At 64.4% G+C, this 55,292-nt stretch carries 57 protein-coding genes and 1 pseudogene (1 of these 58 running past the window's edge); 26 read left to right on the forward strand and 32 right to left on the reverse strand.

Annotation, left to right across the window (positions count from 1 at the left end; all coding sequences use genetic code 11):
* Both MFF30_RS11735 and MFF30_RS11740 read right to left on the reverse strand, forming a co-directional pair.
* Nucleotides 1–1,468, reverse strand: a 1,468-nt coding sequence (locus tag MFF30_RS11735) for a DNA topoisomerase (protein WP_238279659.1), incomplete at its 3' end; no start/stop codon positions are given.
* A 401-nt stretch (nt 1,469–1,869) separates the two neighbouring features.
* Nucleotides 1,870–2,259 (reverse strand): helix-turn-helix domain-containing protein, encoded by a 390-nt coding sequence (locus MFF30_RS11740; RefSeq protein WP_238279588.1) that lies wholly within the window; start codon nt 2,257–2,259, stop codon nt 1,870–1,872.
* Nucleotides 2,260–2,631: 372 nt separating this feature from the next.
* On the opposite strand from MFF30_RS11740, the gene MFF30_RS11745 reads away from it, so the two are divergent.
* Together MFF30_RS11745 and MFF30_RS11750 are read left to right on the forward strand one after the other, a co-directional pair.
* On the forward strand, nt 2,632–2,919 hold the full coding sequence (locus MFF30_RS11745) for a hypothetical protein (RefSeq protein WP_238279589.1): 288 nt from the start codon (nt 2,632–2,634) through the stop codon (nt 2,917–2,919).
* Between the two features lie 550 nt (nt 2,920–3,469).
* Complete coding sequence (locus MFF30_RS11750; RefSeq protein ID WP_238279590.1) at nt 3,470–6,112, forward strand: sensor domain-containing phosphodiesterase; 2,643 nt, start codon at nt 3,470–3,472, stop codon at nt 6,110–6,112.
* 18 nt (nt 6,113–6,130) lie between these two features.
* Here MFF30_RS11750 and MFF30_RS11755 read toward each other — a convergent pair whose 3' ends face one another.
* From MFF30_RS11755 to MFF30_RS11780, 6 genes are all read right to left on the reverse strand, one after another.
* Complete coding sequence (locus tag MFF30_RS11755; protein ID WP_238279591.1) at nt 6,131–6,733, reverse strand: PAS domain-containing protein; 603 nt, start codon at nt 6,731–6,733, stop codon at nt 6,131–6,133.
* An 826-nt stretch (nt 6,734–7,559) separates the two neighbouring features.
* The gene (locus MFF30_RS11760; RefSeq protein ID WP_238279592.1) at nt 7,560–8,111 is read right to left on the reverse strand and encodes a class I SAM-dependent methyltransferase; all 552 of its coding nucleotides are present in this window, start codon (nt 8,109–8,111) and stop codon (nt 7,560–7,562) included.
* 265 nt (nt 8,112–8,376) lie between these two features.
* Nucleotides 8,377–9,450 carry a WcbI family polysaccharide biosynthesis putative acetyltransferase gene (locus MFF30_RS11765; RefSeq protein ID WP_238279593.1) on the reverse strand — a complete coding sequence of 358 codons (1,074 nt, stop codon included), beginning with the start codon at nt 9,448–9,450 and terminating at the stop codon, nt 8,377–8,379.
* A gap of 47 nt (nt 9,451–9,497) precedes the next feature.
* On the reverse strand, nt 9,498–11,780 hold the full coding sequence (locus MFF30_RS11770) for a glycosyltransferase (RefSeq protein WP_238279595.1): 2,283 nt from the start codon (nt 11,778–11,780) through the stop codon (nt 9,498–9,500).
* Nucleotides 11,777–12,493 (reverse strand): hypothetical protein, encoded by a 717-nt coding sequence (locus MFF30_RS11775; protein ID WP_238279596.1) that lies wholly within the window; start codon nt 12,491–12,493, stop codon nt 11,777–11,779. Before MFF30_RS11775 ends, MFF30_RS11770 begins: the two co-directional genes overlap by 4 nt.
* A 668-nt stretch (nt 12,494–13,161) precedes the next feature.
* Nucleotides 13,162–14,655: a class I SAM-dependent methyltransferase gene (locus MFF30_RS11780; RefSeq protein WP_238279599.1), complete on the reverse strand. Its 1,494-nt coding sequence runs from the start codon at nt 14,653–14,655 to the stop codon at nt 13,162–13,164.
* Between the two features lie 212 nt (nt 14,656–14,867).
* Between MFF30_RS11780 and MFF30_RS11785 the strand changes: the two genes are divergently transcribed.
* Nucleotides 14,868–15,887 (forward strand): zinc-dependent alcohol dehydrogenase family protein, encoded by a 1,020-nt coding sequence (locus tag MFF30_RS11785; RefSeq protein ID WP_238279600.1) that lies wholly within the window; start codon nt 14,868–14,870, stop codon nt 15,885–15,887.
* Nucleotides 15,888–15,931: 44 nt separating this feature from the next.
* Here the strand turns inward: MFF30_RS11785 and MFF30_RS11790 are convergent, their stop codons facing one another.
* From MFF30_RS11790 to MFF30_RS11800, 3 genes are all read right to left on the reverse strand, one after another.
* Entirely contained in the window at nt 15,932–16,330 is a 399-nt protein-coding gene (locus MFF30_RS11790) for an MAPEG family protein (RefSeq protein WP_238279602.1), read from the reverse strand.
* 153 nt (nt 16,331–16,483) lie between these two features.
* The gene (locus tag MFF30_RS11795) at nt 16,484–17,050 is read right to left on the reverse strand and encodes a cupin domain-containing protein (protein WP_238279603.1); all 567 of its coding nucleotides are present in this window, start codon (nt 17,048–17,050) and stop codon (nt 16,484–16,486) included.
* A 58-nt stretch (nt 17,051–17,108) separates the two neighbouring features.
* Nucleotides 17,109–18,146, reverse strand: a complete 1,038-nt coding sequence (locus MFF30_RS11800; protein ID WP_238279660.1) for a catalase family protein — start codon at nt 18,144–18,146, stop codon at nt 17,109–17,111.
* A gap of 270 nt (nt 18,147–18,416) precedes the next feature.
* Here MFF30_RS11800 and MFF30_RS11805 point away from each other — a divergent pair, with 270 nt between their 5' ends.
* From MFF30_RS11805 to MFF30_RS11820, 4 genes are all read left to right on the forward strand, one after another.
* Entirely contained in the window at nt 18,417–19,886 is a 1,470-nt protein-coding gene (locus tag MFF30_RS11805; protein ID WP_238279604.1) for a PAS domain S-box protein, read from the forward strand.
* A gap of 126 nt (nt 19,887–20,012) precedes the next feature.
* Nucleotides 20,013–20,375 carry a response regulator gene (locus MFF30_RS11810; protein ID WP_238279661.1) on the forward strand — a complete coding sequence of 121 codons (363 nt, stop codon included), beginning with the start codon at nt 20,013–20,015 and terminating at the stop codon, nt 20,373–20,375.
* A gap of 74 nt (nt 20,376–20,449) precedes the next feature.
* Nucleotides 20,450–21,601, forward strand: a complete 1,152-nt coding sequence (locus tag MFF30_RS11815) for an FAD-dependent monooxygenase (RefSeq protein WP_238279605.1) — start codon at nt 20,450–20,452, stop codon at nt 21,599–21,601.
* 57 nt (nt 21,602–21,658) lie between these two features.
* Nucleotides 21,659–21,940, forward strand: a complete 282-nt coding sequence (locus tag MFF30_RS11820; RefSeq protein ID WP_238279606.1) for a DUF2312 domain-containing protein — start codon at nt 21,659–21,661, stop codon at nt 21,938–21,940.
* Nucleotides 21,941–22,003: 63 nt separating this feature from the next.
* Here the strand turns inward: MFF30_RS11820 and MFF30_RS11825 are convergent, their stop codons facing one another.
* Entirely contained in the window at nt 22,004–24,049 is a 2,046-nt protein-coding gene (locus MFF30_RS11825; protein ID WP_238279607.1) for an autotransporter domain-containing protein, read from the reverse strand.
* Nucleotides 24,050–24,449: 400 nt separating this feature from the next.
* Between MFF30_RS11825 and MFF30_RS11830 the strand changes: the two genes are divergently transcribed.
* From MFF30_RS11830 to MFF30_RS11850, 5 genes are all read left to right on the forward strand, one after another.
* Nucleotides 24,450–26,897 (forward strand): PAS domain-containing protein, encoded by a 2,448-nt coding sequence (locus tag MFF30_RS11830; protein WP_238279608.1) that lies wholly within the window; start codon nt 24,450–24,452, stop codon nt 26,895–26,897.
* A gap of 200 nt (nt 26,898–27,097) precedes the next feature.
* Complete coding sequence (locus MFF30_RS11835; protein WP_238279609.1) at nt 27,098–29,692, forward strand: histidine kinase dimerization/phosphoacceptor domain -containing protein; 2,595 nt, start codon at nt 27,098–27,100, stop codon at nt 29,690–29,692.
* A 134-nt stretch (nt 29,693–29,826) separates the two neighbouring features.
* Nucleotides 29,827–30,132, forward strand: coding sequence for a hypothetical protein (locus MFF30_RS11840; RefSeq protein WP_238279610.1), 306 nt, complete (start codon nt 29,827–29,829; stop codon nt 30,130–30,132).
* 69 nt (nt 30,133–30,201) lie between these two features.
* Nucleotides 30,202–30,384, forward strand: coding sequence for a hypothetical protein (locus tag MFF30_RS11845; protein ID WP_238279611.1), 183 nt, complete (start codon nt 30,202–30,204; stop codon nt 30,382–30,384).
* A gap of 59 nt (nt 30,385–30,443) precedes the next feature.
* Complete coding sequence (locus tag MFF30_RS11850) at nt 30,444–30,653, forward strand: hypothetical protein (RefSeq protein ID WP_238279613.1); 210 nt, start codon at nt 30,444–30,446, stop codon at nt 30,651–30,653.
* 7 nt (nt 30,654–30,660) lie between these two features.
* Here MFF30_RS11850 and MFF30_RS11855 read toward each other — a convergent pair whose 3' ends face one another.
* Nucleotides 30,661–30,840 (reverse strand): hypothetical protein, encoded by a 180-nt coding sequence (locus tag MFF30_RS11855; RefSeq protein ID WP_238279615.1) that lies wholly within the window; start codon nt 30,838–30,840, stop codon nt 30,661–30,663.
* 348 nt (nt 30,841–31,188) lie between these two features.
* Between MFF30_RS11855 and MFF30_RS11860 the strand changes: the two genes are divergently transcribed.
* The 3 genes from MFF30_RS11860 to cysC all read left to right on the forward strand — a co-directional run bounded on the left by MFF30_RS11860 (nt 31,189) and on the right by cysC (nt 32,896).
* On the forward strand, nt 31,189–31,395 hold the full coding sequence (locus tag MFF30_RS11860; RefSeq protein ID WP_238279616.1) for a hypothetical protein: 207 nt from the start codon (nt 31,189–31,191) through the stop codon (nt 31,393–31,395).
* A gap of 73 nt (nt 31,396–31,468) precedes the next feature.
* On the forward strand, nt 31,469–31,690 hold the full coding sequence (locus MFF30_RS11865; RefSeq protein WP_238279618.1) for a hypothetical protein: 222 nt from the start codon (nt 31,469–31,471) through the stop codon (nt 31,688–31,690).
* A gap of 627 nt (nt 31,691–32,317) precedes the next feature.
* Nucleotides 32,318–32,896, forward strand: coding sequence for an adenylyl-sulfate kinase (gene cysC, locus MFF30_RS11870; protein ID WP_238279619.1), 579 nt, complete (start codon nt 32,318–32,320; stop codon nt 32,894–32,896).
* Nucleotides 32,897–33,471: 575 nt separating this feature from the next.
* Here the strand turns inward: cysC and MFF30_RS11875 are convergent.
* From MFF30_RS11875 to MFF30_RS11885, 3 genes are read right to left on the reverse strand one after another with little or no spacing between them, the layout of a single operon-like run.
* On the reverse strand, nt 33,472–33,723 hold the full coding sequence (locus tag MFF30_RS11875) for a hypothetical protein (protein WP_238279621.1): 252 nt from the start codon (nt 33,721–33,723) through the stop codon (nt 33,472–33,474).
* Between the two features lie 5 nt (nt 33,724–33,728).
* Complete coding sequence (locus MFF30_RS11880; RefSeq protein ID WP_238279623.1) at nt 33,729–34,868, reverse strand: hypothetical protein; 1,140 nt, start codon at nt 34,866–34,868, stop codon at nt 33,729–33,731.
* 12 nt (nt 34,869–34,880) lie between these two features.
* Entirely contained in the window at nt 34,881–35,060 is a 180-nt protein-coding gene (locus tag MFF30_RS11885; protein ID WP_238279624.1) for a hypothetical protein, read from the reverse strand.
* Nucleotides 35,061–35,433: 373 nt separating this feature from the next.
* Between MFF30_RS11885 and MFF30_RS11890 the strand changes: the two genes are divergently transcribed.
* The 3 genes from MFF30_RS11890 to MFF30_RS11900 all read left to right on the forward strand — a co-directional run bounded on the left by MFF30_RS11890 (nt 35,434) and on the right by MFF30_RS11900 (nt 38,076).
* Nucleotides 35,434–35,706: a hypothetical protein gene (locus tag MFF30_RS11890; protein ID WP_238279626.1), complete on the forward strand. Its 273-nt coding sequence runs from the start codon at nt 35,434–35,436 to the stop codon at nt 35,704–35,706.
* Between the two features lie 81 nt (nt 35,707–35,787).
* Nucleotides 35,788–35,964 (forward strand): ribosome modulation factor, encoded by a 177-nt coding sequence (gene rmf / locus MFF30_RS11895; protein ID WP_238279627.1) that lies wholly within the window; start codon nt 35,788–35,790, stop codon nt 35,962–35,964.
* Between the two features lie 660 nt (nt 35,965–36,624).
* A complete protein-coding gene (locus MFF30_RS11900; RefSeq protein ID WP_238279628.1) occupies nt 36,625–38,076 on the forward strand; it encodes a calcium-binding protein in 1,452 nt (483 codons plus the stop codon).
* 335 nt (nt 38,077–38,411) lie between these two features.
* Here the strand turns inward: MFF30_RS11900 and MFF30_RS11905 are convergent, their stop codons facing one another.
* The 3 genes from MFF30_RS11905 to MFF30_RS11915 all read right to left on the reverse strand — a co-directional run bounded on the left by MFF30_RS11905 (nt 38,412) and on the right by MFF30_RS11915 (nt 40,562).
* On the reverse strand, nt 38,412–38,576 hold the full coding sequence (locus MFF30_RS11905) for a hypothetical protein (protein WP_238279629.1): 165 nt from the start codon (nt 38,574–38,576) through the stop codon (nt 38,412–38,414).
* Nucleotides 38,577–38,950: 374 nt separating this feature from the next.
* Nucleotides 38,951–39,937 carry a deaminase gene (locus tag MFF30_RS11910; RefSeq protein WP_354466026.1) on the reverse strand — a complete coding sequence of 329 codons (987 nt, stop codon included), beginning with the start codon at nt 39,935–39,937 and terminating at the stop codon, nt 38,951–38,953.
* On the reverse strand, nt 39,927–40,562 hold the full coding sequence (locus MFF30_RS11915) for a hypothetical protein (protein ID WP_238279631.1): 636 nt from the start codon (nt 40,560–40,562) through the stop codon (nt 39,927–39,929). The genes MFF30_RS11910 and MFF30_RS11915 overlap by 11 nt, the downstream gene beginning before the upstream one ends.
* Before the next feature lie 638 nt (nt 40,563–41,200).
* On the opposite strand from MFF30_RS11915, the gene MFF30_RS11920 reads away from it, so the two are divergent.
* Nucleotides 41,201–41,404: a KTSC domain-containing protein gene (locus MFF30_RS11920; protein ID WP_238279632.1), complete on the forward strand. Its 204-nt coding sequence runs from the start codon at nt 41,201–41,203 to the stop codon at nt 41,402–41,404.
* 188 nt (nt 41,405–41,592) lie between these two features.
* On the opposite strand, the gene MFF30_RS11925 is transcribed toward MFF30_RS11920, so the two are convergent.
* Nucleotides 41,593–41,883: a hypothetical protein gene (locus MFF30_RS11925; protein ID WP_238279633.1), complete on the reverse strand. Its 291-nt coding sequence runs from the start codon at nt 41,881–41,883 to the stop codon at nt 41,593–41,595.
* Between the two features lie 484 nt (nt 41,884–42,367).
* Here MFF30_RS11925 and MFF30_RS11930 point away from each other — a divergent pair, with 484 nt between their 5' ends.
* Nucleotides 42,368–42,901 carry a Ros/MucR family transcriptional regulator gene (locus tag MFF30_RS11930; protein ID WP_238279634.1) on the forward strand — a complete coding sequence of 178 codons (534 nt, stop codon included), beginning with the start codon at nt 42,368–42,370 and terminating at the stop codon, nt 42,899–42,901.
* 45 nt (nt 42,902–42,946) lie between these two features.
* Here MFF30_RS11930 and MFF30_RS11935 read toward each other — a convergent pair whose 3' ends face one another.
* Nucleotides 42,947–43,126, reverse strand: coding sequence for a hypothetical protein (locus MFF30_RS11935; RefSeq protein WP_238279635.1), 180 nt, complete (start codon nt 43,124–43,126; stop codon nt 42,947–42,949).
* 184 nt (nt 43,127–43,310) lie between these two features.
* Nucleotides 43,311–43,766, reverse strand: coding sequence for a hypothetical protein (locus MFF30_RS11940; protein WP_238279636.1), 456 nt, complete (start codon nt 43,764–43,766; stop codon nt 43,311–43,313).
* 303 nt (nt 43,767–44,069) lie between these two features.
* Here MFF30_RS11940 and MFF30_RS11945 point away from each other — a divergent pair, with 303 nt between their 5' ends.
* Both MFF30_RS11945 and MFF30_RS11950 read left to right on the forward strand, forming a co-directional pair.
* Nucleotides 44,070–44,924 carry a hypothetical protein gene (locus tag MFF30_RS11945; protein ID WP_238279638.1) on the forward strand — a complete coding sequence of 285 codons (855 nt, stop codon included), beginning with the start codon at nt 44,070–44,072 and terminating at the stop codon, nt 44,922–44,924.
* A gap of 3 nt (nt 44,925–44,927) precedes the next feature.
* A complete protein-coding gene (locus MFF30_RS11950) occupies nt 44,928–45,488 on the forward strand; it encodes a hypothetical protein (RefSeq protein ID WP_238279639.1) in 561 nt (186 codons plus the stop codon).
* Nucleotides 45,489–45,546: 58 nt separating this feature from the next.
* On the opposite strand, the gene MFF30_RS11955 is transcribed toward MFF30_RS11950, so the two are convergent.
* The 5 genes from MFF30_RS11955 to MFF30_RS11975 form a co-directional block, all read right to left on the reverse strand.
* Nucleotides 45,547–45,753, reverse strand: a complete 207-nt coding sequence (locus MFF30_RS11955; RefSeq protein ID WP_238279641.1) for a hypothetical protein — start codon at nt 45,751–45,753, stop codon at nt 45,547–45,549.
* Complete coding sequence (locus tag MFF30_RS11960; protein ID WP_238279643.1) at nt 45,750–46,379, reverse strand: helix-turn-helix domain-containing protein; 630 nt, start codon at nt 46,377–46,379, stop codon at nt 45,750–45,752. The genes MFF30_RS11955 and MFF30_RS11960 overlap by 4 nt, the downstream gene beginning before the upstream one ends.
* 94 nt (nt 46,380–46,473) lie before the next feature.
* The gene (locus tag MFF30_RS11965) at nt 46,474–46,842 is read right to left on the reverse strand and encodes a hypothetical protein (RefSeq protein WP_238279644.1); all 369 of its coding nucleotides are present in this window, start codon (nt 46,840–46,842) and stop codon (nt 46,474–46,476) included.
* A gap of 112 nt (nt 46,843–46,954) precedes the next feature.
* Nucleotides 46,955–47,989, reverse strand: a complete 1,035-nt coding sequence (locus MFF30_RS11970; protein ID WP_238279646.1) for a hypothetical protein — start codon at nt 47,987–47,989, stop codon at nt 46,955–46,957.
* Nucleotides 47,990–48,001: 12 nt separating this feature from the next.
* Nucleotides 48,002–48,220, reverse strand: coding sequence for a hypothetical protein (locus tag MFF30_RS11975; RefSeq protein ID WP_238279647.1), 219 nt, complete (start codon nt 48,218–48,220; stop codon nt 48,002–48,004).
* A 438-nt stretch (nt 48,221–48,658) separates the two neighbouring features.
* Here MFF30_RS11975 and MFF30_RS11980 point away from each other — a divergent pair, with 438 nt between their 5' ends.
* The gene (locus MFF30_RS11980) at nt 48,659–49,030 is read left to right on the forward strand and encodes a hypothetical protein (protein WP_238279648.1); all 372 of its coding nucleotides are present in this window, start codon (nt 48,659–48,661) and stop codon (nt 49,028–49,030) included.
* Between the two features lie 152 nt (nt 49,031–49,182).
* Complete coding sequence (locus MFF30_RS11985; RefSeq protein WP_238279649.1) at nt 49,183–49,401, forward strand: hypothetical protein; 219 nt, start codon at nt 49,183–49,185, stop codon at nt 49,399–49,401.
* An 850-nt stretch (nt 49,402–50,251) separates the two neighbouring features.
* Here the strand turns inward: MFF30_RS11985 and MFF30_RS11990 are convergent.
* From MFF30_RS11990 to MFF30_RS26185, 5 genes and pseudogenes are all read right to left on the reverse strand, one after another.
* Nucleotides 50,252–51,172: a YdaU family protein gene (locus tag MFF30_RS11990; protein ID WP_238279650.1), complete on the reverse strand. Its 921-nt coding sequence runs from the start codon at nt 51,170–51,172 to the stop codon at nt 50,252–50,254.
* Entirely contained in the window at nt 51,172–52,581 is a 1,410-nt protein-coding gene (locus MFF30_RS11995) for a replicative DNA helicase (RefSeq protein ID WP_238279651.1), read from the reverse strand. Before MFF30_RS11995 ends, MFF30_RS11990 begins: the two co-directional genes overlap by 1 nt.
* Entirely contained in the window at nt 52,578–52,808 is a 231-nt protein-coding gene (locus MFF30_RS12000; protein WP_238279652.1) for a PC4/YdbC family ssDNA-binding protein, read from the reverse strand. The genes MFF30_RS11995 and MFF30_RS12000 overlap by 4 nt, the downstream gene beginning before the upstream one ends.
* Nucleotides 52,805–53,077: a hypothetical protein gene (locus tag MFF30_RS12005; protein ID WP_238279653.1), complete on the reverse strand. Its 273-nt coding sequence runs from the start codon at nt 53,075–53,077 to the stop codon at nt 52,805–52,807. The genes MFF30_RS12000 and MFF30_RS12005 overlap by 4 nt, the downstream gene beginning before the upstream one ends.
* A 200-nt stretch (nt 53,078–53,277) precedes the next feature.
* Nucleotides 53,278–53,424: pseudogene (locus tag MFF30_RS26185) on the reverse strand (helix-turn-helix domain-containing protein); the annotation flags it as partial.
* A 183-nt stretch (nt 53,425–53,607) separates the two neighbouring features.
* Between MFF30_RS26185 and MFF30_RS12010 the strand changes: the two are divergent.
* Together MFF30_RS12010 and MFF30_RS12015 are read left to right on the forward strand one after the other, a co-directional pair.
* The gene (locus MFF30_RS12010) at nt 53,608–54,105 is read left to right on the forward strand and encodes an Arc family DNA-binding protein (protein ID WP_238279654.1); all 498 of its coding nucleotides are present in this window, start codon (nt 53,608–53,610) and stop codon (nt 54,103–54,105) included.
* Between the two features lie 33 nt (nt 54,106–54,138).
* Nucleotides 54,139–55,292, forward strand: partial view of a tyrosine-type recombinase/integrase gene (locus tag MFF30_RS12015; protein WP_238279655.1) — the 5' portion only. 4 nt of this gene lie beyond the right edge of the window; the window shows 1,154 of its 1,158 coding nt (coding positions 1–1,154); its start codon is at nt 54,139–54,141; its stop codon lies beyond the right edge, outside the window.

Below are 55,292 nucleotides of genomic sequence, written 5' to 3' on the forward strand. Positions count from 1 at the left end.
CGGCGATGTCGGCCCCGGTGGCGCTCGCCCCCGCGCCGTCCCGCACCGGCGGCAGCGACCCCGCGCTGGCCTCGTCCTCGGCCCGCGCCTTTCCGGGCACGGCATCCACATCCGCCTCCGCCTCGGTGCCGTAGACCGCGCGCCAACCCGGCACGCGGACGACCCGCCCCGTCACGCTGAAGCGCTTGGCCCCCAGCGGCGTCGCCACCTCCGCCGCCGCCACGGTGCGGGCATCGATGCCGTCGGGCAGGTGCGCGGCGCAGTAGGCCCGCGCCACGAGGTCCCACAGGCGGAACAGGTCGGCGGCGAGCCGGCCCGGCGCGGGCACCTTGCGCAGGGGCACGATGGCGTGGTGCTCGCCCGGATCCCGGACGTAGTGCCCCTTGGCCCCGCGCCGGATCACCGGAGGCCCCGCCGCCGTCAGGATCGCCACGTCCGGCAGCACGCTCCCCACGGCGGCCAGCACGGCGGCGGCGTCCCCGGCCTGCCCCTCGGGCAGGGACTCGGATTCGGTGCGCGGGTAGCTGAGGTAGCCCTGGTCGTAGAGCTCCTGGGCGAGGCGCGCGGTCTGCTGCGGATCCCAGCCGAAGCGCTTGGCGCAGCGCCGGGCCAGGGTGTCCTTGGAGAACAGGCGCGGGGGCGCGCGGCGCTGGTCGCGCTGCTCCACCGCCAGGGGCCCCGACCAGGCCGCGGCGGCGGCCCGGATCACCTCCGCCGCCTCCCGCTCGAAGATCCGGTCCTTGGGCATGTGCCACAGGGTCAGGGCGGCCCCCTCGGCCGTCTCGAGGTGCAGCGCGACCTTGAAGAAGTCCTGCGGCACGAACGACCGGATGCGCTCTTCGAGGTCGGCCAGGATGGCGAGCGTCGGCGACTGCACGCCGCCGAAGCGCCAGGGCTCGCGGAAGGCGGCCGGACGCAGCTTGAGCGAGATGGCGCGGGTACCGTTGAGGCCGAGGTGATAATCCTCGTACTGGCGGCAGAGGGCCTCCAGGTAGGCGGCGTAGTCGCGCGCGCCGGAATCCGGCTCCCGTGCCAGGGCCGCGAAGGCGCGCCGGATCGAGACGTCGTCGAGGGCGCCGAGTTTCAGGCGGTCGACGCGCCCGCGCCAGCCGAGATGCTCCAGCACCTCCCAGGCGATCATCGAGCCCTCGCGCCCCGGATCGGTGGCGATGATCACGCGCTCGACGCCCCGCAGCGCCTGACCGATCGCCGCGAGCTTACCCGCATGCGACTGGCCCGAGCGGCTCGTGCCGCAGCGCACCGGAATGGTGTCGACCACGATGGGGAGGGCCTCGAAGTGCCAGGGCTTCCATTCGGGCCGGATCTCACCGGGCTCCTCGGCGGTGAGGAGGTGCCCCTCGGCGGAGACGCAAACGGTATCGGGCGAGCGGAAGAAGCGCTGGAGTTGGCGCATCGCCGACGGTTTCTCGAAGAAGAACAGCGTGCGGCCAGCCCTCGGGGCCACCATGGCGGCGGCCGTCATGTTCGCCGGCCGGCGCGCGGGCTCAGGTCCAGGCCGGCGCGGCGCGAGCAGTCAAGGGCCATGCTGCTCTCCTGCGCCGCACGGTCCCAGCCGCGCCGAACGAGTTCTTGCTTCGTTCTTATTTAGCGGCAGGTGCCTCCGCGAGGCAAGGGGCTGCCGACGGTCCCGTCAGCGACGCCATGGACAGGGTGGAGACCGTGTGTCGGAGCGCGCGGCACCGGACCTCACAGCGACATCGCGACCGCCTCGGCGGTCACATCGCGCCAGTCGAACTCCAGGGAGTCTCGGAGCGGAGGATCTCGACCTCGTCGCCGATGCGGAACAGGTTCGCCCGCTCCAGGATGCACATGGCGCGGGGCTGCGGCCGATCCGTCGGTGCGGAAGCGCTACCGACCTGATTCGATCTCGCTGAAGACGCGGGCCAGTTCTGCGAGCAGGTAACGCGCGCGCGGATCCTTGATCTTGTCGAAGGATTCCTTGAACAAGGCGCTTTCCGGTGTCGCCTGCGAATAAGTACCGTCGGGAGATTTTTCGGCCGAACCGGCCTCCGGCTTCGACTCGTAGAAGTAGTTGATGTCGACGCCGAGAGCTTGGGCAATGCGATGAAGCTTCTCTGCCGCAATCTTGCTTCGGCCGCTCTCGTATTTCTGGACCTGCTGGAATGTTACGCCGAGGGCATTGCCTAGATTTGCTTGGCTGAGGCCGGCAGACCGTCGCAACGATTTGATACGATGCCCAATCTCTCCTGCGCTTCCATCTTTGTTCGTATCTGACATTACCGCCATACTCGGAGCTGTTCTTTTATCCTGCCCTCACGACTCGCATGAAACAGCGAGACTACCTGTGTGATCTCCTGATCCCTATTAATCCGTACCGCGGGCAGTGCGAACATGCGTGTTGCTGGAGATTGGGATGCGACGAACATGATTCGCGGGAATACGTGCTTGATAGCATTGTCCTCGCCCTGGGGCATGTCCGTCGAAATACCGAGTGCGCCGCTAAAAAACCGTCAGCCCGCCCGCCTGCAGGGCCGGTTCGTCCCCTCCCACAGGCTCGACCTGCAGCCTCCATCGAGCGCGAACCGAATTGCGCGGACGCTACTGACTCGGGCCGCCATCGCCAATCCTCCGTAGAGTTCACAATGTCGTATGCCTTATACCAGAACATTCACCTCAAAAGCGAGCGAAACGCTTTGCATTGATGTTTGTTATCCGATTCCGGAGGCGTTCGGCCATCAGATTGAAATGCCGATAGAATTTGGGGACGCACCGGGAATATCGAGACCGCCGCCATCCGTGCGATCGCTGCAGGCTGCCGACATACCAGCCCAGCCCGGCAGTCAAGACAACATATTCAACGTAAATCTCATCAGTATCATAGGTAAAAATACAGCAAACATAACCGATAATGAAGAAATTTTTGATATGAATTACTGATTTTCACGGGAAGCAAATACATTAAATCTTGAGAAACAAATTATCTGTGGATATCGCACGGCCGAATTGGCACTTCAGGCGAGCCTCCGCCGCGATGCAGGCGCACAAGGCAAGGATTGTTCTCCACGGGCCCGAATCTGATTCCGGTCCTGCCGACCGTCGCCCGTCGTGGCGTCGCGCCCAGGCATTCTAAAGAATCCGAACTCTGCCCGTATCGGCCGGGATATGGTGGTCGCCTTGGTCTGGGGGCGTCCCGTCCTGGTCACATGGACAGGCCATGCCCCGTCCGCCGCCCGACCCGGCGAGCCCAACGGTCCAAGCTAACGGGTCGGCCGCGCGACGATGTCGACGGGCCGACCATCGAGCAGGCAGCCGGATCGCGCGACGGCCCCTCGACCAGGCCCGCGAGCCGGATGGAGACATTCACGAACTATGAACCAATATTCTAGCCTGATACGTGTTAAAATCGCCTTTGAGGAATAATTTTGGACCAAATGTTCTTATACAGGTTGTTTTTGCGCTGATCCTTTGAAGGCCGGGAGCCGAACCCATGTTGGATGCCAACGAGGAGCGCATGCGGCTCAAGGCCCTGCGCGATCTCAAGATCATGGATTCCGACCCCGATCTTCATCTCGACGCGGTCTGCAGAATGGCCGCGAATCTTTTCGACGCTCCGATGGCGGCCGTTCAACTGGTCGACGAGAACCGGGTCTGGCTCAAGGCCAAGGTCGGGATCGAAATCGACAGCCTGGCGCGCCAGGGCGCGTTCTGCGACCTGACCATCCGGGGCGCGGGCAACACCCCGCTGATCATCGGTGATCTTGCCCGCGACGCGCGCTCGGCCAGGAGTCCGTTCGTCACCGGCGAGCCCCATGCCCGCTTCTACGCGGGCATCCCCCTCGCGCTGCGGTCCGGGCTCAATCTCGGCACGTTCTGCGTGATGGACCGGAAGCCGAGAACCGATCTGCCCCCGGGCGCGATCCGCCAGCTTCAGGATCTGGCCCTGATCGTGGAAGCGCACCTGCGCCTGTACGAGACCCGGCGCGCGAGCGAGGTGGAATCCGGGCAGCGCTGCGCGGCGGAGCATGCCCTGCGCGCGAGCGAGCAGCGCTTCCGCCTCCTGGCCGAGACGACGACGGACGTCATCATCTGGTCGGACATGGACACCACCCGACGCTACGTCTCACCGTCGGTCAGAACGGTGCTGGGCTACGATCCGGATGCGCTGATCGGGACCAAGCCCCTGGATTTCGTCCATCCCGACGACGTCGATGCGTTCCGCCGCGTGCTCGACGATTTGACCGGGGGCCGGATCGACCAAGCCTCGACGTGCCAGCGCTACCGCTGCAAGGACGGCCGCTGGCTTCCGATGGAAGTCTCGCAGAGCCTGGCGCGCGACCCCGTCACTCAGCGCCCGACCGGCTACGTCACCTCGCTGCGCGACATCACCGAGCGCAAGGCCGTGGAGGATGCGCTGCGCGTCAGCGAGGAACGCCTGGCCCTCGCGCTCAGCAGCGGAAGCGACGGCCTCTGGGACTGGTCGGTGCCCACCGGCGAGGTCGAACTCTCGGAGCACTGGGCCGCCATGCTCGACTACGATGCGAGCGAGATCCGCCACCACATCAAGTCCTGGAACGCGCTCATCCATCCCGACGACGCCGAACGCTCCCGGCGTGCCATGCTGGACCATTTCGAGGGCCGCACGCCGACCTTCGCGTGCGAGTACCGCCTCCGGGCCAAGCAGGGTCACTACATCTGGCTTCTGGCGCGGGGCAAGGTCGTCAGCCGCGATGCCAGCGGCGCGCCGCTGCGCGTCGTCGGCACCCATTTCGACATCACCCAGCGCAAACGCGACGAGCAGCGCATCGCGCATCTGGCCCTGCACGATCCCCTGACCGACCTGCCGAACCGGACGCTGTTCTGGGAGCGGCTCGATCGGGCGCTGCGGGATGCCGCGCGGAACGGCACGCGGTTCGCCGTCCTCGCCTGCGACCTGGATCGCTTCAAGCAGGTCAACGACACCCTGGGACACCTGGCCGGCGACCGCCTCCTGCGTTGCATCGCGGAGCGTCTCCAGGCGGCCGTTCGCGACGGCGATACGGTGGCCCGCCTCGGCGGCGACGAATTCGCCGTGGTTCTGGGGCCGATTACGCATCCGGGCGATGCGAGCCACCTGGCGGCACGGGTGATCGAGGCCGTCAACCGGCCGGTCGACCTCGGTGGACACAGGGTCTCGGTGGGCGCGAGCATCGGCATTGCGCTCTGCTCCGGCGGCCTCGACGGGAACGAACTCTTCCGGCGATCCGACGTGGCGCTGTACAAGGCCAAGGCCGCGGGACGAAACACCTACCGCTTCCACGATTCCCCGATGCAAGCGCAGGGAGATTCCGGCGCTTCGCGGGACTCGGGAGCCCCGGGCAATGCGGGCAATACACTCGAACGCGACATGCGCGCCGCGATGAAGCGGGGCGGCTTCCTGCTGCACTACCAACCGATCGTCGATCTCGCGACCGGCTCCATCACCGGGTTCGAGGCCTTGATGCGCTGGCAGCATCCCCTGAAGGGCGCAATTCCACCCAGCGCGTTCATTCCCATCGCGGAGGAGACCGGCCTCATCATCTCCCTCGGCGCCTGGGCGCTGAAGGAGGCCTGCCACAAGGCAGCGTCCTGGCCGGAGCCCCTGAAGATCGCCGTCAACGTGTCGGCCATCCAGTTCCAGCAGATCAGCATGGAGGAGACGGTCGCCCACGCCCTGGCACAGTCCGGCCTCGCGCCCCATCGCCTCGAACTCGAGATCACCGAGACGATCCTGATGCAGGATGCGGAGGCGGTGGGCGCGAGCATCCGACGCCTGCGAGCCCAAGGCGTCCGCATCGCCCTCGACGATTTCGGCACCGGGTATTCGAGCCTGAGCTACCTTCACCGCTTCAGCTTCGACACGGTGAAGATCGATCGCTCCTTCGTCGCCGGGATGACCAATCCCCGGACGGCCGCGATCGTCCGGGCGATCGTGACGCTCGCCGGCAATCTCGGCGCCCGCATCACCGCCGAGGGCGTCGAGACGCCGGAGCAGCGGGACTTCGTCAGGGCGGAGGGCTGTACGGAGGTCCAGGGCTACCTCTTCAGCCCACCCCTGCCGCCCCATGACGTGCTGAAGCTCATCCGCGATGGTCGCTCACTCGTCCCCGGGTGATCTCGCCTGCGGCGGTCCTCAATTCATCTGGTTGCGCTGCTCGGCGCTCTCGGCCCGGACCATGGCACGGCCGATCTCGAGGAGCAGCATGTCGCTCATCCGACGCAGGAGTGGCTCTGGAAGCTCGTAGAGCGCCTGTCGCATGGCCATGCAGTATTCGGCGGCGAGGGGCAGGGGATGCTGGTGCGCCTCGGGTCGCGCGTCACCGGTCGGATCGGGATGGTCCTGCGTGACGTCGATGAGGAGAACGCGGCCCCACTTCGGACGCCCCGCCGCGTCACGCTGGATCCGGCCGCGCGCGAGGATCCGGCGCGTGACGCCGTCGACCGAACGCACACGGTATTCCTGCCGGTAGGCGCGCCCGGCCTGCAGGCTCGTGGCGATGTCCTGACTCGCGCGCTCACGATCCTCCGGATGGACCGCTTCAAGGTAGCGATCGAGCGAGGCCCCGGCCCGCGCGACAGCGGGCTCGAGATTGAACAGGAGCGCGACCGCAGCGTCGGCATAGATCCGGTCGTGGACGATGTCCCACTTCCATCGGCCGACGATGTCCGACGCGTCGAGCTTCTCCTGAAAAACGTCCGGCGACGCTTTGGCAGCAAAGACGTGATGTCGTCCCACCTGGCTGCATTCCTCAGTGGTTCCAGCGGACCCGGCGCGCGTGGAGCGAAGGGGAAAACAAAGAACAACGCAACGTCATCCGCGCCCAACGCTCCGACGTCCTGCGGGGCGGCGGCGTGCAAATTGGCAATATCGTGCAAAGATCCGGCACCATAGGGGGAACGATGGTCCCGAATTCCCGAATCGCCGGTAGATCTAGCATGTTTAATGAACCCGTCACATCACGTTCATCCGAGCGCGACGTTATTGCGGGGCGCGACCTGAGATCTGTCATGCGGCCCGGCTTTCCTTTGAGACAAGCAACAAAGCGGTTCCCCGTCGGTCCCTGGGGCTCACGCGTCTGGAGATCCTCCTCCCGTGATGGCCGTCCAGAGGGCGGCCCTGATGCCGGCGAGTTCCTACGCCGACCAGTTCTCGTCGATGTTTGTGACGACGACGCCCGCGGCCGCGACTTCGAAGGGCACGATCCTCGGAATGAGATGCCTGCATGAGACCGAAGGCGATATCGCTGCTGTCCATGGAGCACGCGAAATCCTCCTACGGCCTCTTCTGGTGACCGTGGAAGGTCCAATTCGGGCCGCCGATCATAGACCGGTCATCGACGCGCTCCTTGCCCCAGGTGACTGTCGGCAGGTGCGCGGCGATCTTGGTAAATCGGTCGTCCGTCGACCGAGACTCGCTCTCGGCGACGGGGCATCCGTAACGTCGCTGCCAGCCTAGCGTTTTGAGTGGACTCAAAACTCCCCGGAGCAACGCCGATGGAGTCCGCCGGCAGAGCCGGTCGCAAGCCCCGCGCTGGCTCCTGCGACGGCTTGCCGGAACGGTATCATCCGACCCGTCGCGCAACGATTGTCGTTCGCGGCGTTTGGACCCAACCTTTGTCCGTCGCAAGTGGGGAGAACGCCTTGTAGGTGTCGTCGTGGACGTTCTCGATCTCGAAACCACAGATCGCCAGGATTCTTCGATACGTTTCCAGAGTGTAGGTCCAGAAGATATAGGATCGCTCGGGGTAGGCCGGGTCGCCATTGAAGCGCCCGATCGGCTCGTCACCTGAAATGATGTCGGTATTGATCACGATCCGCTTCGAAGCGACCCTGGCGATCGAACCAATCGCGCGCACCGGGTCACCAAGATGCTCGAGAATCGCTCCGAGTATGACGACATCGAAGGTCCCGATTCCGTTCGGCAAATCGTAGACGTCGCCGTATATCGCCCGTGCGCGCGAGCCCAATTTCTGGTGCGTGAACCAGTACGCATTCTTCCAAGTGTCGAATGCCGCCGTCTGGGCCCGAACCCATGCCGCGTGATCCGTCACGTAGGGTGTTCCTTGAAACGGCAGGAGATGCTGACGCTCTGCCGTATCGAGATCGAACGACACAACCTCTCGGGCACCCGCCGCTTCGGCTAAAAGCTCAAGAACCCGGAGGCGGTCCCGACATCCAGAACACGAGCATCGTTCAGATTGATGTGTCCGGTGTAGTCGGCATACCGCCCCCGGAGGTCCCAGTGTCCTTCGATCGTAGTTCCATCCTTGAAATCAATCGTATGATAGAAAAAGCACTTCTCAAGATCGATTTCTGAGCGCGGGCTAGCCCAATTTACCTGCATTAAAGACTCCTTTTATCCATGATCAAACATTCAGCCTATGATCGGAAGGTCCAATCATCGCTGCGAAATCTGCACCACCCGTCGACATTGCGCGGCACGGCATCCAGCGGTGGATGATCTGTCAGTGTCGCCAGGATCTCGCCCTCGAAGTGAGCCTGACCGGCGACCGGTGCGGCGCGGCGCATCAAAACCTGCGTGAAGATGGGAACCGCAACCGGCCCCTCGTCGGCGGCACTGTGCCGAGAGGATCCGACCCAGGTCGGGCGAGCTGCCGTTGCCAGGACAGTCTCGATCCCTTCGCCCTGAGACAGAGCGCGGCGACCGGCCTGGAAATGCAGTGCCAAAAATCCATCGAGGTCCATGGTCACGAGGGGCTGAGTCTCGGATCGCCACGACGTATCAACGAAGGTCAGCTGTGTTTCGGCCGCGATCCGCGGCAGGATTGGGGTTCGTTCCTCGGGTTGAAGCTCCGGAAGATCGGCAGGCCAGGAGGCAACGAGTTGTGTCCCCACCAGATTCTCTATCTCGGTGATGACATAGCGATAAAGTACCAGCGTCGGATGATCCGGAGTCAGAAACATCCTTCGATCATGGTAGTTATCAAGGATAAAATCTGAGATCTTAACCTGACAGTCGAAAGACTTTTCTTGTTCTTTTAGCCTGCGTGTCGTATCGGCAAAATATGTTTGGATGACGTCTTGCGATGGAAACTCCGCTCGAACAAATCGAGAAAACGCACTGCAATCCCAAAAATCACGGCTGAGTTCGACCAAAGCAGGAAAGTACCAGCCATGGTGCCCCCAGAACCAATCCTTGTCCGCTCCGGGAGAATGACCGTGCCATTCTAACCAGGGAAAGCAGATCGTTGGAACACCGTATTCTTCGCAAGCCTTTTGAAGGAAGGAGGTATTGTAATCACCCTTGTTCTGGATCGGCGAATAGATAACGACGTCGTAATCACGAATTTTTTCATAAGGAAAAGGTCGGCCAGAGGCAACAACCTGAAAATTTATCAGCAGCGTAACGTGATGACGACCTCGTGGCCCCAACTCATCGATCAAGCGCTTCAAGATCAGCGCGTGACAGCCGCCGTAGACAAGCAAATTCACAGGCGGTCCCTCCTACACGTACGAATTTGTCACCGAAGTATTCCGCGTTATTGAATCGCGACTTGTCTCATCAAGAAGCCCAGCGGCCGGGGATCACTTGAGTTTCCAAAAGACGCCGGCGATCGACATCCCTGACTTTCCAAGATCAAACAAAGTGGCGAGCCTGATGTCGCTGCTGAGCTATCGGGAAGGTCGATCTCGATAGATCCATTATCCCTACAGTAATTCTTAGAGGTACAATCAAGTCCCATCTCGGTCGCCAAGCTTACTTTGATGGATACGCCACTGTGAAGCAACTCGCCGTATAGAATAACCTTTCTGGCCCCAGGGGCGGGAACCACATAGATCGAGCCAGGCTCCGGACCAGACCAAGGATGCTCTTTCGACGTTCCAAAAAACCCGAAGACGCGGACAAACCGCTGATGTTCGGGCGAACCTGTACTGATTGTTTGCCCCACCCGCACCGGCTGGAGAACCATTCTGTTGTCGCTCAGGTCACGCCGACGCAGCCAGCGGATCACCGAAATGAGATCCGCGGGATTCGCCCTCAAATCCTCGGAGGGTCTCGACTCCAGTGCCTCCGACAATCGGAGACGCCGGATGAAGCTGTCATCCAGGTTTTGTAGGGCTGTATTGTCGGTCGGTGGCGCAGGCAAGCTTCCGAAAAACGAGCCGTGCGCGACGGAGGCGAGCATGTCGCTGTCGAGCACTGCGAGAATTCTCCAAAAATTCAAATCCCCATGCGGAATGACGTCCGGCAGATACTCCGCCTCCTCCACGTTTCGTTGTGTGCCAAATTCATAGGCCGCCTGAAGTACTTTCGAGGCTCTGTACAAGTCAGGCTGATCGCGAAAATAATCCTGCAAGGCCTGCGTCAGCCGCATATTCATGCCTTGTCGCAGGATCGCCGACTGGGCGTAATCGACGATCCGGTTCGGCCCGATATCCGCGATCAGAGTCGGGTCGAGAGCAAAGCGACCTTGGTTCAGGAGATCGAACGTCGTCCGTGCGGTCGAGAGGGTCTCCGCCCAATGCTCATCCGCTTCATCCTCGACGCCGCCGAGAGATTCGACATCGATCAAGCAGGTTGCGTGAGCATTTCCGCGACGGCGCAGCAGGGCCTCATGACGGATGATGAAATCGAGGAGTTCGCCGACATAGCTCCGGCAACTGCTCCGCATCGCGTAGGAGCGGCCACGTTGACCCATCGCAGCCAAGCCGGTCCTGTCATGGCGCAACCGAAGGATCGCATCGGCAATCGCATCGATGTTCCGTGGCGTGGCAACCTTGATGACGGCATCGTGCGGGATTTCTGCGTAACAGCCCGTATTGAAAACGATGACGGGTTTGGCCGTGATCAGCTGCTCGATGAGCGACACGGACGATCCTTCGGTGTTCGGGAAGCGTAAGTTTATGAACGCGTCCGCCTGAGCGCAGAGGATCTCCAACTCGTCCTGCGACAGATCGAGGGCAAACCTCACGCATCGCTCGAGGTTGTGTTCGCGGACGATATTTTTGAGATGATCGACATAGGCCGTAGCACCGGAAAATCCAGCCACGACATAGGTTATCTCGTCACGCAAGACCTTTTGACTGGAGATAGCCAAAAGAATGTCGTCAATACACTTGGTAGACTGAACATGCCCGAACGAGACCAAAGTTTGGCGCGACTGTGTACCAACAGGTTCCACACCTCTGGCAGCGGTCGGACGCTGGTCCCAGGGCATGCCGAGTTGCAACACCGGTCCATCGAAGCGCGGCGAGGCGTAAGCTTCAGCATAAGCAGAGTGAACGATCAGCGCGGAACCGAGCTGAAAGAGCGGCGCGCCCATGGGATCCAAGCCGCACAGATCAGAATCCCAAATTGCGTAGTGTAGGCCTTTCGTCTGGGTAATATTGGATTGCCGAATCCGCCGCATGGATTCTGGCTCGCCGTAGCGCGCGAACAGCGCTACGAGATCGGCAAAAGCGCTGCTCCCATCAAGGACAATCTTGGCGAGGAAATGCTGATATACATAGTCGTGGCAGATAATGATGCCTGGATAGTTCTGAAGTACATCAAAAAGCGCTTTATGATGCTCTTCGTTATTACCAATGTTGTATATCAGCACGTCGAACATGCTGTAGAACTTGCTGTCCGACGTCGCAGAAGCAATATCGACGAACCTGTGGTGGGTTGGATAAAGTCCTTCGACGACCGGTGCGATGATTGTCAGATCAATCTGACGGCCGGCATGCTTGGCGGGAATCGCGTCCGTTACAGACTTGCTGAACGTTCCAACACCCGTGCGGTTGTTGAATGGCGTGACCCAGCCAATTCGCAGCATCATGCAACGAGATCCTTAGCCATATCAGCCCAAGACAGCACCGCGTAGGATGTCGACAAACGCCCATTGCTTGCCATCTGCTTGTATAAACTCGGAGTTTCGAACAACATATTCGCGAATTCGAGGGCGTCGTCGATCGAATGGCAATTTATGACGTTGTACTCGTCTCGCAGGGATCCCGGTGAATTTTCGTTCCGGACAACCCATTCGGCACCGAAGATCAGAACAGGGATGCCGCTGTGCCAGCTGTCACAGATACGGAGACGCTCGCTGTTCTTCGTATCCTGCCCAATATGAATATGGAGGCCTGATGCATCATCGCCGAATTCGGAATCCGCGACGTATCGAATACGATTATGATCGTCTCCCTCAAGTCCGATGCATTCGATGAAGAATGCACTGTCGGACAGGAATCGATTCGTGACATTTCTCGCCAATTGGTCATCGGCGAGATGGTTAATAATCGTCACACGCTGTGGCGTGCTTGAGCAAGGCAATTTCTGAAACAAATTGAGAGGCGGAAGATCATGGATCTTTGTGCCGGTCTTCGGGAGAAACACCGAAGCCAATCGGGCTCGTTGTCCAAGCAGGTTGATGCGCGACGTTGGCAGGTCGTTTTTCGCACAGACCAGCAGTCTTTCGAAGACGTCATCATTGCTTGTCCTGGTCTCCAACGGACCAATATAGATCAAGCTCGACCTGATGACGTTTGCCAAGCGTTCATGCGCCGTCAGTCCGATCGATACGATGCTGTGGATGCTTTTATAAGCCGTTCACTTTCGAGATCGAGGTAACCTGTCAAAGGAGAAATCCGCGTGTAACTCTCGGCCCTCGTTGCGCGCCAGGCGGGAAAGTGCGGCTTCAAGATTCTTGTAAATGACACTCGACTTCTTACTGCCAATTTGATCATCATTCCGATAGTAGATAGCCCTCGGCATCGAGCATCCCCCAAGTATTTCAAACCACGCGATCGTCGCTTTTCTATCTACGCAGCTGCAGCGGCTCCAGCAGTCGGTGATCCCGGGCTGCCGATGAGCGAACATATCGCTTCAAAAGGGATTATCAGGCGAAAACTTCGCAGTCCAGCCCGTCTGTACCTTTTTGGGGCGAGGCATGTTTCGCGCTCGGCGCGACATGATCCACTTCGTGGCCGGAATGTTCCACATTGGTACGAAACACGGACATCCACGGTGGAACGGCAGCTTGGAACCCGTGAAGGTTGCGAGCTGCTCCGCCCTTACCCGGGCTTTCGCGGGACTCGGCAGTGGCCTCGGACAGAATTGCGATACGCCGATCTTCGGCGCGTTCGGGGTTCACATGCGTCTCGGACGCACGGCAACGACGCAGTCGTCCGAGGTCGCGGGAGACGTCGGCAGGCTTCGGATCACCCTTCGCCGCACCGGTAGAATTCCTCGACATAGCCATCGCGCAACCAGAACAGGTTCCGCGACAGCCTCCGATAGCCTCCGGCGTCCCGGATCAGTTCGGGCACGCGCAACTGTCGCCCCGTCTGCGTGTTGAGCGCGGAGGCCTCCTGATTGACCGAGTAGAACGACGGGGCGATCTGCTTGATCCGGTCGATATAGGCCCGTCCGGCCGCGGGCGACATTTCCGGAATGGAATCCTGGTTGAGCACCACGTCGAAGCGCAGGCCGGGCGTGTTGATCTCCCACCAGGGCAGCACCTGAACACGGTTCGGCGTCTCTCCGCTCAAGGAGACGGGAAGTCCGCAGCGGAGCAGGAAGTACCCCTGGAGGATGTTGGTATAGGGCAGGTCGTAGATGGTGTACGCGCAGGTCCCTCGGGCGAGATACGCGCAGAGCCCGCCGAACCCGCCCCCGATCTCGGCCACGTGCTCGAAGGGTCCGAGCGCGTTGATGCGCCAGGCCGCATAGGCATGCATGAACGACTGCTCGGGGAAGGCGGCCCCTCTGAGGGAAACCCCGAAGGGGGCGCCGATCGGAGGAAATGCGAGTTCGAAGCCGATCGCGGCCTCCAGCTCGGCGATGAGGTCCTGCGGTTCCAAGTTTTGCCGTTGCAGATCCTGCCATTCGAGCGGCGCATCGGTCCCTCCCTGCTCGGGCGACCGGACCGGACGGACGCCCACGGCCTCCCCGAACCGCAGGAGGCGGTCGCACCACATGGCCGCATGGCGGTCGGGGACGGCGCGGGCGCGGGCGGCCGTGCTCCTGCCCATGGCGAGGCCGTGCACCAGGTGCTCCTGGAACATGTTCGCCAGAAGGTCCGACAGGAGCTCCGGGTCTCTCCGGGCGAGCGCGGTCTTCAGGCGGGTGTGGCCGGCGGTCAGCTGGTCCCACATGCCGCCGGTCTTGCCCGGATTCGCGGCGGCCGACACGTGCCACGCGGCGATGATCCGGCTGCAGATCGCGAGGTCCGCCTCGCCCCGGGACGGCGCTTCGAACCGAAAGGCCGGCATCGCGCCGACCGTCCGATAGGGATACCGGAACAGCTCTCGCCCCAGGCGGGAGGACATGTCCGCGACGATGTCGGCGGACAGCTTGTAGATGCGCCCCTCGTGCCGGCCGACGTTCAGGTAGTGAACCTCGGCCGAAGGACAGTATCCCGCCGCGATGGCCTCCTCGATGTCGCCGTGCAGTTCGAGATACGAGGCTGCATCGAAGTCGTGCGGCAACAGCGCGAGCAGATCCGGATCGATGATCGAACCATCCGCATTCGCGGCGTATTTCCGGCCCTCGTGCCGGCCGTGCCGCAGGTAATGCTCCTCGGCCGACAGGCCCTCACCCTCCCGGATGGAGAGGGCGACGTCCGGATTGATGCGCAGGTAGGCCTCGGCGTCGAAGTCCTTCGGCAGATCCTTGTGGCGCTTGAACCGAGCCACATCGATGAAACGCCGCATACCCGCCCCTCCGGCCGATCACAGTGTCGGCTCCCTGAACTCCTGCCACAACGAGCCCCTGCCATAACAGGTCCGTGGAATCGCCGAGAAGTGTCCCGCCGCGAGCCGTCCGGGCAGGACCGAGGCTCGATCCGGGGGAACAGCCCGGATCGAGCCCGGTTTCCCGAAACGGGGGCAGCCGCATCGCGGCCGGTGAGACGGACAGGTACAGCATGACCGCATCGGTATCCCGCGCCGTGATCGTCCAGCCCGGGGGCGGCTTCGAGGCCGTCGGATTCGGCGAACGGCCCGTTCCGGAGCCGGGGCCCGGCGAGATCACCGTCCGCCTGCGGGCGAGTTCGCTCAACTATCACGACTATGCCGTGGTCAGCGGCCTGTGGGGGCCGAGCGCGCCGCGCGTGCCGATGTCGGACGGGGCGGGCGAGGTCGAGGCGGTGGGACCGGGCATCGAGGCCTTCGCGGTCGGAGATCGCGTGGTCAGCACGTTCTTTCCCACCTGGACCGAGGGCCAGCCCCAGGTCGAGGGCTTCGCGACCGTGCCGGGCGACGGCATCGACGGCTATGCCCGCGAGCGGGTCACCGCCTCCGCGCTGGCCTTCACCCATGCGCCCCGGGGTTGGGACCACGCCGAGGCGGCGACCCTGACCACGGCGGCGCTCACCGCCTGGCGCGCCCTGCACGGGGATGCGGGCCTGAAGGGCGGCGACGTCATCCTCGTGCAGGGCACCGGCGGCGTCTCGGTGTTCGCGCTGCAATTCGCCAAGGCCGCGGGTGCCACCGTGATCGCCACCTCGTCCAGCGACGAAAAGCTCGAGCGTCTGCGCGCGCTCGGAGCCGACCACATCGTCAATTACCGCTCCGATGCCGCCTGGGGGGAGACCGCCCGGCGCCTCACCGGCGGGCGCGGGGTCGACCACGTCCTCGATGTCGGCGGTCCCGCGACCCTGGAGCAGTCGATGGCCGCCGTGCGGGTGGGCGGCCACATCTCGGTGATCGGCATCCTCACGGGGGTCGCCGGGCCGCTGCCGCTGGTCCCGGCACTCGTCCGGCAGATCCGCCTCCAGGGCGTCCTCGTCGGCAGCCGGCGCCAGCAGATCGAGATGGTTCGCGGCATCGAGGCCTGCGGCCTGCGGCCGATCGTCGACAGCCGCTATCCCCTGGCGGACCTCGTCGCGGCGTTCCGGCACCAGGAGAGCAACCGGCACTTCGGCAAGATCTGCATCGAGATCTGAGCCGCCTCCGGCTCGCGGCCGGCTTTCGCGTTGGCGGCTTCCCCTCAGCCGACGCGGAGCAACAGGGCAATGGCCGCCACGGCGAGGACCGCGAAGGTTGCCAGGATGCCGCCCCCGCGGCAGGCGAACTGCCAGGGCGTGTTCTTGGGCGCCAACATCCCGAACGGGTGCAGCACGCGCGCCACGAGGAGCACGATCAGGAGACCGCGCACCAGGGTCGGCCCGCCGCCACCCGCTTCAAGGAGGCCGACGAGGAGCAGCGCCAGCGGCACGTACTCCCCGAAATTGCCCTGCGCGCGGATGCGCTTCTCCAGGTCCGCGTTCCCGCCATCGCCGTGCAGGACATCCGCCGACAGGCGGCCGGCGACGACCCAGGCGGAGAGCCCCACATAGAGGAGCGCGAACAAGGCCGCGTAGAAGGCCGTCAGGGCGGGATAGGTCACGGGGTCACTCCGGGGGCTCGGTGTCTCTCAAAAACGCCCGTCGCAGCGTCGCCGTTCAGGCCACGGGCCGACCGTGCTCGGGCGCTTCGTGAGGCGCATGCAGGCTGGATCGGGTGGGCCCGACGGCACACGAAGCGCCGTCTCGGCCCGAGGTCAGCGGGACCCTTGCGCCGTGCGGCTCGGGTCGTCGGCCGGGTCGTCGGCCGGGTCGATGTAGTTCAGGCCGAAGGGTCCGGTCCCGTTGACCTGCAGCTCCACCGGCTCGCTCGTGGTCCAGAGGGCATGCGGCATGTCCTGCGGCAGGTAGACGAAGCCGCCGGCGCGCAGGGGCTTGCCGGCGTTTCTGTCCAGCCTCGCGCCATGCTGGTGGTAGATCGCGCCGGACAGGATGGTGAGCGTCTCGGCCTGGGCATGCGTGTGCGGCGCGATCACGGTGTCGGCGGGAAACCGGATGCGCAGCACGAACGGCCCGGGCTTGGCCGGATCGCCCGCCACCCGGCTCATCTGCGTGCCCTTGGGCAGGTTCGCCGGCCCCGGCTCGTAGACGACGCTGGCCGCATCCGGGACCGTGACACTGCCATTGGCTGCGTGATCATGGGCCGCGTGATCATGGGCCGCGTGGTCGCCAGCCTCCGCGAAAGCCTCTCCCGCCAAGGGGATCGCCAGCAGGACGGGGGACGCCAGCAGGATGGCGGTCAGGGTTCGTGCGAGCGGGTTCATGCGGCGTCCTGTCGATTCAGGGTCGGAGGGGGACGCCGTCAGGCGCCCGCGTGGATCTTCAGCGCCCGGCGCCGGGCTCGTGGATGGGGCAACCGTTGAAGCGCTGCCGGAACTCGGCCGAGTGCCGATAGGGGATGTTGCGGGCGCGGTTGATGTTGCCCAGCGGCTGGTGCGCAGCGAGCCCGGTCCAGACCGAGAAGCGCATTTCCTCGTCGACGGCCTGCACCCGCGCGGCGTCCCAGCTGTCCTGCGGCCGGATGGTGATGAGCCCAACGCGCTGGAACGGCGCCTCGTCCTCCTTCCACTCCACGGTCGGATCCTCGACGGGCTGGAGCGCGAGGTCGCGGCAAAGCTGGACCCGAAATTCCCAGACGCCCTCGATGCCGCGCATCTCGGCACGCACCGTCTCGCGGATCGCGTCGGGACGGCCGGACGCGTCGATCTCGGTGCCGGTCCGCGCGGTCAATCCGGGGGCCACGGGCGCGACGGAGAACTTCGCGATGTAATCGCCGTAGCGGAACGGGGTGACGCTGTAATAGGTCTCGCCGAGCGGATCGACGTTGGGCGCGCCGCCGAGGGACGCGATCGTCGTGCTCTCGACGCCCACCGCCTGCAGGGCCTTGTTGACCCCGCGCAGCACCGTCGAGGCCGCCACCTTGAGGCCCTCGGCCCGGTCGGTAGTACCGGCCAGCAGCTTCAGGCTGCCGAGGAACTTGTCGGCGCTCGGCGCCTGGAAGACCGTGCCGTTGACCATGATGAAGTTCTGCGTCGTGCCCTCGGCGCCGGGCAGGCGCTCGCCCTCGACGTCGAGCACCTTCAGGGCGAGGCCGCGCGGCAGGGAGACCGCATCGGGCAGGATGTCGCCGGCATTGGTGGAGAGGCGCATGTAGACCGGGTGCTCACCGGCCTTGGCGAACAGGCCCTGCGCGAGTTCGGGCGGCAGGTTCGCGTCGACCGTCAGGACCCCTTCCAGGATGCCGTACGATTTGGCGTGCACCGAGCGGACCGCGTGGCCGGAATCCTCGGCCACCTTGTGGAGGATCTTGTCGAAGGTCTTGTTCAACTGCTCGATCGTCTCGCCCTCGTCGGACTTCATCTGCTCGACATCGGGCGTATAGCGGACTGGCGCTAGCAAGGTCTGGGGCTCCGGTGCAGTGCAATCTCGACGTGAACAACGCGCAAATCGGTCCGTTCCCCAATCGGCGGGCCTTCAAGACTGCGTGACCGCGGGGCGTCCAGCCCGGGCAGGCGCGCAGGCCCGATCGGACACGGGTGCGGGTCCGGCGAACGCGAATGTGACGTTTGTACCCCTGGTCTGATCCGGATCGGTCCGTAGAACGGTTCCGATCAATAGGATTGCCTTCGCTTGAACGACCATGAGGACGGCGCGCGGATCGACGCCGAGATCGCCAGCACCGTCGCCGGCTCCGATCCGTTCGCCGCGGCGGTCCGCGCGACGCGGATGCCCATGGTGATCACCGACCCCCGGCTGACGGACAACCCCATCGTTTACGTCAACGACGCGTTCGTGACGCTGACCGGCTATGCCCGCGACGAGATCATCGGCCGCAACTGCCGCTTTCTTCAGGGGCCTGAGACGAACGCCGAGGACGTCGCGCGGGTCCGGGACGCCATCGAGCGGCGCGTGACCATCGAGATCGACCTGAAGAACCGGCGCAAGGACGGCACGGCGTTCTGGAACCGCCTGCTCGTCTCGCCCGTCTTCGCGCCCGACGGCGAACTCACCTACTACTTCGCCTCCCAGTACGATGTGACCCTGGAGAAGGAGCGCCTCGTTCTCCTCCAGCGGGACCGCGACGCCCTGGAGGCAGAATCCGAGCGCCGCTCCCTCGAACTGATCCAGAGCGAGGAGCGCCTCCGGTTCACCCTGAAGGCCGGGCGCCTCGGTGCCTGGACCCTCGATCTCGGGGTCATGCGCCTGGTCTCCTCGGACGGGTTCAAGGAGAACCTCGGCCGCGCGCCGGGCGATTCCCTGACCTACGAGGAGATGCTGGCGGCCATCCACCCGGACGACCGGGCCCGGAAACTCGCCGCCCGGGACGCGGCGATCGCCGGGCACTCGGACTACGACATCGAGATCCGGGTCATCACGCCACGGGGCGAGACCCGCTGGCTGCAGTTCCGCGGCCAGGCCTCGTACCGCGCCGACGGCTCGCCCCTGACCATCGCGGGGATCAGCCTGGACATCACCGACCGCAAGCGGGCGGAGGAACACCGCGACCTCCTGGCGGGCGAGCTCAACCACCGGATCCAGAACACCCTGGCCACCGTCCAGTCCATCGCCCGGCAGACGCTGCGGGGCGCCGCCTCCCTGGAGGAGGCGCAGGTGGCGATGGAATCCCGCCTGCGCTCGCTCTCGGCCGCCACGGAGATGCTGGCCCGGGGCAGCGGCGACTGGGCGACCCTGACGGAAGTGGTCATCGCGGCCCTGCACCCGTTCGGCGTCGAGCAGGACCACCGCTTCAAGATCGGCGGCCCGATCCTGCGCCTCGCCCCCAGGGTCGCCCTGGCCTTCGCCCTGGCGATCCACGAACTCGCGACGAACTCCGTCAAGTACGGCTCCCTCTCGACGGATGACGGCCGCGTCATCGTGAGCTGGGATGTCGTGGACGGGTCGAGCCCCGACCGGCTCTGGTTCCAGTGGCAGGAGGTGGGCGGCCCGCCGGTCTCGCGGCCGACGCGCACCGGCTTCGGCTCCCGGATGATCGAGCGGGCCCTCGCCCGGGAGATCGGCGGAACGGCCGAGATCGACTACCGCCCGCGCGGCGTCGTGTTCACGGCCGAGGCGCCGCTGCCCGAGATCACGCGGGACTGACGATCCCGTGGGACTGACGATCCCGCAGGAGCTTTTCGCGGCCTGACGCGTATGGCTCCCATGGCAGGTCCAGATCCATCGCCGTCCCCATTCGCCCTCGTCGTCGAGGCAAACATCCTCGTGCGGATGGACGCCGTGAACATCCTCGAGGATGCCGGCTTCCGGGTCCTGGACGTGGCGACGGGCGACGAGGCCATGAGGCTCCTGCACCAGCACGGCTCCGCCTTCACGCTGTTGTTCACCGCCGTCGGCCCCACGGGCCCGCAGGACGGGTTCGCGCTGGCACGCATGGCCGCCTCGGATCACCCGCATATCAGCGTCGTCGTGGCGTCGGGCCACGACAAACCCGGTCCGGGCGACCTGCCGGATTCGGCCTGCTTCATCGAGAAGCCGTTCAGTGCCGGCATCGTCCGCGAACACCTCCGGCGGATCATGCCGGACGACCGGAAACCCGCGCCCTTGCGCACAAAGCCTCTCTCGACGCACTGACCGTGTGCGGAACGGCGGGGTCGCGGATGCGCCCTCCGTCCGGCGACGCGGCGCGGACAGGTTCGGGGATCCCCATGGACGGGAACGAGGCGGGTCGGGTGCTGATCGCCGGGGGCGGCATCGCGGGGCTCGCCATGCGGCGGGCGCTGCGACGCGCCGGGATTCCCGCGCTCACCCTGGAGCGGCGCCGGGAACCGGCGGATGGCGGCCTCGCCATCAACCTGCCGGGCAATGCGGTCCGGGCGCTCGCGCAACTCGGCCTCGCCGAGGCCCTCGGCGCCGTCGGCGCCCCGGTTCGCCGGCGCGAGTACCGCACCGAGCGGGGGCGGCTGCTCTTTGCCGTCGACGAGGCGGCGTTCTGGGGGGCCGAGGCAGGGCCCCGCTGCGTCCGGCGTGCCGACCTGGCGCGTCTCCTGACCGGAGACGGGCCGGCCGACGACATCCGGTACGGATGTGCGATCGCGGCGATCCGGCAGCGGGCGGACAGCGTCACCGTCGCCTGCACGGACGGGACGACCGAATCCGGAGGCCTGCTCGTGGGCGCGGACGGCGTGCATTCCCGGGTCCGTGGCGAGGTCTTCGGAGCGCAAGCGCTTGGCGCGGCGCTGCTGGCTCCGGCGAGCTGGCGCTTCATGGCGCCCAATCCCGGAATCGATGCCTGGACGCTCTGGGCCGGATCGGGAGGCCTGTTCCTGCTGATCCCGGTCGACGCGGACGAAGTCTACGGGTGGGTCTCGGTCGGCGGATCGGGCGCACGGGGGCATGACCTCGCCGCGGTGCGCGGTGTCTTCGCCGCCTTCCCGCCCCCCGTACGCGACACCCTCGAGGCGGTTCTGGCCGATTCCGGGCGCGTCCATCATTCGCCCCTCGAAGAGGTCCGGATTCCCGCCTGGACACGGGACCGCGTGGTGCTGGCCGGGGACGCCGCGCACGCCACGGCCCCCGTCTGGGCGCAGGGCGCCGCCCTCGCCCTGGAGGATGCGCTGGTGCTGGCCGCCCTGCTGGCGGAACGCCCGGACTGGCGCACGGTCGGTCCGGCCTACGAGGCCCTGCGCCGGCCCCGTGTGACCCATGTCCAGGCCATGACCGACCGCCTGTCGCGGACCGCCCGGATGCCGGGCTGGGCCAGGAACCTCGTGCTCCCGGTGCTCGGACCCCGCAGCTACCGCGCCACCTACGCCCCGCTTCGCATCGCTCCGCCCGGTCCGGCCCGGACGCGGGATTAACCGTCCGCTTACCGAAACCCGGGAGGGTGCCGCTCCGAATTGGCCCAAGGAGACAGCATGTCCGAGACGATCGACACCGTTGGCGTTGCCGGCGACCGTATCCGCTCGATCATCGAGCGCGTCGAGAAGGTGGAGGAGGAGATCAAGGAGCTCATGGAAGCCAAGAAGGAGATCTTCCTGGAAGCCAAGGGCGAGGGCCTGGACGTTAAGATCCTCAAGGAGATCCTCAAGCTGCGCAAGCTCGACCAGGACGCGCGCGACGAGCACGAGACCCTGCTCGACGTCTACATGCGCGCCATGGACGCCCCGACCCCCGCCCCGATGGCGGCGGCCGCCTGAGAGCCGCCCGGAACGGGTTCGGGTCTGGTATGCGGCACCGGACCCGGCCCCGGGCGTCTGAGGTCAGAAGCGGTAGCGCAGGCCGCCGTTGACGGCAAAATCGTCGCCGTTGGCGCGCGCGAACGTGGCCGCGCCGTTGATCATCCCGCTCAGGCCCCCGCCGAGGTCGATACTGAGACCGGCCGCTACCTTGCCGTACGTGCCCCCGTCGTAGCCCCGGATCGCGGTGGCGATCGGCAGGGTCAGGGCGTAGGTCTGGGCCGTGGTGATGGTGCGCAGCTGGCCCAGGAAGTCGTGCTCGGCCGTCAGGTTGACGAACGGACTGAGCACGCGCTCGCCCAGGGCGACGGGCAGACGGATCTGGAGGCCGGCGCCTCCCGTCAGGCCGTCGCGCGCCTGGCGTCCCACCGCCTGGGTCAGCAGGGGGTCGCCCTGCTCCCGGTAGGCGTCGATCCAGGTATGGGCGTAGGTCAGCGTGCCCACGGGGCCGACCCGGACCGCGCCGAGGTCGAACAGGTAGGCCGCCTTGGCCGCCACCAGCAGGGTCTCGGCGCGCGGCGTGGCGCTGAGGCGGTCGAGGAGCCCGGCACGGGAGACGGCGAGGTCGTTGAAGCCGTAGCCGACCACGAGGTCGGCGAACCAGTCCGGCCGGTTCAGGGAGGCGAAACCCGCGAACTGATAGGTGTCCACGTCGATCCGGGTGGCGCCGAGCGCCCCCAGGCTCGTCAGGTTGGTGCTGGCGTTGCTGTAGTTGAAGGCCGCCCCCAGCAGCAGGTCGGGCCGGGCGCGGTACTCGGCGCCCACCGTGACGCTCGGCGCCTCGTAGTCGAAGCCCGGCGCCCCGACGCGGCGCTCGCGGCTGCCGTTGGCGTAGCCGCCCTCGGCGAACAGGGAGACGGGGTTGCCCAGAAGCACCGCCATGGGCACCGGCGGGGCCGCGCGCCCCGGCAGGTCGGCCGTGTAGGCGGCCGGCACCAGGGCGGGGGTGTTCTGCGCCCGGTAGGCGTCGAGGCGCAGCAGCAGGCTGTTGCCGAAGGCCCGCGCGCTCACGTCCGCGATCTCCCCCTGCGGCGCGATCGTGTACGGCGCGATCAACTGGTTGGCGATCGCCTGGGCCTGGATGTTGTGGAACTGATAGGTCCAGTGCAGGCCGTCGAGGCTCATGTAGCGGTTCTGCTCGTTGAACGGCCGGCTCGCGCACTGGGTCGCCCCGCCGGAGGCCTGGATGCAGTCGACGTTCGGCAACGCGCCGTTCGCGGCGAATCCGTATGCCGTCGGATTCGCGCGGATCTCCCGCACCAGCAGATCCTGGTCGAAATAATGGATGTTGGCGCCGGTCTGCTGCTGCAGCGCGACGAGGTTGGGAAGCATGCCCGCATTCGTCCCGAGCGAGCCCTGGCTGAGCAGGGCGGGATCGTTATTGCGCGCCGCATCGGTAAAGTTCCGGAACGTGCCGAGGTCGGAGAGCCCGATGAAGACGTAGTTCCGTGCGCCCAGCGCGAGGTTCTGACGGACCATCTCGGTCTGGAAGGTCACGTTCGTGTTTCGGATCTGGTCGACCTGCGCCTGCGTCCGGATGCCGGACACGTTCCAGTCGTTGATCCCGGACCATTGCACGACGATGTCGCCGGGGCTGTAGCGCCCATAGATGCGCTGGAAATCGGCGACCTGGGGCCGGAGGGTCGCCGACCCCGTCAGCGCGGTCACGCTGTTCGAGCCGCCATCGGCGAAGTTGGTGGCGGGCGGGAAGCTCGAGCCGCGCCCGTTCGCGGCCCCGATCAGGGGCGAGAACAACTCGATGTAGTTGGCGTGGCCATTCGTGTTCACCTCCGTGAACACCGCCGTGTTGCCCGGGGTGTTCTGGTTGATGTTCCGGTCCGCCCGGCGGGTGTTGGTCGAGCTGGAGCCGTACCCGAAGGTGCGGTCGAAACCGGTCACCGCCCGGATGTCCGGAAGGGGCTGCCCGCTATTCGGCACGGCGGCCGGGTATTGCGGCGCCACCGGCACGTCCGCGGAGGGCAGCACCCCCGAGAACAGCGATTGCGCGAATGCGGGCTCGGCGCTCACCAGGGCCGTTGCGGCCAGCAACACAAGCTTGACGTGCGACATCCCTCGGCCTCCCCATCGTCCTGGTTTTCCAGGTTGAAGAGATGTTAGCGGGAGGCATCGGCAGGGCACAATGCAGGCCGAGACACACGCCGCCGTTTAAACAGTCGATTACTTTCGAATGATCGATTTCTACATCGCGTGTTGCGACATCGACACGGCGTCATAATTTTCGTTCCCTTCCGTACAAAATGAAGCATCGGCGCATCGGCAGGCTTAAGGAGCGGCGGGCTTGCACGGGGAACGCGCGGGCCGCGTAACCTTGCGGCAGGGCACCGCGTTGCATGTCGCGCCACCTGAGGCCAAACGCCGGCATGCCCGTCCTCGAACCGCACCCGCGTCAACCGGGATTCCCCATGGCTCGCCACCGGGCCGCCGCGTCCTTCGGGCGGAGCGTGCTGCCGTGAGGGACCCCCTGGCGTTCCTGGCCGGCGGCGGCGAGGCCGCGCGCATGATCCGCGAGCGGGACTGGACGGGCCACCCCCTGGGGCAGCCCGAGACCTGGCCCGCGGAATTCCGCGCCGCGCTCAGCCTCGTCCTCAACTCGCCGGAATCCATGATCCTGGCCTGGGGGCCGGACCTGCACTTCTTCTTCAACGACACCTACTTCCCGCTGCTCGGGCCGCGTCTCGCCTGGGCGATGGGCGAGCGCTTCGACGTGGTCTGGGCCGATGCCCTGGATCAGGCCAGGCCCATCATCGCGGACGCCCTCGCGGGGCGGGCGAAGCGCTTCGTCGACCTGCCCTGGACGCTCGATACCGACCGGGGCCAACGCGAGACCTGGTGGTCGTTCTCCTATTCCCGCGTCCTCGACGCGGATGGCGACGTCGCCGGCCTCTTCATCGTCACGAACGAGACCACCGCGCGGGTGCTCGGCGACGCGGCCCTGCGCGAGAGCGAGGAGCATTTCCGGCAGACGGTGGAGCTGAACCCGCAGGTCCCGTGGACCTGCGATCCGGACGGGAACATCACCTCCTACTCGAACCGCTGGCTCGAACTCACGGGCCAGGCCCCGGGCGAGCCGGACGGCTCCGGCTGGCTCGCGGCCCTGCACCCCGACGACGTGCCCGAGACCCTGCGGGTGTTCGGGAACGCGCTCGCCTCCGGCGAGCCGATCGACGTCGATTATCGCCTGCGCCTGGCGCGCACCGACGCGTATCGCTGGATGCGCGCCCGGGCCCGGCCCCGGCGGAACGAGGCGGGCGCCATCGTCCGGTGGTACGGCGTGGTCGAGGACATCCACGACCGCAAGCTCGCCGAGGCGGCGTTGCGCGAGCTGAATCGGACTCTGGAACGCCGGGTCGAGGAGGCCCTGCTCCAGCGCAAGCTCTGGGCCGAGGTGTTCGAGACCACCGACGCCCTCGTCGGCGCGCTTGGCACCGATTTCCGGATCCTGGCCGCCAACCGCGCCTGGATCGCGGAGTTCGAGGCCTTGTTCGGGGTACGGCCGCGCGTCGGCGACGACCTGCGCGATCTCCTGGCGCATGCGCCCGAACTCCTTGCCCCCTTGCAGGCGATCTGGGAACGGGCGCTCGCCGGCGAGGCCTTCACGCTGATGGAGGCCTTCGGCGACCCAGACCGCAAGCGCCCCTGCTACGAACTCAAGTTCACGACCCTACGCGACGCGGACGGGCGCCGGATCGGCGCCTTCCAGTACGCCCAGGACATCTCGGAGCGCCTGCGGGCCCAGGAGCGGCTCGCCCGCGCCGAGGAGGCACTGCGCCACGCCCAGAAGATCGAAGCGGTGGGGCAGCTCACGGGCGGCGTGGCGCATGATTTCAACAACCTCCTGACCATCATCCGCTCGTCGGTGGAGTTCCTGCAGCGGCCGGACCTCGCCGAGGAGCGGCGCGCCCGCTACCTCACGGCGGTGAGCGACACGGTCGACCGGGCCGCGAAGCTGACGAGCCAGCTCCTCTCCTTCGCCCGGCGGCAGGCCCTCAAGCCCGAAATCCTCGATGTCGGCGAGCGCCTGCGCGGGGTCACCGAGATGCTGAACGCGGTCACGGGCGCCCGCATCCGCATCCTCACGCGGGTGCCGGACGGGCCCTGCCACGTCCGGGCCGATCCGAGCCAGTTCGAGACCGCCGTGGTCAACCTGATGGTGAACGCCCGCGACGCCATGGATGGCGAGGGCACGCTGACCCTGCGCCTCGCCCGCGGCGCCCACCTGCCGAGCATCCGGGGCCACGCGGCGGCGATGGGGCCCTTCGCCATGCTCTCGGTCACGGACGAGGGGACGGGCATCCCGCCCGACCTGATGGACCGGATCTTCGAGCCCTTCTTCACCACCAAGGAGGTCGGCAAGGGCACCGGGCTCGGCCTCAGCCAGGTCATCGGCTTCGCCAAGCAGTCCGGCGGCGACGTCGACGTGGCGAGCACGGTCGGCCGCGGCACCACCTTCACCCTCTACCTGCCGCAGGTCGAGGCTCCGGAATCCGAGGTCCTGCGACCCGCGCGGGAGCCCGGCGCCCCGGGCGCGGAGCGGAGCCTGTGCGTCCTCGTCGTGGAGGACAACCTCGAGGTCGGGCGCTTCTGCACCCAGCTCCTCGAGGATCTCGGACACGCGACGGTCTGGGCGCACAACGCCGAGGCGGCGCTCGCCGAGATGGCGCACGGCTCCGCCCGCTTCGACGCGGTGTTCTCGGACGTGGTGATGCCCGGGATGGGCGGTGTCGCGCTGGCGCGCCGCATGGCGGTCGAACACCCCGGCCTGCCGGTGATCCTGACCACGGGCTACAGCGATGCCCTGGCCCGGGACGACACGCACGGCTTCGACCTCGTCCGCAAGCCGTACTCCACCGGGCAGATCGCGAACGCCCTGCGCAACGCCCTCGCGAGGCCGCGTTGACGATGCGCGCCCCCGGGAGAACGGCCGGCCCCGGCGACGGGTCGCGGGGCAGGCGCACCCGGCCCGTGCCATGGTATGGCTCGGCGCGGCCGTGGCCCGGCAAGGCACAGGCATTGGCAAGGCACAGGACTTGGCAAGGCACAGGACTTGGCAAGGCACAGGACTTGGCAAAGCGGGGCATCATCCGGCATGGGCAGGACATGACTGACGGCAACGAGGACTTTCCCGCCGGACCGGGTCTCGACACCCTGGCGGGTCGGATCGCCGATGCCCCCCGCGCCGTCCTGCGTGTCGACGCCGCCGGCCGCGTGCTGGAGGCGAGCCCGGCCGCAATCGCCCTGCTGGGGCAGGGGGGCGCGGCGCTGACGGGCCGGGACTTCTTCCGAGACCTCGTCCCGGGGGCCGACGTCCCCCGCGGGCGCGGGCGCTTCCTGGCCGGCCTGCGCCGGGGCGGAGTCGATCTGCGCGGGCGCTTCGCACTGGACCGCGCTTCGGGACCGGTCCGGTTTGACCTGCGGGCCGTCTCGGAAGCCTCGGGGACCGGAGCCCTGATCGGCCTGAGTTCGCCCGAGCGCGCCTTCGGTCCGGGCGTCGGCGACGCGGTCGTGCTGCGCCGGAAGCGGGCGCAGGCCGTGGATGTCTCGGCCTGCGAACTCGAACCGATCCACGTCCCGGGCTCGATCCAGCCCGATGCCGTCCTCCTGGTCGTGGAGCCCGTCGGGCTCACGGTCCTCGCCTGCAGCGCCAACGCGGCGGAGGCGTTCCCCGGGGCGGGGCCCGCCCTCCTCGGGCACGCTTTGGACGGCCTGCTACCAGAGGCCTTCGTGGCCGACCTCCGCGGCGCCCAGATCGAGGATCGCCTCGGCGACGGCCGGACCGTGTCCGGCACGGTGCGCCTCGACGGGGAGGGCGGCAGCGCATTCCGCGCCGTCGGGCATGCCCAGGGCGGGCGCATCCTCGTCGAGCTCGAAGGCCTGCCGGACCGGCCCGGGGATTTCGGCCCGGCGGATCCTCTGGGGGCGGGGCCGGCGATGTCCCGGCTGCGGGCGGCCGGCAGCGTCGCCGAGGCCGCCGCCGCGACGGCGCGCGAGGTCCGGGCGATCACCGGGTTCGAGACGGTCCTGGTGTATCGCTTCGATGCGGACTGGAACGGCGAGGCCATCGCCGAGGACCGGGTGCCGGGCTGGTCCCGCTCCCTGCTCGGCCTGCATTTCCCCGCCTCCGACATCCCCGCCCAGGCCCGTGCGTTGTACGTGCGCTCCCGCAGCCGGTTCGTCACGGACCGCGATGCGGAGCCGGTGCCGATCCTCGGCGACGCCCGCCTCGCCGGAGACCCCGTCGACCTCACCTTCGCGCAGCATCGCTCGCTGTCGCCCATCCACCTGGAATATCAGCGCAATCTCGGCGTCAACGGCTCGATGTCGGCCTCCATCATCGTGGACGGGACGCTCTGGGGCCTGCTGATCGGCCATCATCGCCGCCCGCACTACGTGCCGCCGGAGGCCCGGGCTTCGGCCGCCCTGCTGGCGGAGGCGCTGGCCATGCGCGTGCAGGAGATCGAGGGACGCCGCCTCTGGGAAGCGCAGCAGGCGCATCTGGCCGCCGAGGGCCGCCTCGTGCGCCAGCTGACCCGGTCCGACGACTACGTGGCGGCCCTGACCGGCGGCGAGACGACGATGCTCGACCTGTTCGAGGCCAAGGGCGCCGCCGTGGTCTCGGCGGATCGCGTCACCGTCGTCGGGTCGGCGCCCGCGCCGGAGGCGGTCCTGGCGCTGCGCGACTGGCTCCTGGTCGCCCAGCCCTCGGACGGCACCGTGTACAGCACGCACGGCCTGCCGGCGGCCTACCCGCCGGCCGCCGCCTTCGCCGACCGGGCGAGCGGTCTCGTGGCGGTCTTCGTGGACGAGGCTCGGCGCAACCTCCTGATGTGGTTCAGGCCGGAAGTGCCCAGCACGGTCTCGTGGGGCGGCGACCCGCGCAAGCCCGTGGCGCCCGGCCGCGGCGCGGCGCCGGTCCTGCCGCGCCGCTCCTTCGAGCGCTGGGTCGAGGAGCGGCGCGGATTTTCCGAGCCCTGGGTCGCGTGGCAGCTCTCCTTCGCCGCCTCCCTGGCGGAAGTGGTGGAGGGCGTCGTCCTGCGGCAGCGCCGCACCATCGTCGAGTTGACGGGACTGCTCGCGGACAAGGAGCGGGCCCTCGAACAGAAGGACGTGCTGAGCCGGGAGATCGACCACCGGGTCAAGAACTCCCTCCAGATCGTGGCGGCCTTCCTGCAGATGCAGCAGCGCCAGACCCGGGACCCGGAGGCCAAGCAGGCTTTCGCCGAGACCTCTGCGCGCGTGATGAGCGTCGCGCGGGTTCACGACAGCCTTTATCAGGCCGAGAACGTCGAGGACGTCGACCTCGGCCAGACCATCGAGAGCCTGTGCCGCGACCTGTCCGGGATGGCGGGGGACGGCCAGACCGTGGGAATCACCGCCGACGCGAAGGTCATGGTGCCCTACCGCAAGGCGGTGGCCCTGTCGCTGATCGCCACCGAACTCGTCACCAACGCCTTCAAGTACGCTTCGCGCGAGGCCGGTGGGGGGCACATCGCCGTCAGCGTCAGCGACCAGGGTGAGGGCCGGGTGCGGGTGCGGGTCTGCGACGACGGCGAGGGCCTGCCGGAGGGCTGGGTCGACCGCAAGCCGAAGGGGACCGGGCTCGGGATGAAGCTCGTGCGGGCCATGCTCGACCAGATCGACGCGACGCTCGAGGTTGCCAACGCTCCGGGGGCCTGCTTCACGGTCCACGCCTGAGGCCCGGCGGCCGCGTTCCCGGGTCGGTGCGGTATCCGATTCGTGACACGGCGGCGCGAAACGGGCCGGGGCCCGCCTCCGTTGCGCCTTCCGGAACACGGCCGAGCCTTCAGGTGCCGAGCCCCCGGATGGCCATGACCGCGCAGATCCTTCCCGTCGCATTCGCCAGCATTTTCGTGGCGGGTTGCCTGGCGATCCGAGCCCTGCAGCGCTGGTCGGACCTCGTCCTGGGGGGCCTCGCGTGGGTCTTCGCGGCCGTCGTTCTCCTGCTCCTGGCCGAGATCGCCGCGAACCACCTGCCGCGTCTCGCTCCGGCGGCCGTCAGCCAGCCGCTCCGGGGCACGCCGGACGCCGCCGGGGCAGGGGTCTCCGGGCTGAACAGACCGACGGAGATGCCGGCCCGACCCGCCGACCGGGCGACGATCACGTTTCAGGACTGAGCGTCCACGCGCAAGCGCGACGCGAACCATCCGGCGGATCGGCCGTTTTCTGCGACCAGGAGGTGCGCCATGACCGTCGTCGTTTCGAACAAGATCTGGCTGGAAGGCAGCGCGGCCAGGGCCGAGGGGAAGCTTCTCTCGGACAACCCCTATCCGGCCGGCTCGCAGGAGAGCGCCGACTGGATCGACGGCTACACCACCATCGAGGCCGAACAGCTTGTCGCCGGCCCGGATGCGGGCGAGAACCTGTGACGCGAGAACCCGTCACGTAAACGGTGACGTCCCGCGAATTCCTATGACATAAGCGCAGCATGACCGAGCCGAGCACCAGCACCTACCCCTACACCCTCGAGGTGGAGCCGAACCCACGTGCCGCGGGCACGTGGCAATGGGCGATCCGAAAGCACGGCAAGCTGATCCAGCGCTCCGATCGGGCCCAGGTGAGCGAAGCCAAGGCGCGCGCGCAGGGCAGCGAGACGATCGAGAAGCTGCTGCACGGGGGCGACGAGGGGCGCTACTGAACCGCCGTCATTCGGGCCGCCCGCCCTTGACCGATCCCGTCGTCACCGGCTCGACCAGGGCCGCCGCGAAGGGGTTGAGCCCGCGCCGGTCCATGACGTTCGCCGAGTACAGGGAGCCGGCCGCGAGGAGGCCGATCGCCAGCGTCGCCTTCAGAAACGTCCAGAGCCGGTCGATGGCGGGTGGCATGGTTCATCCCTGATTGAGTGCTCAAGCTGCTTGCGTCCGGTTAGTGGCGCCTTAATGACCGGCCGAATCGGTGGGCCCGGCCATGCTGTCCAGCCGCGCGGCGGATGCGGCATCGGCGAACGACCGTGATCCATATGTGACAGTCCGTGGAGGCGTCCGCGCCGGGCCCAGCAGGGACCGAAGGCCGGGTGTCCGATCCGCATCGGACGCCGCCACGGCTCCGTTCAAGGGCCGAAGACGCGTCGCCCCCTGCGACTCCTTGCTTCGCACCTGCGAGGAACGGGCGGCGGCGCGAAACATTCTCTGCTCACATCCGAACATCCTTGGCATACCAGCGGAACGCTCTGCATGCGCAACCACATCACGCCGATCCATTGTGCCCTGTCGACCGCCTCCGCCGAGACGCGGGACGCGTCGACCGGGCCCGACGGCAATCCGCGCCTCACGCTGGTCCCCACCGAGCGCGATCGCCCTGCGCGCGTCTCCACGGACAAGCCGGGCGAGGTCGTCCCGTCCTCGTATGACTTCGAAGGCTTCGGGTCCTTCTCCGGTTGACACCTGTCCGCCTCGCCGGGCTCCGTGACGCGGATCCCCCCCTCGCCTTGCCGACGCAACATCCGGAGACACCATGACCGCCCTCACGCACCTCGACGCGACACCGCACCAGACGACGAACGCTATGCTCCGTACCGACGCCTCCCCCGTCGGGCCGGATGGCGCCACGATGAACCGGGCACACCGGATCGGAGACACGATCGACACGGTCGATCAGGTCAGCAGCGTGACCCTTCTGGGCATGGCCCTCGTCGGCGCGGGCGTTATGCTGGTCGCGCACTGGATCGTCGGCTGATCGCCTGAGCGGTCCACGACGCGGGTGCACCGACACGGCAAGGCTTTCATCGTCAGGGGTGTCGGCGAAACCGGAGGACAATCAGCGGTTGCCGCCGCCCGCTCCGGGACCCAATGCGTCTGCCTTGCCGGGTCGTGCCCCCTGGCCTGCTGGACGCCCGGTCAGTCGCGCTGAAATCGCCCGAACACGGTCGCGGCGGCGGGGTGGCGAGCAGACGCGCGTTGGAACACGACCGCTTCGTCCGCCTTGGTTCTCATCTTGCTACAGAACCGCCGGCCACGGCCGCGGAAACGTGGCTTGGGACTCGGGTCCTCGAATGGGGGCCGGCCACGGGGAGGGCCGGCAAGCCCCGCATCGAACGACCGTCGGCGTTGCAAACAGGATACAACTCCTGTGATGGCCAACGCGGAGGACGCTTCGGCAAGAGCGATGAGCCGTCACGCCGAGGGTAACGGCCCCTCGAAAACGAAGCGTGTTTGGCGTTTCCCCCAAGGATCGATGAAGCTAAATTGGTCACCCGGGGTGGGTCGTGGCCTGCGGCCAAGACGATCGCGAATATCCGCAACGCCCACTTCGCGATAGGAAGCGACGAGATTTCCCCGAATCCAGAATCAGAGTCCAGGAATCATGTCCGATCCGTCGCAGACCTCCAACCCGAACAACTTGCTGGATCATCTCGAATACGTGCCGTTCATCATCTGGCTGACAGGTCTGTCCGGCGCCGGAAAATCGACGGTTGCGAGCGTTCTTCAAAGACAGCTTTCGTCGCGGGGGCGGCGTTCCTATATCCTCGATGGCGATATCCTGCGGACCGGGATCAACAGCGATCTGGGTTTCTCGGACGCGGACCGGGTCGAAAACATCCGCAGAACGGCCGAGATCGCGCGACTCCTCGCCGATGCCGGCCTCATCGTGATCGTGGCCCTCATCTCTCCGTTTCGGCGCGAGCGTGCGCAGGCACGGGCGACGGCCGGGCGTATCCCGTTCCTCGAAGTGTACGTCGATGCGCCGCTCGAGCACTGTGAGAAGCGAGATCCCAAAGGCCTATATCGGCGGGCGCGCTGCGGCGAGATCGCGCATTTCACCGGGATCGACTCGGCCTACGAGACCCCGGAAGCACCCGATATCCATCTCGATACGTACGCTCTCACGGCGGACGAGGCCGCGGGCCGGATCCTGAGCCGGATCCAGGGGACCGAGGAATAGATCTGATACGCGACGGATCTCAGGCATTACGATCGAGGAGGGGATGGTGCACACACGATCGCATCGGTGCGCACCAAAGGTCGCCCCTCGCTCACTGCGGTAGCCATAAGGACCGAGTTGGCGACGGAGCCGCAAGCATGTCCGCCGCGGTCAGGGCCTCACACCTCGTGCGGGTCGGGCTCGCCGTCGTGGGCGGACGCGGCCGCGAAGGTTGACGCCGCCATGCGGGCGGCCATAGACAGAACGGCCGGTTGATCGGGCCCCGAAGCGGTGGCCACGGGCCCCGTCCCGGTGCTTTGGCAGATGCAAACTATTCAGCATCCGCAAGGGCTTGGAAGGGTGGCCGAGTGGTTTAAGGCAGCGGTCTTGAAATTCGCTCCCGGCCATTCCGCCCAATCCCATGCAGCCAGCTAACGTGTTGTTCTGAGTGCTAAAATCCGATTGCGCCCGTTCTCTCATCGTTCTTTGTCCCTGCTCGTACTAATGAGTTGGGTAGCAAAAGCGGTAGCAACCGCATTGCCCTCACGAACTTGCAACCGGACCGTTTTGAGCGGCCAGGCTGCATCGCTGGAACGTCAAGGCTCTTCCAAATCGCGATCACCGCCTGACGCCCATAGGCGCTGCGAAGGTCCTCCGATCGGTGCTGCGAGCGATGATTCACTATCAGCATCCGGCTCCATGTCCGGATCACCGTCAGCCGCGTCGAGGATCGCGACGATGCGGTCCACGACGTCGAGGGCGAGATCCGCGAGGCGTTCGAACTCCTCGCGTGGAATGGTCGTGGCCTGGAGACGGCCGGAGGCGGGGAAGCGGATGACGTTGGTCATTGGGATCAGCCCTCGACCGAATGGCTGGCCCCAAGGACCGCTGAGGAGGCCGCGACCATGTACCGGCAGCGGGCAGCATCAAGCAGTTTGCCCCACCCCTCCAACGTTACCTGAGCGGCATCCAAGGCGCGGTACATGGCCTCCGGTGTTTCGTCGTTCCGATTTCCTGCCTCGCGGATGAAGGTCTCCATCTCCGCCTTGCCCATCCTCAATAGGCGATCCGTGAGAAGCAGCCCCCAAATCTGTTCGTCGAGCTTGCTGCCCCAGCTTGTCGGCGAGAGAACCGGCTCGTCGAAGGCGTAGGCTTCGAAGGACAGGGTAGCGGCACCTTCCAGGGTGACAGGCTCATCATCGTCTGGTGTCGGGGCCGAGGACAGCCCGTCGAGCAGGGGCGACTGGGCAATCAAGCCGAGGATGCGGACGTGCTCGTTGCCTTCATCCTCATCGAGGACGAAGCTGTTGAACTCCAGGAACTCGACGGCGTAGCGCGCCAGGGCCGCGCACCCCACCGCCGTGGTCGGGACCGTCTTCAGGAGCACCCCTTCGACATGCGCGAAGAATGCCTCCATGGCCGCGTCCTGTTCGGGAAGCGGGTCAATGGACCCAGCTGGCTGCGGAAGAGCGGCAGCGGCGGTGCGTGCGTCTGTCAGGCGCCGGGTCTCGGTGATAGCTGCCAAGATCGGATCGGCGGCTAGAGTTGACCGACAGGAGGTGCTCAGACCCTCGATGTCTTGCACCACGCTTTCCCACGCGCGGAGCGGCATGGTCGACGCACCATCACACGAGGCGCGCTCATCATCACGTTCGTAGCGGTACAGCGGCGCCTTGGCGGTGAGATCTGCCATGGACCGCGCGGGGAAACGGCAGATCTCACCGTGGAGGCGGGACCATTCTGAGCTGATGGCGTCGGCCTCTTCATCCGTGAGGACGCCACTGTCCTGCACCTCCGCTAGCCTGACCCATTCTGTGACCATGGAAGCCAGCGCGGGTGACACGGTGGTGATGGGCGCGCCTTCAGGGGCTTCGGAAGGCTCAGCGGTCTTGCGCCGGACGAACCGGCCAGCGGCATCCCGAAGCCTTTCAGTACGCTCGCGGAGGTTCGGGGTGGCTTCGGCTCTGTGGGCGCTGTTGCTCTGCGTCGTCATGCTATCCTCCCCTCAACCGAGCTGCATAAAGCCGTAGGCGAACACGCCCCCGGCAATGATCAGGACGGCCGAGACAAGGTCACCGGCGAAGTCGAGGAAGCGGGGCGCCCGGACGTGGGCCGTGTCAGGCCGTACGGGCGTGATGACCGGACCGTCATCCGCCTCGGCCTCATCAGGCTCCAGCAGGGGCATGGGATGGGAGTAAACCGCTGCGAAAGGCGAGCGAGAGCGTTCACCGGCGCGAGCCGATGCTGTAGAATTTCGGATAGCCATGATGCGTCGTCCCTCGACGTAAGTGGTCAGGGCCGTTCAAGAGCACCACCTCTTGTTCGGCCCGGCAGTTTCTGACACTATCAACCCTCAAGAGGTTGTCAATGTCAGAAACCAAAAAAGACAGAGGCGGACGACCTCGGGTAGATGCTACCCCAATCACTGTGCGGGTGCCCCCTATTCAGCTGGCGCACCTCGATGCCCTGATCGCAGACCAGCCGGATCCCAAGCCATCGCGGCCCGACGTGCTTCGCGAGGCGCTTGCCGAGCACCTGAAGACGAAGGGCTATCTGAAATGACCGTTGAGGCTGGAAACCTGCCTGAGCGGCTGTCGGAGGTTTCCCGCCTTTCTACGCTTCTCGCCGATCAGGTGCTGATGGCGCAGGCCATGGATCGTTCAGTGCCGAAGGGGCACATCAACGCCTTGGTCGACGCCGCTATTATCCTGGACAAGTACGAGGTCGACCTTCCAGCGCCACTCGGCCAGATCCTTGATCAGATCGGCAATGCAGAAGACGAAGGGGCTGGCCGGCTTGCTTGGCTGTTCCGGCCGTTCCAGGGCACGTAGAACTGAGCGTGCTTCTGCCGCGGGATCACGCATCACCCCGGCGCGGTTGATACCGCATCATCTGAACGCGGAGTCACCGTTATGGCCCAGACCCGTCATTCACACGCAGATCCGATCGAGGAAGGTGCACAGGCGCGCATCCACGGCCGCCCGAAGGACGCCTGCCCTTATCCTAGCGACAGTGAGGAGCGTGCCTCCTGGATGGAGGGCTACGACGGCACGCCCCGAGATGACGCGTCCGATCTGGCTCAATGCTAATAGACATCGCATGCGCAGTTGGATGGCACTGATCATTCTGGGTTCGCTCGGGGTAGCTCTCCAGACCGAGGGTGCTTCGGCGAGAGGCATAGGTGCAAGCCCGCCTGCCGGTCTCGCGCCCGCCACGGCACCGGGTGGGACGCAGGGCATCGCTGGGCCCAGAAACACCGCTGAGGCGATCCAGAGCGGACAAGCCTACGCCGTTCAGCCGGGCGGCGGAGGTGTTCGAGTCTACAGGACCATGCCGGGTGGCTATAACACGGGGCCGCGATCCCATCGTAGCGCCAGTCCAAGTTCGCGCCGGGCGCCCTATTGAAACCAACGGATTGATTGAACGACGCTTCGTACAACCGACGAGGAGTTAGATGGGTGCGGCTCAGGGCCAGCGCATGTCGAAGCGCCCGGCGTCGAGTCATTCTGAGAACGGCGGTAGGGCTGTCGTGCGGCTGCGGAAGCGGCACGATGCAGGCAGTGAGTCCTGATGTCGGGGCTGGTTCAGGGCATGCCTCATCATTCCTGCGCACGTACTTCGTACCCGCTCCCAGGTTGAATATTTCAACTCAGAGGGGATTTTACGAGGAAAATTAACGAGATTGTAGAACTGTGCCCTCGAAGCTACCGCTGACTATAACGTCAGACTGTACGCCTAGGAGCTGAGCCATGTCCGCAGTCGCCATCAATGCCGATGCAGGATTTAGTACCCAGAATTTTTGGGTAAACAACTTATCCCAGGCTACAGGCGAACGTTTCACGGGTCTGATCGGTTCTCAGGGATCGCCTCTGCTCGGACAGCAGAGCTTTACCTACTCGAGTTTTGAGTTCGATCAGGGTGGATTGACCTACCGTTATAGTGGCAATTGGACTGTTAATTATAATAATGGCCTACTAATTGGAACCGCAAGCGCCGGGGGGACCTACAACCAAGTCGAGGTTTTTAACGGATCGCAGCTCGTAGCACGTTCAACAGAACTACCGCTCACGGTAGATTTCGGGACCTTCCAGGGCATCGGCTTGCTGAACATCGTCGGCAACGTCGTAGGGGGCGTCTTGGAACTCCTCTTCGGGGCGAGTGCCAACCCAGCTGCCGCCTTTGCAAACCTTAATTTCGACGCTACGCCAAACTTGCCGGATCTCGCCTTCGCGGATGGGCTAACAGCGTTCGGGGGCAACGGCCCGGACACGCTCCAGGGTACGGGCGCGGTAGACATCCTCAGCGGTGGAGCAGGCAACGACCTCCTACGCGGCGGCGCAGGCAACGACTATCTCGACGGCGGCGACGGCAGCAACACGGTGTTCGGCGATGCTGGAGCCGACAGCCTGTTCGGCGGGGCGGGCATCGACACGTTGATCGGTGGGACGGGGAACGACATTCTGCTGGGCGGCGCCGGCAACGATACTTTGAGTGGCGAGGACGGCGACGATCGTATCAACGCAGGTCTGGGCGATGACCTTGTCTTTGGTGGGGCAGGTGATGATGAGATCGGCGGAGGGGACGGCAACGACACCCTCCTCGGGTTCGAGGGTCGTGACGTCCTATACGGCGAGGCCGGCAACGACCTCATGAACGGCGGCGCGGATGCCGATGTCCTGATTGCCGGCGCGGGCAACGACACTGCGTACGGCGAGACCGGGGACGACATCCTCAGCGGCGAGGCTGGCGACGACGCCCTGTTTGGCAATGAGGGCAACGATACCCTCTATGGCGGCCTTGGCAACGATCAACTGAGCGGCGGCAGTGAGGCCGACATCCTCCTGGGCGACGCGGGTAACGACATCCTGGCGGGCGGCCTCGGCAACGATGTCCTGGCGGGCGGAGCGGATTCGGACACCCTATACGGTGAAGCGGGAAACGACATCTTCGATGGTGGGACCGGCAACGATTTCCTGTTTGGCGGACAGGGGGCGGATCAATTCAACTTCGGGACAAATTCTGGAACCGACGTCGTCTTCGATTTCAGTGTCGCAGATGGCGATCGTCTTGCCCTGTTCGGACAGAGCTACGTCATGCAGCAGGATGAATACGGCAATGCTGCCCTAGCCTTATCTGGTGGCGGGCTTGTGGTCCTTGCAGGTATCACCCCAGACCACGTCGACGGGCTGTTTTTCGTCTAGGCCATTGCAGCCTCAACGCTCATCCTCGTGACCCGCTCGGCCTCGGCCGAAGCGGGTTTTTCGCACCTGTTGCTGAACTGTTGCTGCAATTCGTCCTGTAGCACTGTCAACTCAAGCGCGTTGAGGCCCACGCCCGATCAATCGTTGGGTCTCACCCAAAGCCCGCCCAGCACACTGCTGCGGCGGGCTTTTCCGTGCAAAAGCTCGAGCAGCCTCGGACAGGTACGCCAGGTCATTGTTGACTGGCTCCCGGCCGGCGCTGCCCCGCCAAGCCGTGACCCATACCTTCACCCGCCCGGCGCAATCCGAGGCGGGTTTTTGTTGAGCCATCCTTCTCAGCGATCTTCGATCAACGCTTCGACCGCTTGGATTTTGATCTCAAAATCAGCGATGCGTTGGAGATCGCCTCTATTCGGGGGTGGACGGCCGCGCTCCGCTTCCAGCACCAGCGTGTGCTGTTCAGCCCTCAGGCGTTCGATGAGCGCTTCCAGGTCCGACATGCTATGAGAAGCAGTCCGTTGTCAGAAGCGTTCCCGGATCGCGCCGCTTGTCCTTAACAGGCTCGCGTGCGGCTGCGACCCACGCTGCTTTAGGCGGACGCGCTTTAAGCCTCCTCGCCGTCAAGGAAGACAGCCATGCACCTCAGACAAAGCCAGGCCTTGCCGCGCACTGAGGCTCAGCTGGCAAGAGAGGGCGAGAAGGAGCGCATCGCTCAAATGGCTTGGTCGGAGCTCGCTGATGCCAACCAGGTACAAGATGAGAAGATCGACCGTCTGAAAGCGCTGCGATTGGCAAGGCAGGCTGGGCGGTAGAGCGAACGGGCCTTGCCTCTCTTGGTTCGAATGCGGCTCTGTCATTCGAACTCCGGTCCTTCTCACGAAGGGGGTACCAAAGTCGCATCTGGAGACTCAGCGCCCACTGCGTCGCGGACATCCTCCTCATGAGTCGATCTCACACTAACCTTGTCGAGCAGCCTGCCCAGCACAGCTATAACATATTCCTCCGCCTCGATATGGCTTGGAACTACAGTATCAATCATCGGCCGTCGTGGATCAAACAGCCACTTCTTTGCCTCGCCGAGATTAGATTTCCTCTTTCCCTTCTCGAACAGATCGCGATACCTATATGGAGATATTCCGATGAACGGCTTGAATCTAACCTTTCCAAATTCTTTCTGACTATCTACGTCTATCGAATCGCTATGAAGTTGCTGGGCATAGCTTTTTGGATATGGCTCTAAATATACAACGACAGAGATGCCGCTCGCGACTATATGTTTAGCACAGAGATGACAAGGAAACGTGGTACAATACAATACTCCCGACCTTACGGAAGAACCAACTCGTGCAGCATCGCATATAGCTGACATCTCAGCATGTATAATTCTACCAAATTCGATAAGATCCATGACTCTGAGATTTTTGTATTTAGGTCCATTTTTTGGATCCAAAAGTTTATCGACAATTGCTTGAGGCTCCTGAAGAGAAGCTAATTCGTCAGAAAGAAAGTTATCCTTTTTAATTTGTTTTATAATGTCAGCAAATATTTCTACTTTGCTAAGCTCATTTGGATCATGCCCTTCTCTAATATCCCTACTGTCATCTTCATCACCTGTCCAATATGTACCGCCGCCAGCCCTCGGAACTTCATTGGATCCAAGACTTATAACCTCTCCAGAACTGGAGAAAATAGCGGCCCCGACCTGCCGGGAGAGATCTGATGATCTAAGAGACGCGGATTTAGCCAAGTACATTCCATACTCTTCGCGAGTTGGAGAAACTTCGTTGTTGCCAAATAAGGCCTTTAGAAATCTTTCAATCGACGTATTTGAGCTTTCCTTGTCGGTCGGATCAATGAACACATCGCCTAAAGGGAAAGCGTTGCTGATATTCTGTCCATAATCCAGATCCTCTTTGCGGTCCCGCTCGATGAGTGCTTTTGCCCCCCCCTCGAGCGACCTTCTCGGTTAGCGTCCCTTTGGACCTAATTTTGGCTTTCGTTGTGAGATAATCTTCTCTCTTAAAAGGGGATCCATGGACTGAAACTTGGATGAACTGCCGTCCATAGACAGAGCGTAGCAGTTTAATTTCATCAGGAGTTTTGAGCTGCCTTATGATGTACGCGCTGCCATGCTTCGCTTGGCCGCCCTCATCTTTGGCGCTGGCTTCGATTTTGGAATGTATCTTCCTGATTGCACTGATAGCGAGGGCGGCCAATATATCATTCGCCTCATAAGTCTTGCGAATATCGTTCGCATAGTCGATTTTTGAATGATAGATTTTAAAAAAATCAGCTTCTGCTATTTTTTCATTGGACTGAAGTTCGTCCATTATACTAGTAATAGTTATAGTTTCTGCTGTGTAATTAAAGCTCTTGAGTTCGTCGCTAAGTGAACTCTGTGCATATTCGAGATCAACACCGATCGGGCCCACCAAGCCGAATATGAGAACTGGAAATTGTATCAAGTCTGTGAACTTGACGGACATACCGGGAACTTTCCGCTATCGCGAGCCTTGCCTTCCATAGTAGATTTATCAGGTCAATTCTGAAAAATAATGCCCCAGGGAGTACTCGGGATGAGCGGCACGAAGCAGCTATCGAAAGGTTGGTTGAGGGCGGAAATCGCCTCAGCGCTCGCTCAAGTAGTCGAAAAAAGCTATGTTTCTCAAGGGTTAAAAACAGAATTTAATGAAACCGCAAAGCGATTGAATAATTCTGATCGATTGAAGCGACCGCAGGGTTCACTCGCGAGATCCGAATCAGCTGCATAATTTATCCACAGCAAACTTAGGGCGGCCTTAACCTCTATGGATGGGGCCGCTTGCGGTGTGCTCAGAACAGCCCTTTCAAATTTAATTATTCCAACCAAGGGTTGCGTTATTAGTGATCTAACGGCTTCCGGCGACGGTTCATGCCTGCGGTGCCAAGATGATCAAACCTGCTATCTAATTGCAGACCGGGCATTCCGCAGACTGAGATCATTCGCTCTTCCTTGCGCCCGCTCCACCGCCGCCCCAACCGATGCCGACTCGCTCGCCCCGTCGATCTTGATGTTGGTTACAGGCGCCATCGACAACAGCCAAACGGTCGGTATCTTACCATGACGCAGTGGTGAGACCGACCCATGCCTTTCTTTAATTCGTCTGCTATCCAACGCGCAGAATATGATGCGCCAAGCTCAACGCTCCAAATCTGGTTTGTCGAGTCGGGCGGCCCTTACAATTACTATTCAGTGCCAGAGAGTATCTTCATTGGACTCTGCAACGCTGCTTCAAAGGGAACGTATTTCTCAAATCGCATCCGAGATAGGCATAGCTCCCGCCGGTAAGCTCGGCCAATTTTCAACCCTAATACGCCTTGCGAGATATTCGGCTCTATTGCTTTGCTTGAAAGCCTTCATTTCGGTCGTGGTCGCCTCCGGTCGCCGCCTCCGGCTGTGCCGCCGAGTTCCCAAGATCATAGAACCCGTCGTTCTTCGTGGCGTCGCCCTTGCGCTGCCTCAAGCGGGGGCCGTCGTTACCGGCGCGATTCCGCTTCACCATCAGTAGCGGTGTGTAGAGCGTGCATCCGCAGCATTACGCTCTCCACGGCCGCCCGGGTGTATTCCTCAATGAGCTCCTCCGGGATCTCCATCTCCCGAAGGCGCTTCGCCTTGCCTTGTAGATTGACGCCCAGTAGCTCGATGAGGTTCTGGACCTGAGCGTCGCCGACGCTCTTACCTTGTACGAGGGTAGCTAGGTCCTCGCCATAGAGCTCGCCAGCTTTGAGGCCGGCGGCTCGCCATTGGCCATGATCGGCATCTGTCATGACCAGCCCTCAGCCTGCTCCGTAGCCGCCCTTCTTATTGGTCGGGTGCCGGCTTGGCGAGTGGTCGTCGTATCCCCCCGTTTCCGGGCCTTGGTCCTTGGAAGGCTCCACGCGACCTGGTGAGGTTGGGCCAGCCTCTGCCGGATCGTCGCTGACCCGCGGCTCGACCAAGGATTTCCCCTTCGGCGGAATGTTGAGCACGCCCAATGTCGTCTTCTCGCTCGAACTCACAGCGCGTTCCTTCCTCGTCCTAACTTTAGGTGAAGAGGAAAAACGACTGCCGGTTCCAAGCGAGGCGGGTATGGGCAGAAACAACGAGAGTGCTGTCGTTGCGAATTATGATCTATCGAGAGCGTATCTCGGAAATTTCTACGCCAGATCGTGGGCAAGCCCTTACTCGAGAAAGATCGTCGAGATCAGAGCTTGATAATCTGGTGACGGCGCGTCTTAAAAGGAGACCGCTTTACCGGAAGGAAATCACCAGATGGACGAAGTTACCCCGAACACGCCAATCGATCATATCGAGCTAACCGCCGATATCGTGTCAGCCTACGTTTCCAACAACAACGTCCCCCCGAGCGAGCTGGCCAATCTACTCGCCTCCGTGCATGCCGCTCTCAGCGGCCTTTCTACCGGTGGAGCATCTGAACAGGCGAATGACGGAGTGGAGAAGGCGACGCCAGCTCAGATTAAGAAGTCGATCACGCCTGACGCGCTGATCAGCTTTGAGGATGGCAAGCCCTACAAAGCGCTGAAGCGGCACCTGACGCTGCGCGGTCTCTCCCCTGAGGCTTATCGGGAGAAGCACGGCTTACCCGTTGACTACCCGATGACATCTGCAAGCTACTCGGCGCAGCGTTCCGAGCTCGCACGATCTCTGGGGCTGGGCAACAATCGGAAGGGTCAGACCAAGGCTGCGGCGATGGCTGCTGAGTTGGAAAAGACGGTCTCGGAAGCGGCCACACAGGTGACGCCGAAGCGCGCTGGACGGCCGCGCAAGGCTGCTGCTGCCGAGTGAGGTCTCAAAAGGCGGTGGCAACCAAGCTACCGCCTTCAGATTGCGCTATGTGGAAACGAGCTTCTGACGGCCTACTGCCTGCCAGCCCTGCGGCGTCTTCGCCCCCGTCGCCACCATGTCGCCGAGGGTCATCTCCAGGCGGCGGTTGCCCTGGCCATCCGTGGCCATCTGCGCTGACTGGACCTGCACTGGAGCGCCGTTGTTGTTCACGACGACACTGGGCATGGCATCGACCGAGGAGGCGGCGTTGAAGGCCGCGAGCGGCAAGGCGCCGGCCGCACGTAGCCGCCATCGGCGTACCCGCTGGCGCGCCCTGACCCGGGTGTTCGACGACGGTCCTATCGGTCTTCGACGCAGACCCGTCTGTGCTCGGGGAGCTTCATTCCTCCGATCACCGATGGTGCGAAATTCAGCAGGCCAGACGCAGCTTCCAGGTCCTGCTTTCGGTCCCATACATGAGCCGCGTGCAGCCCTGGCGAATTTCGTCCTTACTGAGGTGATCCATGCATCCGAGGAACCACGACGTGCCACGGCTCGTGGGCCCGTATTCGCCAAGGTGATAGAAGCGGCAGCTCTCGGCCTGGCTCTCGTGGATGACCCCACCCAGGGTGCCCCATTGGACTTGGTAGGCCATGAAAGCCCCAAACAAGAGGCCGCCGGCGATTAGAAGCCGCTTGCTGTCAAGGCCGCCCCCAAGGGCCCGTACCCGTCCGACGCGCCAGGCGACGAAGGGGAGAATGAGCATGCAGGCGCCGAAAAACACCGGACCGGGATGGGCGAACGCCTGAAGCCCCAGCGCCCCTAGGGTGATGAGAACGCAGAGCGCGAGGAACGGCCCCGGTCCCGCGGCGAACATCAGGCCCATGGCCGATCCCACCGAGGCGGTCATTTGTTCTTGATGTCTGTTGCTCACAGGCCGGGTTCCCTCTTCGTGCCATAGTGAAGGTGCCAGCAAGATGTTGCCTGCCCCCTAAGAGCCCGTCCGATAGTGTACTGCCGGTGTTAAGTTGTTGGATACATGTTTTGCAGCCGTCCAACGCGGGACTGGAAAGCGGTGCTTAACCCTCGCACTAAGCCGCCACGGATTACGGCCGCAACACAGTACCTTTGCGAAAATTGCCGACGAGTGCGAAATCCATTGTTCACGAGCACTGGGAAAAGTACCCGAATGAAGGTCAGTTCGCTCGCTATCGTCGCAACAATCGCCCTCGTCAGCTCCGTCCACGCCGGGCCGATCCATGACCGCTTTACGGCAGAGACGCGCGAGACGCGCAACGGACGAGAACACCGCACCCTCCTCACCATGACCCACGATGGCGGCGTGCAAACCAACGGGTTGGCAGAGTGGAAGGGCGACGTGCTCTGCGAAATGCGGGACCCGAAGACAGGCAAGGCCGAGACCTTTACGGGGGCCGGCCCGGCTGCCCTGGCGCAGGGCGCGTTCGAAGGCAGGACCAAGACGGTCGGCGAATTTCACATCGAGGAGCCCGACGTCGACGGAGGCGTCGTCGTGAAAAAGGGCGTTCTGGAAATGTCGGACAAGCGCTGCGCGTCCGGCACGCCGGTCGTCGTCCACGGTCAAGCGCCGAAGGCGACGTCGCCGACGGTTGCGAGCGCCGCGCCGGCCGGGAAGGCCCTTGGCAACAACGGCAAGCCGTTCGACGGCTACACGTGGTACCACAACGGCAGCGACATGCTCGTAGACGAGGGCTACGGCGAGATTCGCTATGACAAACCGAAGGCGTCGATCGCCAAGGCAGTGAAGCCCGGGGACGTCCTCTTCCGCGGCGACTTTCATAAGGACGGCACGGTCGAGGGAACTGCCTTCGCGTTCAAGCTCGGTTGCCCGCCGGCGCCCTATCCCGTGAAGGGGCGCTATCCGAAACCGGCCACCTTCGTCGATGGACGGATGGTGCTTACCGGACCAGCACCGAGGCGCAAGGAGGGCTCCTGCGAGGTCGACAAGCTGACATCGTCAAGCGGTCATTCCAAGCTCGTTTTCGACGTCGGTGGCGACATCTGACCGATGTCACCAGTCCGGACCCGCGCCGTCTCGGCAGCTGTGATCGCATCTCTGTTCGCCACCTTCTCTCCGCCGGCTTCGGCGGGCCCTGACGCCGCTTCGCTGGCAGGCGTCTACAAGCATCTGCAGGCCCCGACGACCGAGGAGGGGCGGACTTTCCGGAACGAGGATATTCTGGAAATCGTCCCGTACGGGAAGACAAAGGACAAAGCGTATTTCAGGCTCTACATGCGATTTGCGAAGGGCCACGTCTGCGACGCGACCGGCATCGCGCTGACGACGCGCTTGGGCCTCAAGTACGTGGCCGTCGTCGACGGCAACTCCTGCAGCATGACCATCTCCTTCACGCCCAAAGGGTTGGAGGTCCAAGATAGCGGCGACCAATGCCGCATGGCGTTCTGCGGCGCGCGCGGGGGGTTGAACTGGACATCCCCGATCAGGAGAGCCGATCGGCGGCCGATCCGCTACGGGAAGCGCATCCTCGAGTCCGACATGTACGCAAATGCGGTCAAGATCGAGGAGAAAGCCTCCGCCTCTAAGCCGCCGCAGGTACCGGCACCTTAGGCGGGCCGGAACCGAACCTCGACCCAAGCTGCAAAAATGTCCGCTGCATTGGGCGGGCCTACCTGAAGGTGGTGGCAGCGAGCGTCAGGTCCGCAAACAGCATCGGGGCCTGTAGCCAAGGCCCCGACATCGCGATTGCCGCGTTCAGGTGTGGCACGGGCCAGACCTTCGCCACCGTGAAGGCCAGCTTGCCTCCGTCGAAGGCCGCGCCGTCCGTCAGCATGTGGACTGCGTCACGAGCCCGGATAATGTTGACAGCGCTCACCTGCTTTGCGCTCCCGATTGAAGGGGGCCAGCCTCGGGTTTACCCATCTCGGCGAGGTGCTGCCTGACGTGCGCGTTGAGGACGGTGGTGAGGGCTCGGGCATCCACCTTGAGTTCGTCGGCCATCATGATGGCGATGCGTGCCGGCCAGGACTGCCAGGCGTCGCGGTACTCGCGGGCGGTGTCGAAGAAGAGCTTCTCGGCTGCAGCTCGGTCGACCAACGCGCCTGCCTTCTCGTCGAATTCAAGCTTCCGGAGGCGAGCTAGGTAGGTCTCTTTGAGGGCTCGTGCCTTGGCGAAGGGCATGGCCTGCCCGTCGACGATCACGTAATCGAGCAGGGCCTCGTCTTCCGGGTCGGCTGTTGCATCAACCGTTGCATCAGGTGGTGATGCAACACGTGATGCACGGGCCTCGGCTTCGACCTCGGTGACCCCGTCCCGACGGCCTGAACGGGTCAGATCGATGTTGGCGGCCCGATCCGCTAAGACCTCGGAAAACCTGACCTTTTGCCCGTAGGCCCGCACCGCGCCGGTCTTGATCTGGCGGGACAACGTGCTGCGGTTGATGCCGAGGCGAGCTGCTGCAGCGGAGATGGTGATAAGGGGATCGGACAGCGTTTGTTGCATCAGTTTCGGACCCTGGCGCTAGGAACATTGGGGGCCCCGACCACCCGTATAGGGTTTGAGGGCCCAGGGTCCCTGACGATCTGGACGGGGGGACTCACCCTCGGGCCGACGGGGTCAAGCCCGCCCGCTTCAGCTCACGCTGCATGCTCGTCGTCGACATGGAGGCGGTGCGAGCCTGATGCTGGGCCAAGCCCTGGCGCTCGAGCTCTCGGCGCATGCTGGCGGTCGGGTCGACAGGATGGGATGCTGCCGCCTGGGGCATGGGGGACCTGGGCGGTAGCGTAGTCGACGGCGCACCGCCGGACGAGGGCGAGCGCCCCTTCTCGTAGGCCGCGATCTCGGCCGTCAGCGCATCGAAGTCGCGCTGCTCGTCGTCGGTGAAGGACCGGCTGCGCATGATGGCCTTCTCGCCGTCGAGACGGGAGAGAGCGCTGCGGTACTCGGCTTCGGCGCGGATGGGCATCTGCGGATCCCGTACTCGGTGATGGGTGGCACCCGCGGTCCTGGCCGGAGCCAGGTTCGCCGCCGCGGGTGCCTACGCCGGGCGAAGGAGACGAACTCCCGGCGATCTCGGATCAGGCGGCCTGACGCTGGTCGGTGAGCCAGGTGCTGCGCTGACGCTCGGTCTCCGCTCGCCGCCAAGCAGCCAGATCGAACTCGATGTCGACGCAGTCGTCCCAGCCGACACTTCCGCGAACGGACGCGTGGAGGCCGGCATCCTGGTGGGCAGCCTGCCATTCCCGAGACTGATAGTCGGTGGCGACGCCCAGCTCGATTGCACGCTGGGCGACGGGACGCGGAAGGTGGGTGCTCGGCGAGGTGACCATCGTGGGAACGCGGTCGGCGCCGATGTACTGGAAGGGCGAGATCACGAAGACCTGCATCTCGTCGCTGGCCGGAGTGAAGTCGGGCAGAGCATCGTGGTGGACCGGCAGATCCTGTCCGATCTCCTGCCTGCGGATGCTCCCGGCGATCTCACGCAGACGCTGACCGAAGCCGCTAGCGGTTGCGGCCGGGTCCGTACCCTCCACGGGCTGGCGCAGGCTGTAGAGCGACCATGGATTGATCTCGGCGTGGACCTCCAGTCCGGGCATCGCATGGACGAGGCCTTGCAGGACGAGGGCGTTGGCGATGTCGACCGGGCTGGCGGTACCGTATGCGGGATCGTACTGGCCGGCGGCCGCGCCGCTGATGGTGATGGCGAGCATGCCGTGCGCCTTGGCGACGGCGGCCAGGGTCTTGGTCAGGCTGGCGGCTGCGGCCTCGATCTCGCTGGCGTTCTGCTCCAGGCCACCGGCGACGCGCTCCCGCTCGGCATCGACCCGGGCTGCCTCGATCCGGGCTTCCGCCTCGGTGATGCAGCGCTCGATCTCGGAGAGGGCATCGGTGATGCCGTAGGCCGTTCCCTCGATTTCCCGGCAGGCGCGCTCGGCCTCGGCAATCGCGGCAGCATCACCGCCCTCGATCAGCAGCCGGCGGCGGGTGGCGACGGCCTGCTCGACTTCGACGGCCTGGGCGGCCTGCCGGGCCTGCAGATTGGTGCGGGTGGTGAGGAGGTTGGCGAGTTCGGTCTCGATGGTGCTCATGGCAAAGGCCTTGGATTTCGGCATGGTGATTTCCGATCAGAGCGTGCGGAAGCGGCTCGCGCGAGCGGCGAGGCGCTGAAGGTTCGGAAGGCGATTGAAGCGAGCCCCGTCGAGCATCAGTCGGGCTTGGACCGATCCACGGACGTAGTCAGCGACGGTGAGGCCACGGGCCGCTGCGGTCTGGCGAACCGCTTCAGCGATGTCGCTGGTGACAGCTACATTGAGGCGATCGAGAAGGCTGATCTCGGAGTTCATGGCCGAGATGGTGATGGCCGCTCATCGCTTAGTCATCTGGTCGCATCTGGCATTCCCCTGGTCGCAAACCGCGCTTCGGTAAGCGGCGGGAACCAGTCGAATTCGCTGCGGCGTTCGAAAGTAGCGCCGAAAATTTCCCGTCGCGCTGCGGAGAATGTTTGATCTGAGCGCATACGTGCCTTGCCGCACTGCAGCAGCAAGTTCGCCGTCCGAACTGGAACCCACTGATAGATTTGCGGTATCCTAGGCACCCACAATGTCGCACCGCAATATATCGACACGCTGCCACGCGACTTGAAATATACGCCCGCGACCTGATGCACATATCGGGTTGCATGTCAGCAGAAGCGCACGAGCTAAGGTCCAACAGCAATCATTCACTTGAATTTCGGGCTGCCTATTCGCTGCCTGATCGAGTGAGTCACGAAAGGACCTACCATGAAGAACGTTTCCAAGATTGTCGCTGGCCTTGCACTCGCCATCGGCTTTGCCGCGTCCCCGAGCTTCGCTCAGGACTTCAATTCGGATAGCGCCAGCTACAATCGCGATGGCACCCTCAATGTGTGGGGCGCTCACATCGACCCGCCCCGGTCGCAGGGTGGCCTTCTGGGTGGCGTTGGTAACGTCGTCGGTGGCGTGACCGGAGTTGTAGGCGGTGTAGTTGGTGGTACGGTTGGCGCAGCCGATGACATCGTGACTGGCACTGTTGCCCCGCGTCGTGGTGATCGCGCCGGCCGCTACAGCAATATCAATCGGAACGGTGAGGCAGCCTATCAGGATGGCTTCGCGCCGCGTGGCGCTGCCTACTAAGTCCATATCTGGTTAAGGCAGTGAAAGGCGGGGCGCAGTCCCGCCTTTTCACGTTCAATATGCGCTAGTTCTGCCGAGGAGCATCAAACCATTTCGCGGGCTGGAAACATAATGGCCCTCCAGTTCCTTTCTTCTTTGAAGAGGAGAGTTCGATGTGGATTTTGGAATGGGGCGACAGCACCAACGAGGTGAGCGGACAGTGGAACCATGAGGAGCACGATAGCTCCGAAAAGGCACTCGATGCCGCGAAGACGAAGATCGGCATGGGCCTCAAAGCAAACGCCATCCGTTCGGAGGCAGGCGTTCTCTGGATGAGCGGCGAGGAGCTACTTGATGCTGCCGAAGCCGCTGGAGGTACCAGCGCACACTGATCGAGGTGGTAGCCTGCCCCGACTTCCAGCTGGGCCTTGGTCGCAGCGGCAGTCATGACTGCGCCTCCTCACGATGCTTACGCCGTTCGGCCCATTCACGATCCCGAATAGCCTGAGCCTCGCGAGCCTCTTTGGCCCAGCGCTCATGGTGCTTGTCCCTACTGGGAGCGCGCTTTGCCTGACGCGCGGCGGCTGCCTTTTTCCAAGCAGCATTGGCCTCCTTCTGCCTCAACAATTCCTCGACCGTGATGGGCCCGGCCTTCTGCTTTGGCTGCTCCCAGGCGTAGGTTGGGCGTGTGTGAGATCCTTGAGCACGATCAGCCCGGGGTGCGGCACCGGGATCGAAGTGTGGTCCGGCAGCATCCAACAGGCTGATCGCCTCAGATAAGCTCAGCCCAGCCGCCGCGGCGACTCGTGAAGCTGCGGCTTCTCCGGCGGCCCGCTCGCCAGCAGTGGCGCCGCGGTCCATTAGCGCTCGACATTTCGCGAAGCGGTCGCGATCCAGGAGGCGCCTACTCATCGCGGCACCCTACGGTCTGGCGCTGATCCGAAGGCAGCCTGAAATCCACTAAGCTACTGGATTTGCACAACGCAATTTTGCGTTCTGCTGCCAACAGCCTGGCCCGGGGGTTTACGCCAGGTTCGGCAAAAACCTGTCGAACCGGAGGTTTCCACCCAATCCGGTTGAAACCCCGCACCGGGTGAACCAATAGGTGAGCTCCCCCGAAACGGGGAGCGCAGATTGCCGGTCCCCAGTTCTGGACAGCCGGCTTCCCGGCGGTAAACCCCTGATGCCATTGGGCTGAAAGTTCAGCCGGGCGACGGACGCCTGAGTTTTGAGGGCCGTGCATCAGCCTGTCCTCGCCAACAGCGCTACGTTGCCCAACTCAGCCAGCAGATGCGCGGGAACCTTGGTTGCGGGATCGTCCGGCGGCTTGGTGCGATTGGCCAGGGTCCACTGCCCGCCGGTGCTCCGCCAGCGGCGGAGGTGGCCGCGCCAGTCGTCGTCGGACAGGCTGGCGAGATAGCTGTCCGGCCCGGCCAGCTTACCCTCGGCGGTGACCGGCTCGGGCTGGTAGTCGTTCCAGAGCTGGTTCCGGAGCCAGACCTCGGCGGTTTTTACGAACTCGGTGCCAGCCTTGCCGATCCGATGCTGCTCGGCAGCATAAGATTTAGCACCGGCTATGATCTGCCCTGGGTCTGCGCCGCGCTTCAGCGCTTCCAGCCATCGTTTCCGGGCCGTCGTTGCCTGGAAGCGCACGTTCCGCGGCGGGTAGGCTGCCCTGAACTCCTCGAACCGATCTGGCTGCGTCCCCTTGGGGACTATAGGGGAGTCTCCTCTTCTCTTCTCTTTTAGGCTTGGAATGGTTTCAAGCGGCGCTTGAGCTACATCGTTTGATTTCAATGAGTTAGGCGTTTGACCCGTGCCGTTTTTCTGAGTTTCTGCGCGGATTGCTCGGGTTTTTCCGCCTTTCCCAGCATTTTCCCGGTTTTTCATGACGGATTCGAGCTCTCGGCCCGCCCGGGCATTGTGGATGCGCCCGTCCTCTACGGTGACTTTGTCGGCTGCGATTAGTTCGGCGAGCGCCCGTCCGAATGCCTTCACGGTCATGTTGCAGCGGCCCGATAGGCCACGCTCGTTCAGCGCGATCGGCCCTTCGTTCAGCATGATGAGCTGAACGACGACGTGATAGGCGCGGTAGGCGCTGTCGCTCAGCTTCTCCGTGCCATCCATCCAGGCGGGGATGTCGTGCTTGTAGAAGCCGACCATCAGCGCGCCTCCGCCAGGACGTTGCAGGCGATGTCGCAGAAGCACTCGATCCGGATGGTGGGCCCAGAGCGCTGCTTCAGGATCTCGATCTCAAGCGTGTTCAGGCAACGAGCGAGCCGATCCTCCTCGACGTCGCTGCGATCGGCCTTGTGCTCGAGGTAGTAGGCGTCGCGGTACAGCCCGAGCACGACGTCGGCATCCTGCTCGATTGATCCGCTCTCGCGCAGGTCCGAGAGGATGGGGCGCTTGTCCTGGCGCTTCTCCACCTCGCGGTTGAGCTGCGACAGGCCGAGCACCGGAATGCCGAGCTCTTTCGCCAGCCCCTTCAGGCCGGAGCTGATCTCGGTCATCTCCTGCACCCGGTTGCCGGAGTACCGCTTGGACGGTCGGATAAGGCCGATGTGGTCGATGATGAGAGCTGCGAACGGGATGCCCATCCGCTCGGCCTTCAGCTTCATCTGTCGGGCACGTGCCGAGATCTGTGAGAGGGTCAGGCCTGTCTGCTGCTCGATCCAGAGCGGAATGTCGGCGCAGGCCTCGGTGGCGTCGCGTAGCCGGGCCATGGCCGCGTCAGACAGTCCGCGCGCCTCGGCGATGGCTCGGTAGGTGATCTGGTCCCATTCACGCGGATTGTAGGCCACGGCCGAGAGCACCCGCTCGGACAACTCCTCGGCGTTCATCTCAAGCGAGATCAGGCCAACAGCGCCATTCCGGCGCGTGGCCGTCAGAGCGATGTGGATGGCGACCGTGGTCTTCCCCATGGCGGGCCGGCCGGCGAGCACGACGAACTGGCCGGAGCGCATGCCGAGGGTCGAGGTGTCGAGCTTCGGCACACCATAGGGCACACCGATGATGCCCTTGCCCATCCGGGTCTGATCCACCCGGGCCAGCACACTGGCGACGCCCTGGCCGAGAGTGACGCGCCTAGCACTCTCGCTGAGACCGGCGCTGGCGACCTCGTCCAGCGCCTCGATCATGTAGGCGGCGTATTCGGCCGGGCTTCGCACCGATCCGTCCGTCATGGCTGCGACCGCGGCCTGGGAGGTCTCCAGCACTCGCCGCATCCGCGCAGCCTGAGCGATTAGCCGGGCATAGCTCGCCGCGCCGCTGACGGTGATCGCCTCCGAGACCAGCTTGGCGAGGTATCCGCCGACGGTTTGGCCGCCGAGGTCGGCGTTGCCGAGGACGGCTTTCATCAGCCCGAAGTCGATGGCCTCGCCGGCATCCCGGCGCTGAATCATCACCTCGAAGATGTGCCGGTGCAGCGGCTCGAAGAAGTCGCCGGGCTGCACGTGATCGCGGGCACGGTCGAGGGCATCGTTGTTGTGTAGGATGGCACCGAGCAGGGCCTGCTCGCTGTCGAAGGCGGTCGGGGGCACCACGTCGGGCGCCATGGTGGAGCCCGTCATCGCGTCACCTCTCGCTCTGCGGCCTGCAGGGCCAGAATGAGCTCGGGCAGCTTGGCCCGGGTGACGCAGATGCCGGCCTTCGTCGGCACGGGCTCGCCACGGTTGGTTGTGGGCGCCGAGAACACCCGCATGTCGACCAGTGTGTAGCCATCGTGGATGGCGACGCTGACCCGGATCTCCTGCGAGTTGTTCTTGCGGACAGTGGCGATGGTGCGGAGATCGCTCAAATCACGCCCCCTTCTCTGGCCGGATAGACGACCGCCTCGGGGAAATACCAGCGGCCGAACCGCTTCACTCCGTGGCTGCGACGAGCCCGGCGAAGTGCTGCATCCTGGCTGATGCCCCAAACCATCGCAGCGATTTTCAGTGGGACTAAGTTGCCCTCGTTGGGGCAGAGGGGATGGGGTGAAGCGCCGAGAAGGTGGGCACTCAGTGCAACTCGAGCTGCGTCGAGGTCGGCCAAGAGCTTGGCAAGCTTGGGATCAGGAGCCGTCATTGACGCTCCCTCCAGGTGCCGGCGGAGGAAAAAGCCAGTTCTGCGATCACCGCCGCATGAGTTGCAGAGACACCGAAGCGATTAGCAACGTGTCGGGCTTGGAGGGTCGGACGATCTGCGTTAGTTCTCTCGTCGCGAACTGCCAGGAACGCATTTGAGAGACCCGCCGTCGCCCCGCGATGCGCGGGTTTTTTCATGGCTTAGGCCCCCTCCTGCCGCATGGCCACCGACTGGTTGAGAAGTCGCTCAAAGGCGACCAGCGGCACCAGCATCCGTCGGCCGATCCGAATGGTTGGGATCTCTCCCCGCCCTGCTGCTTGGTAGGCAGAATTTCGGCTAAGGCCGAGCTGCCGAGCTGCCGAGCGGCCTCCTCAATGCTGATCGTCCGGCGCTGCAACTGACCATCTGACATCGTAGGAACCTCCGTTGCACTTCAATTCTCGTGCATCGAATGAATGGGATGGGACGGCCTTGCAGTCAAGACCATTGCATGTGAAACTTCGTGCATTGAATGGATTGAGGGAACCGGAATGGCATCCAGCGAAGGTCGGAAGCGTGGCGGGCAGCCAAAGCCACCTGAGGAGCGCAAGAGAAACAACCTAACGTTTCGCGCCCGTGATGAACTGCGAGAACAGATCAGAATTTCCGCTGAGGCTTCTGGAAGATCGGTAAGCGAGGAAATTGAGCATAGACTTGAGTTATCGCTCGCGAGAGCCGAGCAAATACAAGCCGATTTGGGCGAAGACATATTTCGAATTGCTCGTGCAATGGCGAGCAGCCTCACGCACATACAGGATTGGAAAGATAAAACCTGGATTGATGACGACGAAACTTATTCGCTATTTTGTGGCACGACCTGTGAGCTGATCAGGAACTATCGCGATCGTGTTTTGAAGAACCGCCGCAACTTTCCGCGCGGTGACCTCAATAAGATGCCCCCCGAAGAACAGGTCCAATATTTTGCTGCTCTCGGCGGCCTCGCCCCTCCGCGTCCGCCGGTCGAAATCATCGTGACGGACGAAGACTGATTTAAGCTCAGCCCCTTCCACGGGAGATTTGTCATGAAGGGTCATATTCGCGAACGTTCGCCCGGCCGCTGGGCTATCATTCTCGACTCTCCTGATCAGGAAACTGGGAAGCGCCGACGGAAGTGGCATTCGTTCGCCGGCACAAAGCGGGAGGCTCAGAAGGAGTGTGCCCGCCTCATCACCGAGATGCAGGGTGGCGACTACGTCGAGCCGGGCAAAGAGACCCTGGCCAAGTTCCTTGAGCGGTGGCTCGACCACATGCGTTCGCAGGTCTCTCCGCGCAGCCACGAGCGCTATACTGAGTTGGCCCGGAAGAACATCGCTCCTCTCCTGGGTAACGTGGCCCTCACGAAGCTGCGCCCAGAGCAGATTTCGGCCGCGTACTCCAAGGCTCTCGTGAGCGGTCGGCGCGATGGGTCTGGTGGGCTTTCGCCCCGCACCGTCCACCACATGCACCGCATCCTGCGTCAGGCGCTGAGCCAAGCCGTGAAGTGGCGGATCCTCGGACGCAACCCCGCCGACGCGGTCGGAGGGCCGAAGGTCGAGAAGACGAAGATGCGGGCGCTGGACGCCCATGAGACGGCTCAGTTGCTCGCCCACTTCCGGCCGACGCGGATGTTCACGCCGGTCCTGCTGGGTGCGCTCTGTGGCTTGCGCCGCGGAGAGGTGACCGCGCTGCGCTGGAGGGCAGTCGATTTCGCAGCTGGGCAACTTGCGATTGTCGAGAGTACCGAGCAGACCCATCGCGGCACTCGGGCGAAGGAGACGAAGAGCGGACGGTCTCGGCGAGTTGCGCTCCCCTCGATTGTCGTTGACGAGCTTCGCCGTCAGCGCGTCCGACAAGCCGAGGAGCTTCTGAAGCTCGGCGTCCGCCTTTCGGATGATGACCATGTCTTTGCACAAGCTGACGGGATGCCGGTGCAGCCGAACAGCCTGACCCACGAGTTCACACGCATCCTGGCCCAGTCGAGTACCCTGCCTCGGATCCGCTTCCACGATCTGAGACACAGCCATGCGACACAGCTGCTCTCGAGTGGCATTCATCCCAAGATCGCGCAGGAGCGCTTGGGTCACTCGAGCATCGGCATCACCCTCGATTTGTACTCCCACGTGATGCCGGGGATGCAGGAGGACGCGGCCGCGAAGGTTGACGCCGCCATGCGGGCGGCCATAGACAGGGTTGCCGG

It is taken from the genome of Methylobacterium goesingense (assembly GCF_022179225.1).
GTDB classification, from domain to species: domain Bacteria; phylum Pseudomonadota; class Alphaproteobacteria; order Rhizobiales; family Beijerinckiaceae; genus Methylobacterium; species Methylobacterium goesingense.

What these genes read in the sequence shown, in the direction of transcription:
- MFF30_RS11825 (WP_238279607.1), bottom strand. Translation starts at nt 24,049, where the DNA reads ATGTCGCACGTCAAGCTTGTGTTGCTGGCCGCAACGGCCCTGGTGAGC.
- MFF30_RS11840 (WP_238279610.1), top strand. Translation starts at nt 29,827, where the DNA reads ATGACCGCGCAGATCCTTCCCGTCGCATTCGCCAGCATTTTCGTGGCG.
- MFF30_RS11815 (WP_238279605.1), top strand. Translation starts at nt 20,450, where the DNA reads ATGGACGGGAACGAGGCGGGTCGGGTGCTGATCGCCGGGGGCGGCATC.
- MFF30_RS11935 (WP_238279635.1), bottom strand. Translation starts at nt 43,126, where the DNA reads ATGCCCAGTGTCGTCGTGAACAACAACGGCGCTCCAGTGCAGGTCCAG.
- MFF30_RS12005 (WP_238279653.1), bottom strand. Translation starts at nt 53,077, where the DNA reads ATGACGGCTCCTGATCCCAAGCTTGCCAAGCTCTTGGCCGACCTCGAC.
- MFF30_RS11930 (WP_238279634.1), top strand. Translation starts at nt 42,368, where the DNA reads ATGGACGAAGTTACCCCGAACACGCCAATCGATCATATCGAGCTAACC.
- MFF30_RS11960 (WP_238279643.1), bottom strand. Translation starts at nt 46,379, where the DNA reads ATGCAACAAACGCTGTCCGATCCCCTTATCACCATCTCCGCTGCAGCA.
- MFF30_RS11940 (WP_238279636.1), bottom strand. Translation starts at nt 43,766, where the DNA reads ATGGGCCTGATGTTCGCCGCGGGACCGGGGCCGTTCCTCGCGCTCTGC.
- MFF30_RS12010 (WP_238279654.1), top strand. Translation starts at nt 53,608, where the DNA reads ATGGCATCCAGCGAAGGTCGGAAGCGTGGCGGGCAGCCAAAGCCACCT.
- MFF30_RS11800 (WP_238279660.1), bottom strand. Translation starts at nt 18,146, where the DNA reads ATGAAGTCCGACGAGGGCGAGACGATCGAGCAGTTGAACAAGACCTTC.
- MFF30_RS11975 (WP_238279647.1), bottom strand. Translation starts at nt 48,220, where the DNA reads ATGAACTCCGAGATCAGCCTTCTCGATCGCCTCAATGTAGCTGTCACC.
- MFF30_RS11925 (WP_238279633.1), bottom strand. Translation starts at nt 41,883, where the DNA reads ATGACAGATGCCGATCATGGCCAATGGCGAGCCGCCGGCCTCAAAGCT.
- MFF30_RS11835 (WP_238279609.1), top strand. Translation starts at nt 27,098, where the DNA reads ATGACTGACGGCAACGAGGACTTTCCCGCCGGACCGGGTCTCGACACC.
- MFF30_RS11750 (WP_238279590.1), top strand. Translation starts at nt 3,470, where the DNA reads ATGTTGGATGCCAACGAGGAGCGCATGCGGCTCAAGGCCCTGCGCGAT.
- MFF30_RS11780 (WP_238279599.1), bottom strand. Translation starts at nt 14,655, where the DNA reads ATGCGGCGTTTCATCGATGTGGCTCGGTTCAAGCGCCACAAGGATCTG.
- MFF30_RS11785 (WP_238279600.1), top strand. Translation starts at nt 14,868, where the DNA reads ATGACCGCATCGGTATCCCGCGCCGTGATCGTCCAGCCCGGGGGCGGC.
- MFF30_RS11855 (WP_238279615.1), bottom strand. Translation starts at nt 30,840, where the DNA reads ATGCCACCCGCCATCGACCGGCTCTGGACGTTTCTGAAGGCGACGCTG.
- MFF30_RS11850 (WP_238279613.1), top strand. Translation starts at nt 30,444, where the DNA reads ATGACCGAGCCGAGCACCAGCACCTACCCCTACACCCTCGAGGTGGAG.
- MFF30_RS11740 (WP_238279588.1), bottom strand. Translation starts at nt 2,259, where the DNA reads ATGTCAGATACGAACAAAGATGGAAGCGCAGGAGAGATTGGGCATCGT.
- MFF30_RS11880 (WP_238279623.1), bottom strand. Translation starts at nt 34,868, where the DNA reads ATGACGACGCAGAGCAACAGCGCCCACAGAGCCGAAGCCACCCCGAAC.
- MFF30_RS11845 (WP_238279611.1), top strand. Translation starts at nt 30,202, where the DNA reads ATGACCGTCGTCGTTTCGAACAAGATCTGGCTGGAAGGCAGCGCGGCC.
- MFF30_RS11970 (WP_238279646.1), bottom strand. Translation starts at nt 47,989, where the DNA reads ATGCCGAAATCCAAGGCCTTTGCCATGAGCACCATCGAGACCGAACTC.
- MFF30_RS11865 (WP_238279618.1), top strand. Translation starts at nt 31,469, where the DNA reads ATGACCGCCCTCACGCACCTCGACGCGACACCGCACCAGACGACGAAC.
- MFF30_RS11965 (WP_238279644.1), bottom strand. Translation starts at nt 46,842, where the DNA reads ATGCCCATCCGCGCCGAAGCCGAGTACCGCAGCGCTCTCTCCCGTCTC.
- MFF30_RS11915 (WP_238279631.1), bottom strand. Translation starts at nt 40,562, where the DNA reads ATGTCCGTCAAGTTCACAGACTTGATACAATTTCCAGTTCTCATATTC.
- MFF30_RS11885 (WP_238279624.1), bottom strand. Translation starts at nt 35,060, where the DNA reads ATGCCCCTGCTGGAGCCTGATGAGGCCGAGGCGGATGACGGTCCGGTC.
- MFF30_RS11945 (WP_238279638.1), top strand. Translation starts at nt 44,070, where the DNA reads ATGAAGGTCAGTTCGCTCGCTATCGTCGCAACAATCGCCCTCGTCAGC.
- MFF30_RS11980 (WP_238279648.1), top strand. Translation starts at nt 48,659, where the DNA reads ATGAAGAACGTTTCCAAGATTGTCGCTGGCCTTGCACTCGCCATCGGC.
- MFF30_RS11875 (WP_238279621.1), bottom strand. Translation starts at nt 33,723, where the DNA reads ATGACCAACGTCATCCGCTTCCCCGCCTCCGGCCGTCTCCAGGCCACG.
- MFF30_RS11995 (WP_238279651.1), bottom strand. Translation starts at nt 52,581, where the DNA reads ATGACGGGCTCCACCATGGCGCCCGACGTGGTGCCCCCGACCGCCTTC.
- MFF30_RS11890 (WP_238279626.1), top strand. Translation starts at nt 35,434, where the DNA reads ATGACCGTTGAGGCTGGAAACCTGCCTGAGCGGCTGTCGGAGGTTTCC.
- MFF30_RS11820 (WP_238279606.1), top strand. Translation starts at nt 21,659, where the DNA reads ATGTCCGAGACGATCGACACCGTTGGCGTTGCCGGCGACCGTATCCGC.
- MFF30_RS11810 (WP_238279661.1), top strand. Translation starts at nt 20,013, where the DNA reads ATGGACGCCGTGAACATCCTCGAGGATGCCGGCTTCCGGGTCCTGGAC.
- MFF30_RS11950 (WP_238279639.1), top strand. Translation starts at nt 44,928, where the DNA reads ATGTCACCAGTCCGGACCCGCGCCGTCTCGGCAGCTGTGATCGCATCT.
- MFF30_RS11905 (WP_238279629.1), bottom strand. Translation starts at nt 38,576, where the DNA reads ATGTCGGACCTGGAAGCGCTCATCGAACGCCTGAGGGCTGAACAGCAC.
- MFF30_RS11990 (WP_238279650.1), bottom strand. Translation starts at nt 51,172, where the DNA reads ATGGTCGGCTTCTACAAGCACGACATCCCCGCCTGGATGGATGGCACG.
- MFF30_RS11860 (WP_238279616.1), top strand. Translation starts at nt 31,189, where the DNA reads ATGCGCAACCACATCACGCCGATCCATTGTGCCCTGTCGACCGCCTCC.
- MFF30_RS11920 (WP_238279632.1), top strand. Translation starts at nt 41,201, where the DNA reads ATGCCTTTCTTTAATTCGTCTGCTATCCAACGCGCAGAATATGATGCG.
- MFF30_RS11900 (WP_238279628.1), top strand. Translation starts at nt 36,625, where the DNA reads ATGTCCGCAGTCGCCATCAATGCCGATGCAGGATTTAGTACCCAGAAT.
- rmf (WP_238279627.1), top strand. Translation starts at nt 35,788, where the DNA reads ATGGCCCAGACCCGTCATTCACACGCAGATCCGATCGAGGAAGGTGCA.
- cysC (WP_238279619.1), top strand. Translation starts at nt 32,318, where the DNA reads ATGTCCGATCCGTCGCAGACCTCCAACCCGAACAACTTGCTGGATCAT.
- MFF30_RS11795 (WP_238279603.1), bottom strand. Translation starts at nt 17,050, where the DNA reads ATGAACCCGCTCGCACGAACCCTGACCGCCATCCTGCTGGCGTCCCCC.
- MFF30_RS11745 (WP_238279589.1), top strand. Translation starts at nt 2,632, where the DNA reads ATGCCTTATACCAGAACATTCACCTCAAAAGCGAGCGAAACGCTTTGC.
- MFF30_RS11770 (WP_238279595.1), bottom strand. Translation starts at nt 11,780, where the DNA reads ATGATGCTGCGAATTGGCTGGGTCACGCCATTCAACAACCGCACGGGT.
- MFF30_RS11985 (WP_238279649.1), top strand. Translation starts at nt 49,183, where the DNA reads ATGTGGATTTTGGAATGGGGCGACAGCACCAACGAGGTGAGCGGACAG.